51 protein-coding genes (2 of these 51 cut by a window edge) are annotated in these 56571 nt (G+C 69.1%); 27 read left to right on the top strand and 24 right to left on the bottom strand.

Annotation, left to right across the window (positions count from 1 at the left end; all coding sequences use genetic code 11):
* Positions 1–39 carry the end of a TRAP transporter large permease gene (locus BM249_RS07485; RefSeq protein ID WP_091970477.1) on the top strand. Its footprint begins 1314 nt before the window's first position, so only the last 39 of its 1353 coding nucleotides appear in the window; its start codon lies off the left edge, out of view; the stop codon is at positions 37–39.
* Positions 40–98: 59 nt separating this feature from the next.
* Here the strand turns inward: BM249_RS07485 and BM249_RS07480 are convergent, their stop codons facing one another.
* Together BM249_RS07480 and ppk2 are read right to left on the bottom strand one after the other, a co-directional pair.
* Positions 99–911, bottom strand: a complete 813-nt coding sequence (locus BM249_RS07480) for an enoyl-CoA hydratase/isomerase family protein (RefSeq protein ID WP_091970475.1) — start codon at positions 909–911, stop codon at positions 99–101.
* A gap of 68 nt (positions 912–979) precedes the next feature.
* Positions 980–1903, bottom strand: coding sequence for a polyphosphate kinase 2 (gene ppk2 / locus BM249_RS07475; RefSeq protein ID WP_091970473.1), 924 nt, complete (start codon positions 1901–1903; stop codon positions 980–982).
* A 274-nt stretch (positions 1904–2177) separates the two neighbouring features.
* Between ppk2 and BM249_RS07470 the strand changes: the two genes are divergently transcribed.
* A complete protein-coding gene (locus tag BM249_RS07470) occupies positions 2178–4520 on the top strand; it encodes an Orn/Lys/Arg family decarboxylase (RefSeq protein WP_091970471.1) in 2343 nt (780 codons plus the stop codon).
* On the top strand, positions 4520–5179 hold the full coding sequence (locus BM249_RS07465) for a GNAT family N-acetyltransferase (protein WP_091970469.1): 660 nt from the start codon (positions 4520–4522) through the stop codon (positions 5177–5179). Before BM249_RS07470 ends, BM249_RS07465 begins: the two co-directional genes overlap by 1 nt.
* Positions 5180–5532: 353 nt before the next feature.
* On the opposite strand, the gene BM249_RS21595 is transcribed toward BM249_RS07465, so the two are convergent.
* The 4 genes from BM249_RS21595 to BM249_RS07450 form a co-directional block, all read right to left on the bottom strand.
* On the bottom strand, positions 5533–5670 hold the full coding sequence (locus tag BM249_RS21595) for a hypothetical protein (protein ID WP_177232353.1): 138 nt from the start codon (positions 5668–5670) through the stop codon (positions 5533–5535).
* Positions 5671–5851: 181 nt separating this feature from the next.
* The gene (locus tag BM249_RS07460; protein WP_091970467.1) at positions 5852–7477 is read right to left on the bottom strand and encodes an ABC-F family ATP-binding cassette domain-containing protein; all 1626 of its coding nucleotides are present in this window, start codon (positions 7475–7477) and stop codon (positions 5852–5854) included.
* 126 nt (positions 7478–7603) lie between these two features.
* Positions 7604–8791, bottom strand: a complete 1188-nt coding sequence (locus BM249_RS07455; protein WP_091970465.1) for a patatin-like phospholipase family protein — start codon at positions 8789–8791, stop codon at positions 7604–7606.
* A gap of 347 nt (positions 8792–9138) precedes the next feature.
* Complete coding sequence (locus tag BM249_RS07450) at positions 9139–11016, bottom strand: ABC transporter ATP-binding protein (protein ID WP_091970463.1); 1878 nt, start codon at positions 11014–11016, stop codon at positions 9139–9141.
* Positions 11017–11234: 218 nt separating this feature from the next.
* Here BM249_RS07450 and BM249_RS07445 point away from each other — a divergent pair, with 218 nt between their 5' ends.
* Complete coding sequence (locus tag BM249_RS07445; RefSeq protein WP_091970462.1) at positions 11235–11810, top strand: helix-hairpin-helix domain-containing protein; 576 nt, start codon at positions 11235–11237, stop codon at positions 11808–11810.
* Between the two features lie 201 nt (positions 11811–12011).
* Positions 12012–12227 (top strand): hypothetical protein, encoded by a 216-nt coding sequence (locus tag BM249_RS07440; protein WP_091970460.1) that lies wholly within the window; start codon positions 12012–12014, stop codon positions 12225–12227.
* Positions 12228–12369: 142 nt separating this feature from the next.
* Here the strand turns inward: BM249_RS07440 and BM249_RS07435 are convergent, their stop codons facing one another.
* The 5 genes from BM249_RS07435 to minC (BM249_RS07415) form a co-directional block, all read right to left on the bottom strand.
* Positions 12370–12498 carry a TFIIS helical bundle-like domain containing protein gene (locus BM249_RS07435; protein WP_091970458.1) on the bottom strand — a complete coding sequence of 43 codons (129 nt, stop codon included), beginning with the start codon at positions 12496–12498 and terminating at the stop codon, positions 12370–12372.
* Positions 12499–12697: 199 nt separating this feature from the next.
* On the bottom strand, positions 12698–12967 hold the full coding sequence (gene minE, locus BM249_RS07430; protein ID WP_091970456.1) for a cell division topological specificity factor MinE: 270 nt from the start codon (positions 12965–12967) through the stop codon (positions 12698–12700).
* A complete protein-coding gene (gene minD, locus BM249_RS07425; RefSeq protein ID WP_091970454.1) occupies positions 12964–13779 on the bottom strand; it encodes a septum site-determining protein MinD in 816 nt (271 codons plus the stop codon). Before minD ends, minE begins: the two co-directional genes overlap by 4 nt.
* Before the next feature lie 14 nt (positions 13780–13793).
* Positions 13794–14495: a septum site-determining protein MinC gene (minC, locus tag BM249_RS07420; protein WP_091970452.1), complete on the bottom strand. Its 702-nt coding sequence runs from the start codon at positions 14493–14495 to the stop codon at positions 13794–13796.
* A gap of 320 nt (positions 14496–14815) precedes the next feature.
* Positions 14816–15472: a septum site-determining protein MinC gene (gene minC, locus BM249_RS07415; protein WP_244528638.1), complete on the bottom strand. Its 657-nt coding sequence runs from the start codon at positions 15470–15472 to the stop codon at positions 14816–14818.
* Positions 15473–15854: 382 nt separating this feature from the next.
* Here minC (BM249_RS07415) and BM249_RS07410 point away from each other — a divergent pair, with 382 nt between their 5' ends.
* The 5 genes from BM249_RS07410 (at position 15855) to typA (ending at position 21639) form a co-directional block, all read left to right on the top strand.
* Positions 15855–16184 (top strand): iron transporter, encoded by a 330-nt coding sequence (locus tag BM249_RS07410; protein ID WP_091970448.1) that lies wholly within the window; start codon positions 15855–15857, stop codon positions 16182–16184.
* A complete protein-coding gene (locus BM249_RS07405) occupies positions 16181–17698 on the top strand; it encodes a PepSY-associated TM helix domain-containing protein (RefSeq protein ID WP_091970446.1) in 1518 nt (505 codons plus the stop codon). The genes BM249_RS07410 and BM249_RS07405 overlap by 4 nt, the downstream gene beginning before the upstream one ends.
* Before the next feature lie 14 nt (positions 17699–17712).
* Positions 17713–18051 (top strand): DUF3325 domain-containing protein, encoded by a 339-nt coding sequence (locus BM249_RS07400; RefSeq protein WP_091970535.1) that lies wholly within the window; start codon positions 17713–17715, stop codon positions 18049–18051.
* A 70-nt stretch (positions 18052–18121) separates the two neighbouring features.
* Entirely contained in the window at positions 18122–19630 is a 1509-nt protein-coding gene (locus BM249_RS07395) for a hypothetical protein (protein ID WP_244528633.1), read from the top strand.
* A 188-nt stretch (positions 19631–19818) separates the two neighbouring features.
* Complete coding sequence (typA, locus tag BM249_RS07390) at positions 19819–21639, top strand: translational GTPase TypA (protein WP_091970444.1); 1821 nt, start codon at positions 19819–19821, stop codon at positions 21637–21639.
* Positions 21640–21885: 246 nt separating this feature from the next.
* On the opposite strand, the gene BM249_RS07385 is transcribed toward typA, so the two are convergent.
* The 5 genes from BM249_RS07385 to BM249_RS07375 form a co-directional block, all read right to left on the bottom strand.
* Positions 21886–22176: a hypothetical protein gene (locus tag BM249_RS07385; RefSeq protein WP_091970441.1), complete on the bottom strand. Its 291-nt coding sequence runs from the start codon at positions 22174–22176 to the stop codon at positions 21886–21888.
* Between the two features lie 2 nt (positions 22177–22178).
* Positions 22179–22343: a hypothetical protein gene (locus BM249_RS21590; RefSeq protein ID WP_177232352.1), complete on the bottom strand. Its 165-nt coding sequence runs from the start codon at positions 22341–22343 to the stop codon at positions 22179–22181.
* Positions 22344–22713: 370 nt separating this feature from the next.
* Positions 22714–24351, bottom strand: a complete 1638-nt coding sequence (locus BM249_RS07380) for an acyl-CoA synthetase (protein WP_091970440.1) — start codon at positions 24349–24351, stop codon at positions 22714–22716.
* A gap of 172 nt (positions 24352–24523) precedes the next feature.
* A complete protein-coding gene (locus BM249_RS21585; RefSeq protein WP_177232351.1) occupies positions 24524–24682 on the bottom strand; it encodes a hypothetical protein in 159 nt (52 codons plus the stop codon).
* Positions 24683–24704: 22 nt separating this feature from the next.
* Positions 24705–25655, bottom strand: a complete 951-nt coding sequence (locus BM249_RS07375; protein WP_091970438.1) for a LysR family transcriptional regulator — start codon at positions 25653–25655, stop codon at positions 24705–24707.
* A gap of 99 nt (positions 25656–25754) precedes the next feature.
* On the opposite strand from BM249_RS07375, the gene BM249_RS07370 reads away from it, so the two are divergent.
* The 10 genes from BM249_RS07370 (at position 25755) to BM249_RS07325 (ending at position 40676) form a co-directional block, all read left to right on the top strand.
* Positions 25755–26114, top strand: a complete 360-nt coding sequence (locus BM249_RS07370) for a hypothetical protein (protein ID WP_091970436.1) — start codon at positions 25755–25757, stop codon at positions 26112–26114.
* Positions 26115–26317: 203 nt separating this feature from the next.
* The gene (locus BM249_RS07365; protein ID WP_091970434.1) at positions 26318–27418 is read left to right on the top strand and encodes an asparaginase; all 1101 of its coding nucleotides are present in this window, start codon (positions 26318–26320) and stop codon (positions 27416–27418) included.
* A 782-nt stretch (positions 27419–28200) separates the two neighbouring features.
* Positions 28201–29976 carry a hypothetical protein gene (locus BM249_RS07360; protein ID WP_091970431.1) on the top strand — a complete coding sequence of 592 codons (1776 nt, stop codon included), beginning with the start codon at positions 28201–28203 and terminating at the stop codon, positions 29974–29976.
* 1 nt (position 29977) lies between these two features.
* Positions 29978–30844: a hypothetical protein gene (locus BM249_RS07355; protein ID WP_091970429.1), complete on the top strand. Its 867-nt coding sequence runs from the start codon at positions 29978–29980 to the stop codon at positions 30842–30844.
* 75 nt (positions 30845–30919) lie between these two features.
* The gene (locus BM249_RS07350; RefSeq protein WP_091970427.1) at positions 30920–33097 is read left to right on the top strand and encodes a hypothetical protein; all 2178 of its coding nucleotides are present in this window, start codon (positions 30920–30922) and stop codon (positions 33095–33097) included.
* Between the two features lie 16 nt (positions 33098–33113).
* Complete coding sequence (locus tag BM249_RS07345) at positions 33114–34940, top strand: hypothetical protein (RefSeq protein WP_091970425.1); 1827 nt, start codon at positions 33114–33116, stop codon at positions 34938–34940.
* Positions 34937–36994 carry a hypothetical protein gene (locus tag BM249_RS07340; RefSeq protein WP_091970423.1) on the top strand — a complete coding sequence of 686 codons (2058 nt, stop codon included), beginning with the start codon at positions 34937–34939 and terminating at the stop codon, positions 36992–36994. Before BM249_RS07345 ends, BM249_RS07340 begins: the two co-directional genes overlap by 4 nt.
* Positions 36994–37944: a hypothetical protein gene (locus BM249_RS07335; RefSeq protein ID WP_091970421.1), complete on the top strand. Its 951-nt coding sequence runs from the start codon at positions 36994–36996 to the stop codon at positions 37942–37944. The genes BM249_RS07340 and BM249_RS07335 overlap by 1 nt, the downstream gene beginning before the upstream one ends.
* Before the next feature lie 10 nt (positions 37945–37954).
* Complete coding sequence (locus BM249_RS07330; RefSeq protein WP_143103703.1) at positions 37955–39580, top strand: hypothetical protein; 1626 nt, start codon at positions 37955–37957, stop codon at positions 39578–39580.
* 766 nt (positions 39581–40346) lie between these two features.
* Positions 40347–40676: a hypothetical protein gene (locus BM249_RS07325; RefSeq protein WP_091970416.1), complete on the top strand. Its 330-nt coding sequence runs from the start codon at positions 40347–40349 to the stop codon at positions 40674–40676.
* A 215-nt stretch (positions 40677–40891) separates the two neighbouring features.
* On the opposite strand, the gene BM249_RS07320 is transcribed toward BM249_RS07325, so the two are convergent.
* From BM249_RS07320 to BM249_RS07315, 3 genes are all read right to left on the bottom strand, one after another.
* The gene (locus tag BM249_RS07320; RefSeq protein ID WP_143103702.1) at positions 40892–41932 is read right to left on the bottom strand and encodes a hypothetical protein; all 1041 of its coding nucleotides are present in this window, start codon (positions 41930–41932) and stop codon (positions 40892–40894) included.
* Between the two features lie 380 nt (positions 41933–42312).
* The gene (locus BM249_RS21580; protein ID WP_177232350.1) at positions 42313–42480 is read right to left on the bottom strand and encodes a hypothetical protein; all 168 of its coding nucleotides are present in this window, start codon (positions 42478–42480) and stop codon (positions 42313–42315) included.
* 12 nt (positions 42481–42492) lie between these two features.
* Entirely contained in the window at positions 42493–43125 is a 633-nt protein-coding gene (locus BM249_RS07315; protein WP_091970412.1) for an acyl-homoserine-lactone synthase, read from the bottom strand.
* A gap of 162 nt (positions 43126–43287) precedes the next feature.
* Here BM249_RS07315 and BM249_RS07310 point away from each other — a divergent pair, with 162 nt between their 5' ends.
* Positions 43288–44019, top strand: coding sequence for an autoinducer binding domain-containing protein (locus BM249_RS07310; RefSeq protein WP_091970410.1), 732 nt, complete (start codon positions 43288–43290; stop codon positions 44017–44019).
* Between the two features lie 8 nt (positions 44020–44027).
* Here the strand turns inward: BM249_RS07310 and BM249_RS07305 are convergent, their stop codons facing one another.
* Positions 44028–44330, bottom strand: coding sequence for a hypothetical protein (locus BM249_RS07305; protein ID WP_091970408.1), 303 nt, complete (start codon positions 44328–44330; stop codon positions 44028–44030).
* A 121-nt stretch (positions 44331–44451) separates the two neighbouring features.
* Here BM249_RS07305 and BM249_RS07300 point away from each other — a divergent pair, with 121 nt between their 5' ends.
* A complete protein-coding gene (locus BM249_RS07300; RefSeq protein WP_091970406.1) occupies positions 44452–44739 on the top strand; it encodes a hypothetical protein in 288 nt (95 codons plus the stop codon).
* 179 nt (positions 44740–44918) lie between these two features.
* Here BM249_RS07300 and BM249_RS07295 read toward each other — a convergent pair whose 3' ends face one another.
* Positions 44919–45215, bottom strand: a complete 297-nt coding sequence (locus tag BM249_RS07295) for a hypothetical protein (protein ID WP_091970404.1) — start codon at positions 45213–45215, stop codon at positions 44919–44921.
* 103 nt (positions 45216–45318) lie between these two features.
* Positions 45319–46656 carry an omega-aminotransferase AptA gene (aptA, locus tag BM249_RS07290; RefSeq protein ID WP_091970402.1) on the bottom strand — a complete coding sequence of 446 codons (1338 nt, stop codon included), beginning with the start codon at positions 46654–46656 and terminating at the stop codon, positions 45319–45321.
* A 394-nt stretch (positions 46657–47050) separates the two neighbouring features.
* Here aptA and BM249_RS07285 point away from each other — a divergent pair, with 394 nt between their 5' ends.
* The 3 genes from BM249_RS07285 to BM249_RS07275 all read left to right on the top strand — a co-directional run bounded on the left by BM249_RS07285 (position 47051) and on the right by BM249_RS07275 (position 50940).
* The gene (locus BM249_RS07285) at positions 47051–48262 is read left to right on the top strand and encodes a GGDEF domain-containing protein (protein WP_177232349.1); all 1212 of its coding nucleotides are present in this window, start codon (positions 47051–47053) and stop codon (positions 48260–48262) included.
* Between the two features lie 85 nt (positions 48263–48347).
* Positions 48348–49457, top strand: a complete 1110-nt coding sequence (locus BM249_RS07280) for a glycosyltransferase (protein ID WP_091970398.1) — start codon at positions 48348–48350, stop codon at positions 49455–49457.
* Between the two features lie 82 nt (positions 49458–49539).
* Complete coding sequence (locus BM249_RS07275; RefSeq protein WP_177232348.1) at positions 49540–50940, top strand: lipopolysaccharide biosynthesis protein; 1401 nt, start codon at positions 49540–49542, stop codon at positions 50938–50940.
* 10 nt (positions 50941–50950) lie between these two features.
* Here BM249_RS07275 and BM249_RS07270 read toward each other — a convergent pair whose 3' ends face one another.
* Together BM249_RS07270 and BM249_RS07265 are read right to left on the bottom strand one after the other, a co-directional pair.
* Complete coding sequence (locus tag BM249_RS07270) at positions 50951–52105, bottom strand: GNAT family N-acetyltransferase (RefSeq protein WP_244528637.1); 1155 nt, start codon at positions 52103–52105, stop codon at positions 50951–50953.
* Positions 52106–52119: 14 nt separating this feature from the next.
* Positions 52120–53085, bottom strand: a complete 966-nt coding sequence (locus BM249_RS07265; RefSeq protein ID WP_091970392.1) for a cupin-like domain-containing protein — start codon at positions 53083–53085, stop codon at positions 52120–52122.
* Positions 53086–53577: 492 nt separating this feature from the next.
* Here BM249_RS07265 and BM249_RS07260 point away from each other — a divergent pair, with 492 nt between their 5' ends.
* Positions 53578–55095 (top strand): GumC family protein, encoded by a 1518-nt coding sequence (locus tag BM249_RS07260; RefSeq protein WP_143103701.1) that lies wholly within the window; start codon positions 53578–53580, stop codon positions 55093–55095.
* Positions 55096–55139: 44 nt separating this feature from the next.
* On the top strand, positions 55140–56571 hold the 5' portion of the coding sequence (locus BM249_RS21845) for a WecB/TagA/CpsF family glycosyltransferase (protein ID WP_210186989.1). It continues 614 nt past the right edge of the window; the window shows 1432 of its 2046 coding nt (coding positions 1–1432); the start codon lies at positions 55140–55142; its stop codon lies beyond the right edge, outside the window.

Here is a 56571-nt window from a genome sequence, read left to right as displayed (position 1 = left end):
CTGTGGCTGCCGAATTGGCTGCTGCCCTCGACGCGGTAGGGTTGGACATCACCGAGCGACGCGCGGCCCGGACCTCTGGTCCGGGCCGTTTGGCGGATTTACCGCCCCGTCCAATCCGGTGCCCGCTTGCCCAGGAACGCCTCCATCCCCTCCCGGAAATCGGCGCTCGTGTAGCAGAGGCGGATGAGGTCGTCGCCGGGGCGTTCGCCTTGCGCGTCATCGATCTCCTGAAGGCGGCGCAGGCCCTCCTTGGTGGCCCGCAGGGTCAGGGGGGCGTGGCCGGCGACCAGGGTGGCGAGTGCGGTGGCGCGGGCCGCCACGGCCTCGGCGTCGCTCACCACCTCGCCCACGAGGCCGATGGCCAGCGCCTCCTCGGCGCCGACGAGGCGGGCGGTGAAGATCATGTCCTTCACCCGCGCCGGGCCAACGAGGCCGGAGAGCCGCTTCAGGTTGGCGAGCGACAGGCAGTTGCCGAGCGTCCGGGCGATGGGGAAGCCGAAGCGCGCGTCCCGCGTGGCGATCCGGAGGTCGCAGGACGCCGCGATGGCGGCGCCCCCGCCGGTGCAGGCCCCCGCGATGGCGGCGATGACGGGCACGCGCAGGCGCTCCAGGGCGCCCATCACCCGGTCCATGAACCGCTCGTAATCGAGGGCGTCCTGCGCCGTCTCGAAGGTGCGGAACTGCGCGATGTCGGTGCCCGCCGCGAACGCCTTGTCGCCCGCGCCCGTGATCACCAGCACCCGCACGGACGGATCGGCCTCGATCCGCCCACAGAGGTCGATGAGCCCCTGATACATCCCGAAGGTGAGGGCGTTGCGGGCCTGGGGCCGGTTGAGGACGATGCGGGCGATGCCGGCCTCGTCCTGCGAGAACAGGAGTTCGTCCGTGGCGGTCAGAGCGGGGGAGGGCATGGCGGATCCGGGCTGGCGCGGGCTTCGGTCCCCCGGTCTGCCCATCCGGCCCGCCCGGATCAACCCGCTCAGAACACGGCCGGCACGAACATCTCCGGCGGCACCGGCTGGCGGGCGTAGTCGTCGTGGCGCTCGCGCTCGGGCAGATGGACGGGCGGGTGCTCCACGCTGCCGTAGGGGATCTGCGACAGCAGGTGGCTGATGCAGTTGAGGCGGGCCTTCTTCTTGTCCACGGCCTCCACCACCCACCAGGGCGCCTCGGGGATGTGGGTGCGGGCGAGCATGATCTCCTTCGCCTTGGTGTAATCCTCCCACAGGCGGCGGGACTGCACATCCATGGGCGAGAGCTTCCACTGCTTGAGCGGATCGTGGATCCGCATGGCGAAGCGCGCGGCCTGCTCCTCGTCGGTGATCGAGAACCAGTATTTCAGCACGATGATCCCGGAGCGCACGAGCATCCGCTCGAATTCCGGCACGGAGCGGAAGAACTCCTCCACCTCGTCGGGGGTGCAGAACCCCATCACCCGCTCGACGCCGGCGCGGTTGTACCAGGAGCGGTCGAACAGCACGATCTCTCCCCCGGCGGGGAGATGCGCGACGTAACGCTGGAAATACCATTGCGTGCGCTCGCGCTCGTTCGGGGCCGGTAAAGCCGCGACACGGCAGACGCGGGGGTTGAGGCGCTGGGTGATGCGCTTGATCGCCCCGCCCTTGCCGGCGGAATCGCGACCCTCGAAGATCACCACCACGCGCAGCTTCTGGGCCTGCACCCAATCCTGCAACCGCACGAGTTCGTGCTGGAGCCGGAACAGCTCGCGGAAGTAGCGCCGGCGGTCCATGCCCGGCGGGCGCGGCGCGTCGCCGATGACGTCGGCGAGGCGCTCCAGGCGCTCCTCCTCCATCTCCATCTCGAGTTCCTCGTCGAAATCGTCGGTGATCTCGCGCCGGATCGCCTCGATGTCGAAGGTGCCCGCCCGCTGTCCGTGATCCATCGCCGCCCCGCCGTCGTTCGCTTGCCCGATGCCGGGCTTAAAGCAGGCCCGTGTGACAGTTCGGCTACGGCTCGGGCCAGGACCGCGCCCGTGGTCGCCCGCGCCGACGCGATCCGCCGGTGTGGGCTCGTCAAACGCACTGTCCGGTCGTAAGCGGACCTCGGACTCGCGGGCCGGATGGCCTCAAAACACCGCAATCCGCGCCAATCCGTCATTCAAACGTCACGCCCCGTCGCGAACGGTGCGCGCCACCGCCTTTGGAGCCGTTTCCCGCATGGACTTCTTCCGCCGCTTCACCGTGCTGATGTGCGCGCCGAACTTCGATCCGGACGACCTCGAGGGCGTGCGGGTGCAGCAGATCATCGGCTCGGTCGAGAAACTCGGCTTCGAGGTGGTGCGGGCGCGGCGCGTCGAGGACGCGGCCATCGCGGTCCAGACCGACTCGGCCATCGGCTGCATGGTGGTGGATTGGGGCAAGCGCGGGCTGGACGGCAAGGCGGCGGCCCTCATCAACCTCATGCGCAAGCGCGGGCTGGAAATGCCCATCGTGATCATGGTCCGCCGCAAGCGCCTGGAGGACATCCCCGTCGAGGTGCTCGACTTCATCGACGGCTACATCTTCCTCGCCGAAGAAACCCCGGACTACATCGCCCGTGGCCTCGTCAGCCGGGTGAAGCAATACGCCGAGACCCTGAAGACGCCGTTCTTCGGCGCCCTGGTCGACTACGCCGAGCAGGGCAACCAGCTCTGGACCTGCCCCGGCCATAACGGCGGCATCTTCTACAACCGCTCGCCCATCGGCCGCATCTTCGTCGAGCACCTCGGCGAGGCGGTGTTTCGCGACGACCTCGACAACTCCGTGCTCGATCTCGGCGACCTCCTGGTCCACGAAGGCCCGGCCCTGAAGGCCCAGAAGGAAGCCGCCGTCATCTTCGGCGCCGAGAAGACCTACTTCGTCCTCAATGGCACCTCGGCCTCGAACAAGATCGTGCTGTCGGCCCTCGTGGCGGAAGGCGACCTCGTGCTGTTCGACCGCAACAACCACAAGGCGGCCCATCACGGCGCCCTGTTCCTCGGCGGCGGCATCCCGATCTTCCTCGAGACCGACCGCAACTGCTTCGGCCTCATCGGCCCCATGTACCACGAGGCCCTCGACGAGACGGCGATCCGCGAAAAGATCCGCACCAACCCCCTGGTGAAGGACCCCGACGCCTGGAAGCGCGAGCGCCCGTTCCGCGTGGCGGTGGTGGAGCAGTGCACCTACGACGGCACGATCTACAACGCCCAGATGATCCTCGATAAGATCGGACATCTCTGCGACTACATCCTGTTCGACGAAGCCTGGGCCGGCTTCATGAAGTTCCACCCGCTCTTCGCCGGGTGCTTCGCCATGGGGCTCAAAGGACTCGACGAGACCTCGCCGGGCATCATCGCCACGCAATCGACCCACAAGCAGTTGGCGAGCTTCTCCCAGGCATCGCAGATCCACACCAAGGACAGCCACATCCGCGGCCAGACCCGGCGGATCGAGCACCGGCGCTTCAACGAGACCTTCCTCGTCCACGCCTCGACCTCGCCGTTCTACCCCCTGTTCGCCTCCCTCGACGTCGGCGCCCAGATGATGAAGGGCCGCTCGGGCGTCGTCCTGTGGGACGACACCATTCGCCTCGGCATCGAGTGGCGCAAGAAGGTCCGGGCCATCCGCCGGGAGTTCGAGGAGAACGAGGGCGATCCCAACCGCCGCTGGTTCTTCGACCCCTTCGTGCCCGACACCGTGCCGGGGCCGGACGGCCCGGTGCCGTGGGAGAGCCTCTCGACGGACGCCCTCGCGAGCAATCCGAAGCATTGGGAGCTGACCCCCGGCGCGTCCTGGCACGGCTTCACCCACGTGGCGCCCGACTACGCCATGACGGACCCGAACAAGCTCACGGTGCTCACCCCGGGCTTCGACCGGCGCACGGGCGAATACGCCGCCCACGGCGTGCCCGCGCCCATCGTCGCCCAGTACCTGCGCGAAAACCGCATCGTGCCGGAGAAGAACGACCTCAACTCGCTGCTCTTCCTCCTCACGCCGGGCGTCGAATCCTCCAAGGCCGGCACGCTGATCTCGGGCCTCGTCGCCTTCAAGCGCCTGCACGACGACAACGTGCCCCTGGAGGAGGCCATGCCGGAATTCGTTCGGCGCCGGCCCAACCGCTACAAGGGCGTGCGCCTGCGCGACCTCTGCGCCGATTTCCACGCCTTCCACCGCGAGCACGGCACCAGCGCCCTCCAGCGCAAGCAGTTCGAGCCGGGGCACCTGCCCGAGATGGTGATGACCCCCAAGGAAGCGGTGCAGCAACTCACCCGCAACAACGTCGATTACGTGCCCATCGCGGAAGCGGAAGGCCGCGTGGCGACGACCTTGCTTCTCGTCTACCCGCCGGGCATCGGCACGGTGCTGCCGGGTGAGCGGTTGGACGAGCGGGCCAAACCCATGCTGGACTACTTCAAGATGTTCGAGCGTTCGGCGAACCTGTTCCCCGGCTTCGAGGCCGAGATCCAGGGCGTGTTCCGCAACGTCGATCCGGACGGCACCATCCGGTTCCACACCTACGTCATGCGCGAGAACCGTTGATGCCGGTGGGGCCAGTGCTGGCGAGCGATCCCAACCTCGTCATCCGGCCCTCGTCGGATGCCGACGTGCCGGCCATGGTGGACATCTATGCCCACCATATCCGGCGCGGGGTCGGCGATGTCGGCGATTTCGAGGAGGACCCGCTCCATCCGGACGACCTCAAGAAGCGCCGGAAAGCCATGCGCAAGAAGCGCCTGCCGCACCTCGTCGCCGACCGCGACGGCGTGGTGGCGGGCTACGCCTATGCCGTGCCGTTCCGCAAACGGCCGGCCTATCGCTACACCCTCAAGCACTCGATCTACGTTCACCACGAGCACTTGCATGCCGGCATCGGCCGGCGCCTGCTGCCGGCCCTCATCGAGGCCTGCGCGGCGGGCGGCTACCGCCAGATGATCGGCTACATCGACGCCAAGAACGAGGCTTCACTTCGCTTGCACGAGGCCTGCGGCTTCGTCCGCGTCGGCCTCCTGCCGGCGGTCGGCTACAAGTTCGGCCGCTGGAGCGACAGCGTGATGGTGCAATGCGCCCTGGGGTCGGGTTCCAGCGACCAGCCCGGCGCTTGGCGCCGCTCCGTCGAGACGGTGGTGGCGGAGCACGAATGGGGCGATGCTTTGGCGCATCGCGCGGGTGTGGACTTTCCGGGTGATCGCCTCGCTTGATCGCGAGCGCGGGTTTTGTCCCGACCGGGCGATTTTGCCGTTGGGATGAGAGCCTTTTTTGGTGATCCCCAAACGCCCGTCGTCCCAGGGATACAAACTCAGGTTGTGCAAGGCTTTGCACGATCAGCGGCTCTGGGGTCTCAGGTTCGCTTATCGCGCCCCGGAACGACAACCGGGATCAGATACGATCGCCCCGCCTTTCAAGACGATGCGAGCCCGTTGCCTTGCACGGGGCCAAGTCGATCAACCGGAGACGGTTTCAGACCACTCGCGTAAACCAGAAGCGCCCATCCTGTCGCTTCGAGAATTTACGCGGGAGGTCCAAGTCGAGTCCTGCCTTTGACCGTCAGGTCTCAGGTGGTGCCGGTCTTGGCCTTGGTGTCCGTGTGGGTCCAGGGCCGAAATCTGATGTATTGCTCGACCGCGAAGGCGGTTCCTCCGAGTCCCGTGAGGGCCAGGATGGCTTCGCGAAAGGTGCCGGGGTCTGTCATCTTCTCTACTCGCAAAAAGATTGACGTCTGTTGGCTTGGTTCAGCAGGTTTTCGCCTGCTGCACTGAATTAACGTCGGGCTTGCCTCCAGGTTTCAGGGCGGCGTCGAAAGGCGAGGCCGGATTTCATTAAAAATTCGTCATCTGGCGCAAGCCCGCCTCCTTGCGGGAAGGCTTTCCCCCTCACGCCGCCCGGCGCTTGCCCTTCTTTTCCCGGCCCTGTCCCGGCGCGCGCTGGCCGGCGCGGGTCCGGTCGAGGACGAATTTCGCGTAATCGTCCATGTCGCCCGCGAAGGGTTTGACCGTGTTGTCGGCGGCCAGCCACAGGCGGTCGGCCACCAGTTCCATGAGCGAGCGATCGTGCGTGATGAGGATCACCGCGCCGCCGTAATCGTTGAGGGCATCGAGGAGCGCCCGGCGGCTGTCGATGTCGAGGTGGTTCGTCGGTTCGTCGAGGATGAGCAGGTGCGGCGCCTGCATCGCCACGAGGTTGAGGAGCAGGCGTGCCCGCTCACCGCCCGACAGGGCATCCACCGTCGTCTCCTGCTTGTCGAACGGCAGGCCGAAGCTCGCGAGCTTGGCCCGGCGGGCCGACTCGCTGTCGTCGGGCCGTTCGCGGCGGATGATGGCGAGCGGCGTGTCCTTCGGGTCCATGGCCTCGATCTGATGCTGGTGGAACCAGCCGACCTGGACCCGCCCCTCCCGCACCATCCGACCGTCGCGGATCGCCAACGCCCCCGCCGCCATCTTGGCGAAGGTGGATTTGCCCGCCCCGTTGACGCCGAGGAGACCGATGCGATCATCGATGTCGAGGGTGAGGTTGAGGTCGCGCAAGGTGGGGGCGTCGTCGCCGTAGCCCACGGAGGCGTCGGTGAGGTGCATCAGAGGCGGAGCGAGGGGGCGCTTGGGCGACGGCAGGTGGAACGGCGCCACGTGCTCCTCGATGGTGGTGGCCACGGGCTCCATCTTGGCGAGGCGCTTCATCCGCGACTGGGCCTGCGCGGCCTTGGAGGCCGACGCCTTGAACCGGTCGACGAAGCTCTGGAGGTGGGCGCGCTCGGCGTCCTGCTTCTGTTTGGTCGAAGCCTGGAGGCGGGCCTTCTCGGCCCGGCGCTTCTCGAAATCGTCGTAGCCGCCGGTGTAGAGTTCGAGCTTTCCGCCGGCCACGTGCAGGATGGCGTCGACGGAATTGTTTAAGAGTTCGCGGTCGTGGCTGATGATAAGGGCCGAATGGGGGTAGCGCTTCAGGCGCGCCTCCAGCCACAGGGCGCCCTCGAGGTCGAGGTAGTTCGTCGGCTCGTCGAGGAGCAGCATGTCGGGCTCGGCGAACAGGGCGGCGGCGAGCGCCACGCGCATGCGCCAGCCGCCGGAGAACTCCGCCATCGGCCGCTCGAGATCGGCGACGGAGAAGCCGAGACCGGCCAGGATCTCGCCGGCCCGGGCGGGCGCCCGGTCGGCGTCGATCTCGATGAGGCGACCGTAGATCTCGCCCATGCGCTCGGGTTCGGCGGTCTCGAGTTCGCGGTTGAGGGCCTCGCGCTCCGTGTCGGCGGCGAGGATCGTCTCGATGAGGCTGATGGGCGTGGCCGGATGTTCCTGGTCGACGCTGGCGACGCGGGCGGTGCGCGGCAGCAGGATCGCGCCGCCATCGGGCTGGAACGTGCCGAGGATGATCTTGAACAGGGTCGATTTGCCGACGCCGTTGCGGCCGACCAGCCCGACCTTCGTGCCCGGCGGCACGGCGACGCTCGCCCGGTCGAAGAAGCGCCGGCCCCAGGCGCTGAAGGTGAGGTCTTCGATCTGGATCATGCGGGCCACGGTGTCGGACGGGTGTGGACGGGAACGCCCCCCGGAAGTCCTTTCCCTACCGCATCGCACCATGGCGCACGAGGGCCGCCCTCGCGGGGGGGACCCTCGTGGCGCGCCGCCCTCGGCTCACCGCGCCTCGGACACCACGGTCTTCAGCAGGGGCGCGGTCGGCACGTTGCGATGCCAGAAGGTGCCCGTGCGGCCCGCTCGGTAGCCTGCCTCGTAGAGGCCGCGCATGTAGCCCGTGTCGAAGCCCCGCGCGGCGGTGGTGTTGGGGGCCGATTCGTCGATGTAGGTGAGGTTGAAGCCGATGCCGTTGGCGCGGGAGAAGGCGTAGGTGGTCGCCATGGTGGCGCGGCTGCGGGCGCGGCTCGCCGTGGTGAACGACCGCTCGACGATCGACAGGGTGTTGTTCTGGGCGAGGTCGAATTCCGGCTCCAGGCGCCCGTTGATGATGACGTAGATGTCCGACTTGGCGCCGGCCTTGAAGCGGCCGTCGCGTAGGAGGAACGATTGCGGCAGGGTGAACACCGGGGTCACCACGGAGCCGTCGACGTGCATTTCCTGGAAGGCGCGGCCCTCCGCCTGCACGTCGAGGAGCTGGGGCGGGAACACCGCCGGGATGCTGGCCGAGGCCGTGAGCACGTCGGCGAACAGGTCGAGGGCCGTGGGGCTGCCGCTCGCCGCGATGGCGCCCATGTTCCAGATCACCGCGCGCTGGGAGTCGAGGTTCGTCGTCACCACGAGGAGACGGCGGCCCTTGGCGTGCTGGGCGGCCACCGCCGCGAGGAGGTCCGGCGTCACGTAGCGGCGCACGAGGTCGCGCAGGCGCCCGTCGCCGAACAGGCCGGAGCCGAACAGGATGTTGGTGACGCTCGGCGACTGCACCAGGGTCGAGGCGATGCCGCTGGTGTAGATGTCCTTCAGGACCGCGTCGTATTCCGGGCCGACGAAGGCGAAGGGCGCGATGAGGGCGCCGGTGGAGACGCCGGAGACGAGGGAGAATTCCGGGCGCTTGCCGGATTCCGTCCAGCCGTTGAGGATGCCGGCGCCGTAGGCCCCGTCGCCGCCGCCGCCCGAGAGGGCGAGGTAGGCGAACGGCACCTTTCTGTTCTCCGGCCGCGCGGCCATCTCGGTGAAGGTCTTCTCCGAGGCATCCGCGTAGGCGCGCACGGAGAGGTCCATGCCGGGCACCTGGGCGGCGGCGGCCTCGCTCGCCGTATAGGGCGTGCGCGGTGTCGAGCCGCAGGCGCCGAGCTGCCCGGCCACGAGCAGGGCGAGGACGCCGCGCGACCATCCGAGACGACGAGACATCACTGGTTTCCTAACCGCCCGACCCCACGGGACCGTTCTAGCACGAAGAACAGGCTTGGCCGTTCGCCCGTTCCCGCCACGCTTCCGTTCCGGCCCGGGCGTGCCTTCGCGGCCACAGATCTCTGAAGGCGTTCCCGGCCGGTCCGTTCGGTTTCGGGGGCGATGAGAGCTTTCGGGCTTACGGGAAGGGCATTTCGCAATCTTCGCGCGATCGCTTTCGAGCATAACAGGCACCACTCATGACAGGAAAGGAGACCCGCGCGGCCCGAGCGGCACCTGAAGCGGGGAGCCTGCGGAGACAACAACGATTCGTTGCCGTCCCGTCGGAGACGATGAACGGGATCGTCTCAGCGATACCCGGCGGCCTGCAATTCGAACAACTCGGCGTAGCGGCCGCCCGCCGCCTGCAGCTCCGCGTGGGTGCCCGATTCGAGCACGCGGCCGCCCTCCAGCACGAGGATGCGGTCGGCCATCCGCACCGTGGAGAAGCGGTGCGAGATGAGCAGGGCCGTGCGGCCCCGGCCGAGGTCGCGAAAGCGGCGGAACACCTCGAACTCGGCCCGCGCGTCGAGGGCCGCCGTCGGCTCGTCGAGGACCAGGATCTCGGCCTCGCGCATGTAGGCGCGACTCAAGGCGATCTTCTGCCACTGCCCGCCGGAGAGATCGACGCCCTCGGCGAACAGCTTGCCGAGCGGCTGGTCGTAGGCGAGGGGGAGACGCGCGATGACGGCATCGGCCAAACCCCGCTCGGCCGAGCGCACGATGCGGTCCGCGTCCTCCGCCGCCCCGATGCGCCCGACGGCGACATTCTGCCCCGCCGTGAGGTTGAAGCGCACGAAATCCTGGAAGATCACGCCGATCCGGGCGCGCAGGGCGTCGAGGTCGTAATCGCCAAGCGGTCGGCCATCGAGGAGGACGCGGCCTTCCGTGGGGTCGTACAGGCGGGTGAGGAGCTTGACGAGGGTGGTCTTGCCGGCCCCGTTCTCGCCGACGAGGGCGAGGACTTCCCCGGCGCGCAGATGGAAGCTGAGGCCGCGCACGGCCCAGATGTCGGTGCCGGGATAGCGAAAGCCGACATCCTCGAACACGATGCCGTGGGCCATGGGGCTCGGGAACGGCACCGGGTTCGGGGACGAGCGGATCGTGGGCACCAGGGCGAAGAACGCGAAGAGGTCGTCGAGGTACTGCGCCCCGGAGGCGATCTGCGACAACCCCTGGAGCAAGCCTTCGATGAGGCCGCGCAGGCGCTGGAACGACCCGGCGAGGAACGCGAGATCGCCGATGGAGAACTGCCCGGCCGCCGTGCGCCAGACCAGGGTGGCGTAGGCGACGTAGTAGGCGAGACTCCCCAGGGCCGCGAAGCCCCCGCCCCAGGCGGCGCGGCGCAGGGCGAGGTCGCGGTTGTCGGCGATGAGCTTCTCGCCCAGCACCGCGTAACGGCCCGCGATGTAATCCTCGAGGCCGAACAGCTTCACCTCCTTGGCCGATTCGACCCCGGCGCCGAGGCCGCGCAGGTAATCGATCTGGCGCCGCTCCGGCGTGCGCCTCCAGGCGAGGCGGTAGCCCTGGCGGTTGAAGTAGCTCTCGTTGAGGAAGGCCGGCACCAGGGCGAGGGCCACGAGGAGGATGAGCCAGGGCGCGTAGGCGGCGAGCCCGATGGCGAAGGCGACGAGGGTGACGAGGTCCTGGCCCTGTCCGAACAGCTGAAATAGCAGGTTCGAGCGACCGGTGACCTGCCGGCGCGCCCGCTCCAGGCGGTCCTGGCCCGCCGCATCCTCGAACTGCGCGAGGTCGAGGCTGGCGGCGTGGCGCATGAGCCGCAGGCTCGCCGCGTTGGCGTAGCGATCGGCCACCAGCCCGTCGACGAGGTTGCTCGCCCGGCCGAGGAGATCGGCCAGCACCGCGAGGGCGAATTCGAGGAGCACGAGGCCGGCGAGGTGCCGCAGGGCCGGATCGGTGAGCCACGCGTCGAGGCCGAGGCCGGCGCCATGCGGGCGGCCATGCTCGGCCACCACGGCGTCGAGGATGAGCTTGGCGACGTAGAGCATCAGCACCGGCAGGCTGGCGCGGGCGAGGCGCAGGCCGAAGCTCACCGGCAGGAGGCGCGGGCTCGCGGCGTAGACGAGGCGGGCCAGGGCCGGAAGATGGCGCAGGGCTCCGAACCGCTCGGCGAGGGAGCCGGCGGGGGCGGAGGTGGAGGTGGGATCGGGACGAGGGTCTGGCATCGCGGCGGACCATGGCGGCGGCAGTCCCCGTCGTCGAGCCCGGCGGGTGGTGCGGGGCTGTCGCGGCGGGGGGCGGGATCGCCTTCGGGGCCATCGCGTCCCGGGGAACGAGCCGCTTATCGACAGGAGAATCGAGGGCTCCGTCGTCGTATCGAGACGTTGGTTCCAGACCCATGATAAGCAACGGTGTATAGTTCCGCCGACGAGGCCGCCCACGAATGCTCAGCGGTTCAGCTTTCCTGCGGGTCGCGCTCCTTTTCATCGTGGCGGCGGGGCTTACGAGCCTGATTCAATTCTACTGGCTGCCCCGGTCCGCCGAGTCTGAGCCGGTCGCCGTGGTCGGCGAGCCGGCGCGCCCCGTGCGCCGGGTCGATCTCGCCCCGGTTCCGGCCCCGCCGCCCGCCCCGCCGAAACCTCCGGCCGAGGTGCCGCCCGCGCCCCTGGCGCAGACCCCGGCCGTACCGGCCCCGGCCCCGGCGCCGCAGGTTTCCGCCGCGCCGATTCCGGAGCCACCGTCTCCCCCGCCCGTGGCCGCGCCGCGAGAGACCGCGCCGCCGCCCGCCCCGGAGGATGCGGCGGACGCCGCCGCCGACAATGCCGGGCCCCGTGCCATGGCCATCGTCGATCTCAACACCGCCAGCGTCGCCGACCTCAACCGCCTCAAGGGGGGCGGGATGATCGGGCGCTCCATCGTCCAGAAGCGTCCCTACGCGTCCGTCGATCAATTGCTGTCGAAGCGGGTCCTGAACCGGGCGACCTACGAGCGGATCAAGGATCAGGTCACGGTGCGTTGAGGCGGGCGAGGGCGGGGCTGGTGGGGGCCTCCGCCATTCGCGGCCGCGTCGCCATCGCCCGGGCGTCTAACCCATTGGTTTGGTGCGTTCTCTCGCGCCGAGCCGGCCACCGCTTCGGCACGGATCGCTCTAGCGCCCGGCGTCCAGGGTGCCTACAGTGAAGCGCGGCGACGCCAGCCGTATCGAAGCCCAGGACCGACCATGTTTGCGCAAGCCGGTGGCGTGACCTTCCGCGAGGATCTCGGCGTCGAAGAGACCACCGAGACCGACAATATCGTCCGCTGGGACGGCGACAAACTCTACGTCGAGCACGACATTTATCACAACGGTCAGCTCGTCCACCGCAAGTACCGCAAGAACGTCTCGGAGCCCGTGGCCCGAGCCCTGCAAGCGATCATCAAACGCGCGCAGCAATAGCCTCGCGGATCCTCGCGTGGGGCCGGCCGGGGGATCGAATCCGCGCCCGGCCTTCGAATGTGTCTGAGGCTCCAGCCTTCGGCCCCGCCTGGGGGCAGCGCCGCGATCCTGAAGGGACCCGCGGCGCCGCCGGGCGGGAGGCTTACTTGCGGAGAATCTTGGTCACGAGCCGGCCGATGGGGCTGCTCGATTCGTAGTTGCGCTCGTCGCGCACCACGGGGCGGTCCTCGTTGCCGAGGATCTTGGTGACGAGGCGTCCGATCAAACTCATGGCTGTCTCCTGGTGTGGGGCACCGACAAGAACGGCGCAGCTTCACCAATCAACACGCGGGCGCCGATCCCTGTTCCGTCGCGCCTGGCCGACGGAGCGCGGGTTTCGAGGCCGAGCCGGTGCGCGGGCGCCTGGAAGGGCTTCGCCGCGCGGGATGGATGCGTCTCCCGCGCGGGTGTTGGGTTCATCCGGTGCCGGCTCAAGCGGCCTGACGCCGGGGGACGAGGGGGACGGGCAGCTCGATGTCGACGCCGAGGGTCGAGACGTCCTTGCCGCGGTCCAGGCGGATCTGCACCCGGTCCTGTTCCACCACCACGTGCTTGGCGATGACCGCAAGAATTTCCTCGCGCAGGACCATGACCAGATCGGAGCCGCCGGCATTCCCGCGCTCATGCGCGAGGATGAGCTGCAGGCGGTCACGGGCCACCGGCGCGGACCCGCGCCGGTTGAACATCTTACGCAGACTCATGCCGCCCTCCGGGTGAACAGTTTGTTGAGCAGGGATTTCTTGTCCGAAGGGACCGCCATCGGCACCGTGTCGCCCTTGAGGCGGCGGACCGCGTCGATGTAGGCGCGCGACGGGGCGCAGAGCGGATTGTTGAGGGTGACGGGGCAGCCGACGTTGGAGGCGCGCAGCACTTCCATGCTCTCGGGGATGATGGCGAGCAGCGGGATCGACAGGATCTCGAGCACGTCGTCGATCTTGAGCATGTCGCCGCGGTCGGCCCGGGCGGGGTCGTAGCGGGTGAGGATGAGGTGCTTCTCCATGGTCTCGCCGCGCTCTGCCTTGACGGTCTTCGAGTCGAGCAGGCCGATGATCCGGTCGGAATCGCGCACCGAGGACACCTCGGGGTTGGTCACCACCACGGCGAGATCGGCGTGGCGCATGGCGAGCGTCGCGCCGCGCTCGATGCCGGCGGGCGAATCGCAGATCACCCAGTCGAACTTTTCGCGGAGTTCCTCCATGACGCGGGCCACGCCCTCGTCCGTGAGCGCGTCCTTGTCGCGGGTCTGCGAGGCGGGCAGCAGGGAGAGGTTCTCCAGGCGCTTGTCGCGGATGAGGGCCTGGTTGAGCTTGGCGTCGCCGTTGACCACGTTGATGAGGTCGTAGACCACGCGGCGCTCGGCGCCCATCACGAGGTCGAGGTTGCGCAGGCCGACATCGAAATCGACCACCGCCACGCTTTGGCCCGCCTGCGCGAGCGCCGCACCGAGGGCCGCCGTCGTCGTCGTCTTGCCGACGCCGCCCTTGCCTGATGTCACGACCAGAATCTTGGCCATACGAGTGGTTTCCCTCAATCCAAGGATGCGAATTTGATGGCGCCGCCATCGAGCCAGATCTGCACGGCTTGGCCGCGCAAGTGGGTGCCCATGTCCTCGGCCGTGCGGACGAGGCGGTCGATGCCGAGGAGTTCGGGCTCGAACTTGCGGCAGCAGATGCGGGCGCGGGGGTTGCGGGCGGCGCCGGCGATGGCGCGCCCCCGCAGGGCGCCGTAGACGTGGATGGACCCGCCGGCGAGGATCTCGGCCCCCGAGGAGACCGAGCCCATCACGGTGACGTCGCCGGTGGGGTGGACGATGGACTGACCCGACCGCACCGACCCCTCGATGGTGAGGGACGTGGTGGCGGGCTCAGGCGGCGTCGGCGGCTCCGCCGGCACGGTGGGGATCTCGATGGTCGAGACCGGGCGTCCCGCGCTGAGCCAGGGCGGGCGCCCCGGACCGACGAGGGGAAGTTCCGAACCCTCGATGCCGAGGATGCGAATGCGGCGGCTGCCGAGGTCGGACAGCAGGGTGTCGAGGCCGTGGGCGTCCGGCGCCAGCGCCGCGACGTCGAGGATCAGGGCGCGCCCGTCGAACAGCGTCGGCGAGCGCTTCAGGGCCTCGTCCAGATCGGCGAACCAATCGGGAAGCGGCGTCTCCGGGGCCAGGACGAGGGCCTTGAAGGCCCGGCCACGGAGTTCGACGGATCGGCGGGGAGTGGGGGCGCTGGTCACGGCGTCTCGCGATTCCTTACCAGACCATTGATGCCCGGTATGGTTACCGCTTGGTTAACGGCCCGTGGTCAAAGGACGAAAGTTCGCTCCCATCCTGGGATTCCATGATCCCGCGCGTGCCCGCCGGGGGCCTTTTCCCCGAAGGTCCGGAGCGCAGCGGAGGGTGATCGGGAACCGGCACGATCATCAGGGCGCCTGTCACGCGGACGCCGCGCTTCCCCCCGTCCGGGGGGGGCTGTTCGCGTACCGCGCAAAACGCCCGCCCCTGGACGGTTCTCGTCTCGAGGGCCGATGGCGCGGCGGATGCTTCGGGAGAACCCTTACTCCAGCGCCGCGACCTTGATGGCGTCGCCTTCCAGACGGACCTGAGCCGGCAGGCCGCGCTGGACCGGGCCGAGATCGTCGGCCGTGCGGTAGAGCCCGTCGATGGCGATGAGTTCGGGCTCGAATTTGCGGCAGGTGATGCGGGCCTCCGGATTGCCCGCCGCCCCCGCGATGGCCCGGCCCCGCAGGGCGCCGTAGACGTGGAGCGAGCCCCCGGCGATCACCTCGGCGCCCGATGCCACCGAGCCCATGACGGTGATGTCGCCGTCGAGATGCAGTACCGTCTGTCCCGAGCGCACGGGGGCGTCGAGGATGAGGGAGCGAGCCGGCGCCGGCGCCTGACTCACGGATACCCGTGCCTCGGGGGCCTCCTCCGGGGCCGCGACCTCCTCCACGGGCCGTCCCCCCGCCAGCGGCGGCGGCAGGCCGTCGCCGAGCAGGCCGGGGCCGGCGCCCTCGATGCCCATCACGGTGACGCTGCGGTCCGACAGTTCCGCCACGAGGGCGCGCAGGCCCTCGCGGTCGAGGGCGGCCCCCGAGATCTCCAGGATGACCGGGCGGCCGACGAAGAAGGCGGGCGAGCGCTTGGCCAGGGCATCGAGTTCGGCGAGCCAATCGGACACCGGCGGCACGGGGGCCAGGACCAGGGCCATGAACGAGCGACCGCGAAAGCGGATCGGTGGGCGGGCGGGGCTTGCGGTCACGGCGGCGATCTTCCGACAGGCGTGGGGCGGGCGGTGCGCCCGGGATCTTGACCCCATGTTAACCCGGAGCGGGGCCGGGCGTGGACACCCAATCGGTCCGTCAACACGATTTGATGCGGGGAAGGCGTCTGCCGGTATGACGCCGTCTCGACGGGAGGTTTCGGCAGGGCCACCATGGCAAGCCGAAGCAACCTTGGAATTGTTCCATAACATAGCGATTGCCCGCCGAAGACGCCGTTCGCTATAGGGAGCCCCTGTAGTTTCGCGGCGGTGCGACGTCTGTCCTCGAAGACACGTCCGCCCGGCCGTACCCCCCGAGAAGGTGCCGCCGATGCCGGACGAAGCCGCCCTGCGAACCGCCGATCCGGGCTGGCGCCTGCGCGCCGCCGTGGCCGGGCGGGTGGCGCTGGCGGCCTTCGGCGGCTACGGCGTCGCCGCCCTCGCGACGGCGTTCCTCTCCCTCGTCCTGCCCATGGCCCGCTCCGAGGCCGTGGCGACGGCGACACTCCTCAGCTTCGCCATCCTGGTCGGGGCGGTGATCTGGGTGTTTTCCGCCCGCACCCTCGCGCGGGCCGCCCTCGGCCTCGCCGTGCCGGGGGGGCTGCTGGCCCTCGGCCTGTGGCTGGCCCTCACCCTCGTCGAGACGGTGCCTGCCGCATGAGACAGGGATTTCGCCAATCCATGGCGTGGCTGCACACCTGGGCCGGTCTCGTGACCGGCTGGGTGATGTTCTGTGTGTTCGTCACCGGCACGGCGACCTACTATCGAAGCGACATCTCCCTCTGGATGCGACCGGAAGTCCGGGCCGCCGCCGTGGAGCCGGGTGTCGCGGCTGAGCGGGGGGCGGCCTACCTCAAGGTCCACGCCCCCAAAGCCGTGGCGTGGTTCGTGTCGCTGCCGCAGGAGGAGCGGCCCCTCCTCGACGTGTACTGGTTCGACAGCTTCGACACGCCGATCAAGCAGGCGACCCTCGACGCCGGGACCGGCCAACTCAGCACGGCGCGAGCGACGCAGGGCGGGGATTTCCTCTACCGCTTCCATTTTGAACTGCAGATGATGCCGCTGGTCGGCCGCTGGATCGTCGGGGCGAGCGCCCTGATCCTCCTCGTCGCCCTGGTTTCCGGCATCGTCACCCACCGGCGGATCTTCTCGGATTTCTTCACCTTCCGGCGGGACAAGTCGGCCCAGCGCGGCTGGCTCGACGCCCACAACGTCACGGGCGTGCTCGCCCTGCCGTTCCACCTCATGATCACCTACACGGGCATCGTCACCCTCGCCTTCACGCTCATGCCGTGGGGCATCGCCTCGGCGTATCGGGGCGACGAACTGCGCCTGTTCGTGGAATCCGGCCAGAGCCCGGCCTGGCGCGCCGCCGCCGGGCGCCCCGCCGAGGGCCTGCCCCTGGCCCCCCTGGTGGCGCGGGCGCAAGGAGAGGTGTCCGAACCCCTCGAAATGGTCATCGTCAACAATCCGGGTGACGCCGCCGCCACGGTGGTGGCGGTGTTCGAGGAACCGAAGGGCCTCGCCCATCGGCATCCGCAGGTGGTGTTCGACGCGACCTCAGGCGACGTGATCACCCGCCTCGGGACGCTCAAGCCCGCCGCCCACGTGTTCACGAGCTTCCTCGGCCTGCACGAGGCGCATTTCGCCGGCCCGGCCCTGAGGGTGCTGTTCTTCCTGTGCGGAGTCATGGGTTCGGCCACCATCGCCACCGGCCTCGTCCTGTGGGCGGTGGCGCGGGCGCCGAAGGCCGGCGCGGCGCCGGGCTTCGGCCTGCGCCTCGTACGCGGCCTCAACCTCGGCACCATCCTCGGCCTGCCCATCGGCATCGCGGCGTTCTTCCTCGCCAACCGGCTGCTGCCGGTGGAGTTGGACGCCCGCGCCACCTGGGAGGGTGGGGTCTTCTTCGGGGCCTGGGGCGTCGCCGCTCTCGTGAGCCTCGCCCGGCCCCACGCCCGGACCTGGCGCGAGATGGGGATGGCTGCCGCCCTCCTGTTCCTCGCCGTCCCCGTCGTCGGCGCCCTCACCACGGATCGCGGCCTCGATTTCCTCGGCTTCGACGCCGCCATGGTCGCCATCGGCCTCCTCCTCGCCTGGGGCGCCCGCAAGGTGTCGCGCTATCGCGGTCCCGCCCGCGCCCGCGCGGCGGTCCCGGACGCCCTGGCGCGTGCATGAATCTGGCCCCGAGCATGACCCCGTCCTCCGTTCTCCTCACCCTCGCCCTCAGCTTCGCCGGGCTCAGCGCCCTGTGCCTCGCCATGGATCGCCACCACCGCGCGATCTTCCTCGGAAGTCCGTCGCGGCGGCGGGCGCGGGCCCTGCGGGTGGCCGGCTGGTGCGGCATCGGGGCCGCCTTCGCCGCCGCCGTGATCACGGCGGACTGGAATTTCGGGCCGGTGCAATGGTTCGGCTCGCTCACGGGGGCGGCCCTCCTCGTCGTCGGCCTCGTGTCGTATCGGCCGCGCTGGGTCCGTCCGGCGGCCCTCGTGGCCCTGCCGGTGGCCGCCGTCGCGGCTTTCCTCGCCTGACCGGTTTTCCGCACCCTTCACGGGCGAGAGACGCACCCTAACTGTACCGGCGAAACGCCCGCCGGGGCCGGTGCCCCGTCGGGGAACGGCCCTGCCGCGCGGTGCCGCGACCCTCGCCGATATCCGGACCGTGACCCTGCCTCTCCTCGCCCCGATCCGCCGCGTCGCCGCCCGCCGGGCCCTCGCGAAATCCCTTCTCACGACTGGATGCGTCGTTGGATCCCTGGCGGCCCCCGCGGCGGCGCAAGGCCCCGATCCCGGTTGCTATTCCACCGCCGGCGGCGCCCTCGAAATCTGCCGGGGCGGCGAGGCCGAAGGTGTCCTGTTCGTGCCGCGCCCCTGCGAATCGGCCGCGAACGTCCAGATTCTGCGCCCCGCCGAGGGCGGTGGCCGGCTTCAGGCGATCTATCAGGCCGAGACGCCCCAGCGGACCCGCCGGGGCGAAGCGTGCGCCCCGCGCCGGGCCGAGAGCCCCCTCGACGGCGGCGCCGTGCGCTCCGGATCCATGCCCGAGCAACTCGCCACCACCCTCCCGCCGACGGAGGCCCGGTTGTGGGAGCTCGCCCGCGTCGCCGAGCACCGGGGTCGGCGGAGCCGGAGCCGCCGCGTGCGTGAACCGGAGGCACCCGAGGCGGTGCAGGAGGGCATCGCCGCCCGCCATCCCATGGTGGTCGCCGGTCGCGACTGGAGCGGCGACGTCTACAGCTACGTCTTCCTCCTCACCACGGTGCCGACCCCGAGCGGCAACCGCCACGCCCTGATGCAGGCCCGCACCGCCGATTTCGAGCGGTTCGACATCCGCAGTACGGATGACGACGGCGCCCTGTGGGTGCCGTTCAACCCCGAAGGCGGCGGGCGCCGCCGGTCGCGCCGCGCGAGCAACCCCGCCCCGAGTCCCGTCCTCGACGAGACCGGGGCCGCCATCGTGGGCAACTGCCCGGGGACGGGCTTCGACCGCAACGACCTCGTCGGCTCCATCAGCGTGGTCGATCAAGTCTACCACTACTTCTACACGGACGTGCTGCCGTCCGATTGCGCCAAGCCCGCCGCCGAGCGCCGCCTCGGCCTCTACCTGCGCACGGGCAAGGACCCGGCTGCCGACCGGCCGTGGTCGTCGGCCCGCCTCGTCGCCGAGCCCCTGCCGGGCGAGGCCCTGGTGCGCGTCGCGAAAGCCAAGGGCATGGACCGCTGGGTGGTGGCCTACAGCTGCAACCGCCCGTCCAACACCATGGACGGCCCGGTGGCCGATCTCTGCGTCCAGTACACCCCGGACCTCGCCCTCGGCTCCATCGCGGGCCTGAAATGGTACGCCGACCCCATGGCGATCATGCGCTCGCCGAATTATCTCGGCCTGCGCTCGGGCGGCGACGGCACCGGCCGCTTCAGCCGCGCCCAGCATTTCTGGATGACCGACCGCTACGGCAACCTCGCGACCCCGACGAACTATCCGGGCAAGGCCGGGTTCGTCACGTGGCTCGACCGCCGCGCCCCGGGCTTTTCCGGCCAGACGGAATCCTCCGTGTTCGGCCGCCCGATCTATTGGGGCACGTGGTCGGTGCGGCCGGTGGAGGCGCGCTGAGGGCGCTTCTCGCCGCCGGTCGTGCGTCGGGCGGGCGACCGCCATGCCCAGGTGCCGGGGCGGGGGGCCTTGCCGGATCGGCCCGCACCTTCTATTGCGACGCGATAGCTCGATCCCGTGACCCGGCGCTGCCGGCCGCAACGCCGCGGCCTGTCGCGTGACGGGCTCGTCTCGCTTCCGGATACCCTATGAAGCTTCGCAACATCGCCATCATCGCCCACGTCGATCACGGCAAGACCACGCTCGTCGACAAGCTGCTGTCGCAGTCGGGTTCGTTCCGCGAGAATCAGCGCGTCGAAGAGCGCGCCATGGATTCGAACGACCTCGAAAAGGAGCGCGGCATCACGATCCTGGCCAAGGCGACCTCGGTCGTCTGGAAGGACACCCGCGTCAACATCGTCGATACCCCCGGCCACGCCGATTTCGGCGGCGAGGTCGAGCGCATCCTGTCGATGGTCGACGGCGTGATCGTGCTCGTCGATGCCGCCGAAGGCCCGATGCCCCAGACCAAGTTCGTGGTCGGCAAGGCCCTCAAGATCGGCCTGCGCCCCATCGTGGCGATCAACAAGGTCGACCGTCCCGACGCCCGCATCACGGAAGTCGTCAACGAGGTGTTCGACCTGTTCGCGGCGCTGGACGCCACCGACGAGCAGCTCGACTTCCCGATCCTGTACGGCTCGGGCCGCGCCGGCTGGATGGCGACGTCGCCGGACGGCGACCAGGCCGAGGGCCTCGCACCCCTGTTCGACCTCGTGCTGGAGCACGTGCCCCAGGCCAAGGTCGAGGAGGGCCCGTTCCGGATGCTCGGCACCCTGCTCGAGGCCAACCCGTTCCTCGGCCGCATCATCACGGGCCGCATCGCCTCCGGTACGGTGAAGCCGAACCAGTCGATCAAGGTCATGGACCGCGAGGGCAAGGTCGTGGAGACCGGCCGCGTCTCGAAGATCCTGGCCTTCCGCGGCCTGGAGCGCGCCCCCATCGACGTGGGTGAGGCCGGCGACATCGTGTCCATCGCGGGCCTCGTGAAGGGCACCGTGGCCGACACCTTCTGCGACCCGCAGGTGGACACCCCGATCCAGGCCCAGCCCATCGATCCGCCCACCGTCACCATGTCGTTCATCGTCAACGACTCGCCCCTCGCCGGCACCGAGGGCGACAAGGTCACGAGCCGCATGATCCGCGACCGCCTGTTCAAGGAGGCCGAGGGCAACGTCACGCTCAAGATCGAGGAAGCGGCCGACAAGGATTCGTTCTTCGTCTCGGGCCGCGGCGAACTCCAGCTCGCCATCCTCATCGAGACCATGCGCCGCGAAGGCTTCGAGATCGCCGTGTCGCGTCCCCGCGTGGTGCTGTCGAAGGACGAGGACGGCAACACCCTCGAGCCCGTCGAGGAAGTGGTGGTGGACGTCGACGAGGAATACTCGGGCGTCGTCGTGCAGAAGATGTCCGAGCGCAAGGCCGAGATGATCGAGATGAAGCCGTCGGGCGGTTCGCGCCTGCGCCTCGTCTTCCATGCGCCGACCCGTGGCCTCATCGGCTATCAGGGTGAGCTCATGACCGACACCCGCGGCACCGCGATCATGAACCGCCTGTTCAAGGCCTACGAGCCCTACAAGGGCGAGATGCCCGGCCGCCGCAACGGCGTGCTGATCTCCAACGACAAGGGCGAGGCCGTGGCCTACGCCATGTGGAACCTGGAGGATCGCGGCCCGATGATGATCGAGCCCGGCGCCAAGGTGTATCAGGGCATGATCATCGGCGAGCACAACCGCGAGAACGACCTCGAGGTGAACGTGCTCAAGGGCAAGAAGCTCACCAACATCCGCACCACCTCGAAGGACGAGGCCGTGCGCCTCACCCCGCCGATCCGCATGACCCTGGAGCGTTCGCTCGCCTGGATTCAGGACGACGAGCTCATGGAAGTCACGCCGAAGTCGATCCGCCTGCGCAAGACCTATCTTGATCCGAACGAGCGCAAGCGCTTCGAGCGTTCGGGCGGGGTCGCGTAAGGCGACCCACCGTTGACGTGATGGAGGCCGGGCATTCGCCCGGCCTTTTTCGTTTGGAGGTCCAGGCGGACTCCTGCCGGACTGGTGTCGTGCCCGGAGCCTAGTCCGCCGAAGCGGACGCCGGTTCGGCGAAGGAACGCTCTCGTGCTATGACGCAATCACTTCGTTCCTGCGCCAGAGCACGAGGCTTTTGTTTTTGCATCAAGTTTCCCAGACACGGCTGAAGCCTCCGTCTGGATCGATGCACTAGAATTTCTGTTTCCTGTCCTGAAGGTCGCGCTGCCCGTTGATGCGATAGCCGGCGACGCATTGTTTGATGAACGGGGCTCTCAACTGCTGTCGCATGCCGATCTGTTCGGCGCGCCGTTCGCATTTCACCGTCCACGCCGAGCGCGTCCCGGCTGCCGCCTCCGCTCCGAAGGGGGATAGACTGCCGAAACACACGAGGAGGGTGAGGAGTATCGGTCGACGCCAGCGCACGCCCTCGAGCGTCGCCTTTGCGTCGTCCGTGCCGCCGCTTCCGATGATCGAGCCCATTCTCAAACCGGAACGCCGAAACGTTGGCCGAACAGGTAGAGCCCGAAGAAGACGGTCGTGATCAGGAGACCCAGGAAGGCGATGATATACAGGAGATGTCTCGACTTCTTCTTTTGCTCGGTGCCGTAATGAGGCTTGGCCGCAGAATCCATGACGTGCTGACTCATGCTTGTGACGGGGGCAGCCGTCGCCGGGTTCGCGCCGCATGACGCCACGGTGCTCGGCCGGGATGGCTGCTTTCACCGAGGGCGTTGGGGCAGTTCGCCCGAAGCGCCGTCCGCGAAATCGCAGGGCTCGGACAATCAAGAAAAACGTAAGGTGATCGTTCCGAGTGTTCGCGTCACTTAAAGGTGTTGGATTAAAGAGCCTTCGACAACGTTCGGTCCGCGCTGTTGCTCAAGGCGAACAACCGGGCGATCCCGCACAGCACGGCATGGGTGGTCCATGAACCTTTGCTTTGATCCTGACCAAGCGACGCCGAGGGAGAACGAACCTTCTCCACCCTCGGCCCTGGGGCGCGGGCGACAAGACTCGGCGTCACCCCTCCTTTGCCCGCTCCCGTAGTAGATATTTCTGCACCTTGCCCGTGGCGGTCTTGGGCAGCTCCCCAAAGACGATGTGGCGCGGGAGCTTGTAACCGGCCAGCCGCTCGCGGCACCACGCGACCAGGGCGTCGGCCTCGAGCGTCGCGCCGGGTTTGAGTTCGACGAAGGCCATGGGGGTCTCGCCCCATTTCTCATCCGGCCGGGCCACCACGGCGGCGGAGGCGACCGCCGGATGGCGGAACAGGGCGTCTTCCACCTCGATGGACGAGATGTTCTCGCCGCCCGAGATGATGATGTCCTTGGAGCGGTCTTTCAGCTGGATGTAGCCGTCGGGGTGCTTCACCCCGAGGTCGCCGGAGCGGAACCAGCCGCCCTTGAACGCGGCCTGCGTGGCCGTGGGATTCTTGAGGTAGCCGCGCATCACCACGTTGCCGCGAAACATCGCCTCGCCGAGCGTGGTGCCGTCGGCCGGCACCGACTCACCCGTCTCGGGATCGCGGATGTCGAAGCCCTCCAGCACGGGGTAGCGCACCCCCTGGCGCGCCATCTTCTCGGCCCGCGCATCGGCGTCGAGGGCGTCCCAGTCGCGATGCCAGGCGTTCACCACTGCCGGGCCGTAGGTCTCGGTGAGGCCGTAGAGATGCGTGACGTCGAACCCGGATTCTCCCATGGCGGCCAGCACCGCCTGGGGCGGGGGCGCGGCGGCCGTCAGGAAGGCGACCCGGTGGGGGAGGGGGCGGCGCTCGGCGTCGCTCGCCCCGAGCAGCAGCTGCATCACGATGGGGGCGCCGCAGAGGTGGGTGACGCCGTGCTCGGCGATGGATTCGTAGAGCGCCCCGGCCCGGACCTGCCGCAGGCAGACATGGGTGCCGGCCACCACCGACAGGGTCCAGGGGAAGCACCAGCCGTTGCAGTGGAACATCGGCAGGGTCCAGAGATAGACCGGATGCTGCCCGAGGCCGCCCGTGATGACGTTGCCGAGCGACAGCAGGGCGGCGCCGCGATGGTGATAGACCACGCCCTTCGGGTCGCCCGTGGTGCCCGAGGTGTAGTTGAGGGAGATGGCGTCCCACTCGTCCGCCGGCATCACCCAATCCGCCGCCGGATCGCCCTTGGCGAGCAAAGCCTCGTAACCGAGGCTGCCGAGGGTTTCGCCCGCGCCGGTGAAGACCGGATCGTCGACATCGATCACCAGGGGTTTGACGCCCGCCTGCGCCAGGGCGGGGGCGACCACTTTCGAGAACTCCCGGTCGGTGATGAGCACCTTGGCCTCGCCGTGGTCGAGGCAGAAGGCGAGGCCGGCGGCGTCGAGGCGGGTGTTGAGGGTGTTGAGCACGGCGCCGGTCATGGGCACGCCGTAATGGCACTCGATCATCTCAGGGGTGTTGGCCAGCATCACCGCCACGGTGTCGCCCCGGCCGAGGCCGCGCGCCGTGAGGGCCGCCGCGAGGCGCCGGCTGCGGGCGTAGAGGTCGGCGTAGCTCCGCCGCAGGGCGCCGTGGATCACCGCGACGTGGTCGGGAAACACCCGTGCGGCCCGGTCGAGGTAGCTGAGCGGCGTCAGCGGCTGGTAATTGGCCGGATTGCGGTCGAGGTCGCGGTCGTAGATCGACGGCCGGGGGGCATTCATGGCGTGTCTCCCTTTTCGGGGCAACAGTACCGATCCGCCTCCGTCCGACAATGTCCGAACGGGTTTCCAAAGGGATCATCCCTTTGGCGGGTGTCGGGCAGAGCCCGACGAAGAGCCCAAGGCTTGGCCCTGGACCCACGAAGGGCTCGCCCTTCGAACCCGGACTTCAGGTTCAGCCGCCGCCGGGATCGGTCTCGCCGTCGGGCTTGTTGCCGCCCGAGGGGCCGAGGCCGGGCTTGCCGTCGGTCTTCTCGTTGGGGTCCTTCACGGCGTCGGGGGCGGTGTTGGCGGGTTTCTTCTCCGCGGGCTTGGCGTCGTGGTCGTCGGCCATGGGCGTCCTCCGTTGATCGCTCTCAACGCGCCGCCGTGAAACCGGTGCCCGGCGGATCGGCTTCCGCGAGGCGCAGGATCGTGGCGCGCAGCCAGCGATGGGCCGGGTCGTCGTCGTAGGAGGCGTGCCACAGGAGGGAGACCGACACCTCTTCGAGGTCGACGGGGGCCGGGCTGACGCTCAGCCCCAGCGCCCCGGCGAAGAAGGTGGCGAGACGCGCGTGCATGGTGGTGAGGACGGGTGCGCTGCGCACGAGGAACGGCACGGCGAGGAAGCGCGGCGTCGTCACCGCCAGGGTCCGGTGCAAGCCGAGCTTGGCGAGGGCATCGTCCACCACCCCGTGCGCCGTCTCCTTCAGGCTGGTGAGGACGTGGGGGAAGCGCAGGTAGTCTTCGAGCGAGATCGGCGGCGTGACGCCCACGAGGCTGGCGTTGAACATGCAGAGGTAGTTGTCGCGGTAGAGCAGCCGGCGCTTGTGGTGGGTCTGCCCCTCCGTGAAGAAACCGATGCCGAGATCGACCCGGTCGGCATCCAGTTCCTGCAGGATGCGGATGCGGTCGATGGAGCGCAGGAGCAGGCTGATGCCCGGCGCCTCCGCCCGCAGGTAGGCGAGGAGCTTCGGCCCGAGGAGCACTTCCGTGCTGTCGGGCAGGCCGAGGGTGAAGGTGCGGGTCACCGTGCGCGGATCGAAGGTCTCGTCGCGCCGCACCAGGGACTGCACCTGCCGCAGGAGGGTGCGGACGGGTTCGGCCAGCGCCAGGGCACGGGGCGTCGGCCGCATGCCCTCCGGTGCGCGGGTCAGGAGTTCGTCGCCGAACAGGATCCGCAGGCGGGCCAACGACGAACTCATGGCCGATTGACCGATGCCGACCCGCGCCGCCGCGCGGGTGACGCTGCGTTCGCTCAAGAGGGCGTCGAGGGCCACGAGGCCGTTGAGGTCGATCCGGCTGAGATCGATATGATCAATAGTCATTATCGATTCGTTCTGTTTGATCCATGCTGCGACGCAGCGCATATCGGGTTCACCGCAAGGGCACCCCCGCCCTTCGCACACAGAGTGAGACCCGACACCATGACGTTCCGTTCCTTCACGCTCGCCGCCGCCGCTCTCGCGGCCCTCACGGGAGCCGCCTCGGCCGAGACCATCCGCCCCCTCGACGGCGGCAGCGTCAGCCTCGGCGACCTCTCCGGAATCGCCTATTACACGCCCGAGCCCAAGGGCTACCGGGTCGTCGTGACTCTGGCCCGCACGGAGGCCTCCCGCGCCGTCCGCTTCGAGGCGGTCCTCGCGTCCGGCCAGAGCGTGATCCTCTCGACCCCGCAAGAACTCGGCGCGGCGGCCGAGGCCGTCGAGATCAGCCGCACCGGGGACACCGTCGCGGTGTCCCGGGCACGTCCGGCCCCGACCCGCGCGGCGGCGGCCCTGAACTGATGGCGATCCTCGCCCTCCCGGCCGACGAGGTCGGGAGGGTTCTGTTTGCGTGACAGCGCCGGGCTTGCCTCGGGAAAAGCCAAGCCCCGCGGGAAAAGCCAAGCCCCGCGGGAAAAACCAGGCCCCGCCCGCTTTTTCGCCTGGGCGCGGACGGCCGCACGGGACAGAATACTCGCCGATTGCCACCGATCCGGGACCGATTCATGCGACGCCCCTCCGCCGCCCTCCTGGCCCTCCTGCTGGCCGGGGTGTCCCCCGCCATCGCCCTCGAAGGCCCGGCGCCCGCCGCCCCCGCCGCCCCGGTCGCGGCCTCGGGCAAGCCCCGGGTCGTCATCGTCGCCACGGGCGGCACCATCGCGGGGGCGGGGGCGGATGCCGCCAACAGCGCCACCTATCAGGCCGCCAAGGTGCCGGTGGACAAACTCATCGCCGCCGTACCGGCCATCGCGGGGGTCGCGGAGGTGCGCGGCGAGCAGGCGTTCCAGATCGCCTCCGAGAGCTTCACCAACGCCCAACTCGTCGACCTCGCCAAGAAGGTGTCGGCGCTCGCCAAGCGCGACGACGTCGATGGCATCGTCATCACCCACGGCACCGACACCGTGGAAGAGACGGCCTATTTCCTCGACCTCGTGGTGAAGACCGACAAGCCCATCGTGATGGTGGCCTCCATGCGGCCCTCGACGGCGATCTCGGCCGACGGCGCGTTGAATCTCCTCGACGCCGTCACGGTGGCGGCGGCCAAGGATTCGCGCGCCAAGGGCGTGCTGCTCACCATGAACGACGAGATCCAGGCGGGACGCGACACCACCAAGCGCGTCAACATCAAGCCGTCCGCCTTCTTCAGCCAGTGGGGTCCCCTCGGGATGGTGGTGGAGGGCAAGACCTACTGGTTCCGCGCGCCCGTGAAGCGCCACGGCACGGCGTCCGAGTTCGACATCGACACCATCGACGCCCTGCCGGAAGTCGCCATCGTGTACGGCTCGGGCAACATGCACCCGGAAGCCTACACCTCGGCGGTGGCGGGCGGCGCCAAGGCGATCATCCATGCGGGCACCGGCAACGGCTCAGTGGCCGGCTACCTCGTCGACACTTTGAAGGACATCCGCGCCAAGGGCGTGCAGATCATCCGCTCGTCCCGCGTCGGCGACGGCTTCGTCCTGCGCAATGCCGAGCAGCCCGACGACACGTACGACTGGGTTGTGGCCCACGACCTCAATCCGCAGAAGGCCAAGATCCTGGCCGCTGTGGCCCTGACGAAGCCCCGCGACGCCAAGGATCTGCAACGGATCTTCTGGGAGTATTGAGGCGCGGCCCGTCGCGGGGCGGCGCGCCCGACCCGCGACGGGCTCGAACCGTCCCTGCCGGGGGAGCGTTCCCGGCGTCCCGAACGACCTGACCGATTCCCGCGCGCCGATGTCGGATCATCGCGCCGTGTGGCTCGCCGATGGAACGCGCCCTTCGCCCTCATGCTGTGACGCCATCACTTCGTTCCTGCGCCAGAGCACGAGGCTTTTGTTTTTGCATCAAGTTTCCCAGACACGGCTGAAGCCTCCGTCTGGATCGATGCACTAGGTGACTGCGCCACGATCCCGGCCGCCGACCACAGGGCGGCGAGGGGGCTCCGACCGGTGAATCGTCCCGGGAGCCCCGATCGCGATGGGGCGGCCCCTCAAAATCAATCCTCAGATTGCGTTGACAGGAAAAAAGCAACCTCATAGAAAGAGGTCGCGCGCGGCTGAAGCAGCGTGTTTACAAGTCGATAAGATGTTGTTTTCGTGTAAACCGAAGTAAATTTTATCAGAAATTGATATTATTTCGAGATGTAGTGAAGTGACGATTTTATAAAGTCGAACTTTTCTCGTAGTGCGTTTTCGCGTCCGCGTTCCGAGTTTCACGGTCATCCAAAAGCAACGGCCGAGCCGTCCGACCCGCGCCCTGTACGGGCGAAGGGGGGGCTGCGCGCGGCCGAACGGGGAGGGCGGGCAGACATGGGCGCGAAACTCTTTTCCAGGCGGGGCCGCACCGGGGCCGGGGTGGCAGCCCCGATCGTCTGCGCCGCCGTCCGGGTTCGCGGGTCCATCGGCGCATGAGCGACCCTGCCCCGCCCCTTGCGAGCGACGACGTTCCGGATTGGACACGTCCGATCGCCCGCGCAGACGCGTGGCTGGTCCCGGCCTATCGCACCGCCGATCTGTTCTTCTCCGTTCCGCGCGCCGTCGATCTCGCGCGACGGGCGGATGGGACGCCGGATTTCTTCCTCGAGGTCTTCTCCGACCGGAACGCCGCCGGGGACGATCAGGCCCTGTTCGCGAACCTGCGGATGGGCCTGGAACGCCGGGACGCCGGGGCCGACCGCGACCGGTTCGTCGCGGCCCGCGGGGGCCAGACCCGCGTCGTGCCCGCGAGGCTGTCGGCCGACGCCGCCTGGCATTTCGAATGCGGAACCTGCCGCGAGACCGCTCCCGTCGCCTGGGACGGCGCCGGCTGCGCCACCCTTCAGACCCGGTTGCCGGCGACCACGGGTGACCTGATCTATGGTCAGCTCGGAACGGGCGTGGTGACCACGGCGCGCGTGGCCGTGGAATGCCGGGTCGGCGGGGTCTTGCCGCGTGTGGAGACAACGGCCCTGTTCGAGGTCGAAGCCCTCCTCGCGCGCCTCGCGACCCTCCATCCCGGTGCTCCGAGCCTCGCCTTCGACGCCCTGGTCACGTGGCTGAAGGCGCCGCCGCCCGATCTCTTCCGCCTCGAGGGCGAGGCGGGCGTCGACGCCGGCGAACGCGCCCTGGCGCTCGCCGGCCGCCTGAACCGGGACTTCGGACGACCGGCGCCCTGTCCGAGCGTCTCGGAGGGGCCGCACATCACCCTGCGGATTCCCGACGGGACCGCCGGTCCGGTGCGCTGGGACCTGCGGACCCCGTATCCGGCGGAGCTGCCGCGCTTCCTCGCCTTCGATCCCTTCACGCCCATCGTCGCCGCGGGCGGGCGGGACCGCGTCACGGCCTTCACCCGGGTAGGACCGCTGCCCGAGGATCGCCTGAGCTTGGTCGTCGCGGTCAGCGGAGGCTTCCCGGCCGATCTGCGCAATTGCGACGCCATCGAGGTCGTCCTGTGCGTCGACGGGGCGCTGGCCCGTGGGCACGCGACCTTGGCGCGGTCGGTGACCCTGTATCCGGCGGGGCGCGGCACCCAATCCGTGACCCTGCCGTTCCGGGTGAGCGAACCGAAAACCTACCGCGCCTGCCTTCAGCTGGTGGTGGACGGGACGGAGGTGCTGCTGCCCTGGTTCGACGGGCCGGGGAGCTATCTCCATCTCGGGCCGGACGATGTGCCGTTCCTCCTCGTCAGCATGCGCGCCACGCCGCGCCTGCTGGCTCAGGCGCGGATCGCCGTCGCCCTGGTGGGAACCCCGTTCGCGACCGCGCTGACGCCGCAGGCGCCCTCGGCGAGCTACCTCCTCGCGCCCGGCTCCGTGCCGCGCATTCGGGTGACGGCGACGGAACCGGGGATGCCGGGGGGCGGCCTCGTCCTCGACCTGCCCGGACCCATCGTCGATCTCGATTGCGACGCCTTCCCGCAATACGGCGCGCAGAGCATCCGCGCCCACCTGACCTTCGCGCCCGGCGTCGCCTCCGCGCGGTTCGCGTTCCTGCCCGAGGATGCGCTGGAGCCGATCCTCGTCGAGGTCACGCCCGAGCGGCCGGACATCACGGTTTGGTACTTCGCCGACCGGATCTTCCACCATCGCTATCGGGTTCGCCGCGTCCGCCACGCGGACGATGACGGCCCGTGGTCCGAGTACCATTCGCCCGGCGAGTCACTGTTTCTCACCGCCGCCCCGACCTCCGACCCGAGGGATTCGTGACATGACCGACACCCCGAACAGCGTCCAGGCAGGCCCCCTCGCGTGCATCCCCGTCGCGGATGAACCCGGGCGCTTCCTCTACCTCCCCGGCGCCCCGCGCCTCGACCGGCCCGGTTTCACGTTCATGTCCATGGGGGAGGGAGAAGGCGGCTTCCTCGCCTGCGAAACGGTCTGGCGGGCGACGGACGCGGACCTCGCGGCGGCCGAGAGCGCCCTCAGGACGGCTTACCCCAAGCTCGCGTCGATCGATCTGCGGATCGCCGAACTCGATACCGCGCAGGCCACCCTCACCGTGACGCCGGCGAACGGAGAGGCCGTGGAGTTCGGGCCGAAGGACAGTACGGGGGCGCCGACCTACCGGGTGGTGTTCAGCGAAGCGCTCGACGCCCCCCAGGCCGCCGCCGTCGCCGCATCCCAGGGGGGGGAGGCCGGTCGCCTCACCCTCGCGTACAGGGCCGAGCTGCACCTGACGGAGACGGTCGCGGCCATGATCGAGGGCAATCTTGTAGACCGGATCCGGACGCTCGCTCCCAAGCCCCCGAGGCATCCGTATGGATGGGGCAGGCACAAACCGCCGGCGCCGGTGCCCACGCCCAGCCTCGAAGCTTGCCGCGCCGCCGTCACCGAAGCACTCGCGAAGGGCGAGCTCGTCCTGAGGGAGCGGCCCGGCGCGCCGGCCCTCGCGGCGGTGTGGGACGAACTGTCGGCGGACCTGAAGGAGGCCGCCGCGCAGGTCATCCGTGACGCCGTCCCCCGGTACGGGGTGGATGCGCATGGCCTGGACAGAGTCAACTTCCGCCGCACCCTGTCGAAGAGCGTCACGCTTCCGTTCGCGTGGCACCGGTCCGCCGATCTCGCCGGCGCGTAGCGCCGCGCCCAGCCCATTCCCTTTCGCCATGCAAGCCCGTCCCGCCCGCGCGCGACGCCCTCAGGGAGTAGCACCATGCTGACCATTTCCCCCGCCGTGACCGTGACTGGCGTGCCAACCACGTTCGGCAAGACGGACTACATCCTGTTTCCCGACAGCGAGAACAAGGATCTCTACTACGCCCTGGCCGAGCGGCCGAACTTCCTCGCCGACGGCGAGGGCCATCCGAACTTCAACCTCACCTGGTATTTCGGCGGCGGGATGGAGCCGGGTGGTATCTGCACCATGACCGTCGGCCTGCCGATGCCGGATATGGCCAAGCCGGAGGTGCGCGAGGTCATCGCCGCCGCCCTCACCAAGGATCCCGACACGATCAAGCAGGCCCAGCGCATCGACGACATGTGCCGGGCCATGGAGAGGGGGGAGGCCGACCGCGTCGCCGCCCTGAAGCAGGCGCTCGGCTACAGCGACGACACGGCCAAGCAGAAGAAGGCCATCTTCCAGGCGGAGCGGGACTGGAGTCAGTTCCTGGCCGCCGCCGTGACCCTCGACATCCGCCCGGTTCCGTTCAAGGGCGGCAGCGTCTCGGTCCAGGCCTTCGCGGCCAAGGAGAGCTACCTCGCGAACAGCCCGGAATATTCGAGCGGCAAGATCGAAGTCACGCCCTCGCTCGTCAACAGCAACGCCGCCGTCGTGACCTTCAATCTCCGTGAGATCGGGGCGAACCTGTTCTGGCACGCCCTCGGTGGATGGACACTCGATGCGTCGAAGCAGCCCAAGGGCTACGATGCCGTCAAGGGCGGCGGCAGCATCATCGCGGTGACCTACGCGGCGGAATTCGACGGCCTGCTGCCCGAGGCGAAGGCGGTCGTGACCCTGGATCACAAAGTCATGGCCAAGCTCAACATCGAGGAGCAGGTCCACCGGGGAGCCTGGGGAAGCACCTACAGGACCCTGGCGGCGCGCGGAAAGGAATACGACGACGTCATCAACTCGTCGACCCGGATCGTTCTCCCTCCCGGAGCCAGCAAGGACGTCGAGGACAGTGTCCGGAAGACCCTGACGGATTGGGCGGCCGGCCAGCTCGAAGACATGCTGAAGGTCAAGATGCCGGAGGTGAAGCTCGACGACCTCAATGTCGATTCGGCACGGCAACTCAGCACGGCGACCAACCAGTCGCGCACCTACACGCTGACGCAAGGCATCCCGCTCAGGAAGAACCCCCAGGGCCAGCTTCCGAAGATCAGCGCCCTCGTGAAAGAGGACGCATTGAAGAAGCACTTCAATCTCATCGACCTCAACGAGAGGCCGTACTTCAACGTCGATGTGACGGTGCAGGCGCCATCGGTCGAGTATCTGAAGCAGCGTAAGATCGACCGCTTGGTCGTGACGCATCTTTCCTACGCCAACGAGAAGATGCGCGACAAGACCGGTCACGAGGTCGAAAACCTCGAATACGCCACGAACGCGCAGCAGCCGAGCCAGACCCTCAGCGGCACCTTCGCCGCGGCGACGCCGAACAAGTTCGTCAGCTATGCGTATCTCGTCGCCTATAGCGATGGGACGCCCCCGTTCCGTGCGGCGCCGACGCGTCAGGATGGCGGCGACAACTACGTCGCCCTCGGCGGCGTCGATGTCGGCGTGCTCAACGTCACGTTCGACGGGGTCGACCTCCCGTGGGACATCATCAGCGGCGCGAGGCTGGACATCGCCTATGGAGATTGGACCAAGACCAACATCGTCCTGAGGCAGGATACGCCCCTCTCCATCGTGCAGCCATTCGGCAAGGCGATGACGGGCAAGCTGACCTATCGGCTGACCCTCACCCCCAAAGCGGGCGCACCCATCGCAGGTGAGCGCCAGATCGTTGACCTGCAGCAGGGCAATGCCGACGTCACCCTGATCAACCCCCTCGGCGACACGATCGAGACCATCGGCTTCCAACTCGCCGACGAAGTCGAGCGGGCGCGCATCAGGGTCGAATACACCCTGCGGGGGCTCGGCGACGACCGGATATTCGTCCAAATCATCGACCTCGACAGGAACAGGCCGAACGCGGCGGCTTTCTCCTGGAACGTGCCGGTGTTCCAAAGCAAGAGGTCGTCGCTTCGCTTGCTCAAAGCCCAGATCACCGCGGGCGGAACGTCCTCGACCCTGAATGAGGGGGACAGGCGCCTGAAGGAAGGGGGCCTCGACACCGTCCTGGGCGGCCCGATCATCACCGTGGAGCGCGACGGCTTCTCGACCTTCTGAGTCCGGGGAGGCGGGAATGCTGGTGGACGATCCCAGGATCGAACTCGAAGGCGTCGACGGCGTGCTCGTGTACGGAGATTCCGCCGCGCCCGATCGGTTCTATTATGCCGGAACGCGTCCGCGCCTCGCCCGTGACGGAGACGGGTACCTGTTCACCCTCATCCGCTACGAACGGGTGCTGGATGGGCGGGCGGGCGCGCCGCCGCAGGCGGGCATGCTGTCCTTCGTCGTCGATCTCGCGCCCGCTCCCGCCGACCTCGCCGCCGCCGAGACGGCCTTGCGCAAGCGGAGGCCCGACGCCCGGCTCACGCCCATCCCCTGGACCTCGGGCACCGTGATCGCCGCCATCATCGGCGGCGATCCCGTCCGGGCGACGCCCTCGCTCATGGGCGACAACAGCGCGGTCGTCAGTCTCGGATTGACGACCGACCAATACCTGCTGCTGACGCGCTCCCTCGACGATCCGGATTCGGTGCCGATCTCCGTCGTCTACGACCTGCAGTTCGAGGTCCTGCGGCCGAGTTTCGCCTACGCCATCCAGTTCGACCTCACGCGGTATCGGCTCTGGGTCCGCAAGACCTGTACGGCCAACGTGCTGTTCGTCAGCTTCGAGAGCGTCGAGACCTTCGAGGACCTGCGGCAGAGCGGCGCCATCACGATCCATTCGACGGTCTCCACCGACGAACCGGTGCCGGATGGGGTCCGGCGTGCCTTCCTGCGCAGCCTCCAGACCCTGATGACGCCGCTACCGGCCTTCGCCGCCCCACCGGCCGGCGGAAGCCCGTCCTGGGGAATCGGCTATTCCTGCGAGACGATCCGCGACACCCAGGCGATCTCGCGAACCCTCGATTGCGATCTGCAGGTGAGCGACGCCGTCACGCGCACGGTCCATCTCCAGGGGGCCCTCGCGGATCTCTCGGACGCCCTGCGCAGTCGGCCGGTCATCCAACTGCCGACGGGCGTCACGTTCGTGCAGGATCTCACCCTGCGCTGCCATGCCGTGTTCGACGGCGCGCCCCTGGAGGCGGTCCAGGTCAGCCTCGAACCGGCGGCCGGGCTCTCCGGCCACGTGTTCAACGCGGACCGGACCGAGGATTGGCGGATCGCCCTGACGCACGCCCCTGCCCAGGTTCACACCTACGCCTGTCGCTGCGACGTCCGATTCGGCAACGGTCGGCCGGCGGCGACGGGACGGCTTTCCCTCGCGCGCGACCAGGCTTTCGTCGATCTCCAGCCGGCGACGCTCTACACCTTCCGCCGTTACGCGGTGACGGTCGCCCCGGACTTCCCCTGGTCGCTCGTTCCCTCCGTGACCGTCGCCCTCGACGGTCCGCCGGCCTTGAGTTTCACCCCCGGTTCCCTGGTTCTGACCGGGGGCCGCCCGAGCGGCACCATCGAGGTCTTCGCGCCGTCACGGCAGGACCTCGACGGGGTGACGGTCCGCGCCCGCTATGGGATGGCGGATGGGGGCGCCCGGACCCGGCAGAGCCTGCCCTCCGGCGCCACGATCTTCCTCAACCCGTTGCGCAAGCGCACCGTGGTGTTCGCGGCCGCCCCGGACACGGATTGGCAGCGCTGGAGCGCCATTCGGCTCAAGCTCGTCAAGGGCGCCCGGTTTCAGGCCTGGGCGCCGCAGCAGCTCGAACTGACGCGACGGGAGCCGCGCGCCCGGTTCACCCACTGGTTCGCGGATGAGCGCGAACTCACCTGCGAGACGCTGTTCCGGAGCGCGAACGCATCCGTTCCCGGCGCCGTCCTGCGCAGCCACGAGCACACCATCGTGGTGCCGTCGCGCCCCGATTCCGAAGTCCCGGACCCCAGCAGACAGGAAGCCACGGCATGATCCTGATCGATTCCACCAAGTTCACCGTCGATGGCGTCGACGTCTATCCCGATCACGCCTCGCCGTTCCAGTTCTGGTACGTCCCCGGCCTCATCCGGCTGGCCGAGCGCAACGGCCGCAAGGCCCTGTCCTATTTCTGGTACACGGATTCGGCGACGGATTCCGAGGGCACCGGGTTCCTGAACTTCGAGGTCAACACCGCCGTGCCGCCGGCGACCCTCGACAGGATCCGGGCCGAAGTCGCGCGGCGGACCGGGCGCGACGCCGGCAAGCTCGTCCTCTCGACGGTGACCTTCACCAAGGGCGCCGTGAACCTCTCGGCCCTCGGACCCACGGCCGCCCAGGCCGTGCGCACCCCCGACGATCCCTCGGTTCTCTACCAGAGCAAGGAGCAGGTGGTGTGGTCGGCCGGCTCGTCCTCCCTCGTGGGCGACAACACCGCCGTCTGCTCGATTCAGTTCACCAAGGAAGGCCGCCTCGCCTCGGCGATGAAGTCGGCCATCCTGGCGGGGGCGAACACCATCGCGGCCCTCTACCGCCTCGAATTCCTCGCCATGCGTCCGTCCGTGACCTTCAAGGTCCACGGCACCCTGGAAAAGACCGTCCGGGACTTCCAGGCCAGCCTCGGCGGCGAAGTTCCCCTGGAGGCCCTGATCCTCGATCTCGGCATCAACGCGCAGTGGCAGCGCATCCTGCAGAACACCGATCTGAAGATCGAGGTGATCGATTTCGGGGGCGACAACGACAAGGAGGGCCTGAAATGGGCCCAGCAGATCCTCCTCGATTACATTCTCAAGAATTTCTTCGAGACCCAGATCGGTTCCGATCCGAACAACTGGAGCCCCCTCAAGGAAGCCCCGAAGGTGAGCGAGGCCGTCGAGAAGGCGCGGGGCACCGAGGAAGCCGCCGCCGACAAGGCCGCGTCGGACGGCAAGGTCGGTGAGGAAGCCGACACGGCCGTCAAGGAGATCGTCAAGGCCGCGACCCTGTTCATTCCCAAGGTGAATATCCGCGCGGCCTATTACGACGGTCGCCAGGAAAACAAGATCGACTTCCTGTATTCGGAACTGAAGGCCCGTCCGTATCAGGTGCTGCCCCAGGCCCTGGTTCTCGAAGGACTGGGCGAGCCGGCCAGTTACATCACGCAGATCAACCGCTCACAGGACCCTTTCGGCCAGCCCTACCCCGTGAACGTCGCGCTGCCGGACGCCGCCGACTTCACCGCCCTCGGCCTGACGGCCCTCAACATCCAGGCCCGGTATCCCGCCAACGCCCCCGCCAGCAGTCAGGCCGTCCAGAATTTCTCCATCACCGACGGCAAGCGTCATGGAACCGAGCCGCCCTTCCGGTTCCAGTACGACGCCAAGGGCTCGGCGGACGTCGCCTTCACGGTCGACTACGTGTTCAGGTCCGGCGGGGATTGGGTGGGCGAGACTACCCGGTTCTCGGTCAGCGGCCGGGCCGAGCGGGGTCTGATCGTGGCGACTCCGGACGCGGCGGTGCAGTTCGTCACCCTCGACATCCGCCTCGACGCCGATTTCGTCTGGGAGGATGCGGACGAGGTCAAAGTGACCTTGACCAGCGCGAAATGGAAGGGGACCAAACAGGTCACGTTCCAGAACGGCCGGGCCGACCCCCGGATCCTGCGCATCCGCAGCGGTATCGAGACGGCCGCGGCCGAGATCCGCTACACCGTCGACGTCCACAAGGGTGGCAAGCGCATCTACGGCTCCGAGGCCGCCACGGTCCAGGACGACCGGATCGTCGTCCGCGACCGCTTCGGCGGCCACACGCCGGTCTTCTTCACCGCGAGTTTCGACGACGACAGCGTCGACATCACCCTGTCCCACACCGACGGCGCTTTCGCGTGGGAAGACCAGTTCACCCTCGAGAAGGGCCAGAAGCGCCTCCGCCGCATCGTCCCCACCCTGGCGGACCCCAAGCCGAAGAGCGACCTGCGCTTCACCTACGAGGTTCTGCCGATGGACGGCGAGCCGTTCAGCAAGACCGGGCGCGGCGGCCAGACCATCGCCATCAAGCTGCCGGGGGCCTGATGCCCGCCGCGCCCGCCGGGATCGCCGATGCCGTCGCGATTCTCCACGCGCACGCCCCCCGGCTGGCGCCGGACGTGTCCCGGACCCTCGCCGCGCTCCTCGCCGAGGTGGAGGCGGTTCCGGCGGGGGCGGGGCTCTCCCTCAACGCCGATGGCGGGGCCGTGGAGTTCGCCTGCTCCAGCCTGAGCGCGGACCTGCGATACGTCGTGGATTTCGGCGGCGCGGTGCGGACCCGCCTCGCCCGGATCGCGGACTGGCTCGCGGCCCATGGCGCCGGGGCGGGGGATCTCGCCGCCGCGCGCCGCCTGCAGGCGCAGGGGGCTCCGCGGTGGGGCGCCTGGCTCGGGGTGCGCCATCGCCCGGGGGCGCCGCCCGCCTTCAAGGTCTATGTCGAAGTGCCCCCGGGCACGGAGCCGGGGGGCTCGGGCCTCATCCATCCGCCCGGTTGGCCGGAGCAGGACGGCACCGCCCTGCGCCCCCTCCTCGTGGGCCTCGGCCCGGAGGAGGGCGCGCGCGAGTTCTACTTCGAGGGGCGGGCGCGGGGGATGCCGGTGGCGCGCCTCGCGGGGCTCCTCGGCCGGCTCGGCCTCGCGGAGCACCTGGAGGATCTCGTCGCGCTCGTGGGAGCCTTCGAGTTCCGCCGGGGCGGCGGCCGGCTTCCCGACATCCGGTTCGGCTTCAGCGAGAGGGCCACACCCACGGGCCCGCCGGTCTTCTCCCTGATCGCCTTCGCCCAGGATTTCGCCGGCGGGGATGCCGAGCTTCGCGCGGCCCTCCTGCGCTGCGCGGACCGCAGGGGATTCGATCTCGGCCCCTACGCGGATCTCACGGCATCGTTCGCGGCCCGGCCCGCCGGGGGCTCTCGGCACAACATGATCACCTTCCTCGTCGGGGCCGGCATCGGCCCCGGCCTCCAGGTTTCCTTCCGCCCGCCCGCTCTCTCAGACTGAAGGACCCCCCGTGACGCAACCAATCCTCACGGTCAACAGGATGCGCGCCTGGCGCACCCAACTCGACGGGGCGCTGATCACCCCATCCCTCGAAACCGCCCGCGTGGCGGGGCTGCAGGGGGCCGACGGAGCCCCCTGGTATCTGCCGGTCTATGCCGGCGTCACGCGGGGCGGCGCCGGTGCCGAGGCGTTCGAGAGCGCCCTGGCGCCGGACGGGACGCTGACCCTGTTCCTCGTCGCCGCACCGCCGACCAATGTCGTGGGTACCCCGAACTTCGCGGGAACGGAGTTCGGGCTCGTCCTCGATGCCAGCGGCGGGAGCACCGCCCTTCCCCTCGAAGCGAGCCCTCAGGGCGGCTCCCTGTGGTGCCTGCGCAAGACGCTCTCGGGCCCCGAGCTCGCGCGGATCCGCGACGCGCTGTTCGACACTATTCCCAACGTCGCCGTGCAAATCACCCAGAAAGTGCAGCTGGCGGTCCTGCAAACCGAAAGCTTCGTGAGGCAGTCCTGGGATAACGATGTAATAAAATCTGGTATTATACGCGAATTCGGCGGTATACCGTATGGTACGGTCGAATCATTGTTGAACAGTATCAAGGAGGAGCCGGAATTCGAGCGGCAATATATGGTGCTCGACGTCACGTTCCGGTGGACGGTTCCCGTGCCGCCCCTGCCGGGCTATGTCCGCTGGCAGGTCGATTGGAACGGTCGCGCCTATAATTACTATCAGGACAACATCGACCGGGCACGGGTCTTCTTCTTGCCCGACGGCTTCGTGCTGAACGAGAAGCGCGACGGGGACGGCAAGGGCGAGGGCGACGCCGTCTCGCTCCTGCGCTTCTCCCCGCCGGAAGAGGGCGGGGCCGTGGAGGCAACCGAAACGACGTTCCGCTTCCATGGGCGTCCGGACGTGACATGGGAGCGGATCGAGGCGGCGAAACAGGCATTGCGGGACAAGCTCGGGCTCGAGCCCGGCATGGTGTCGATCCAGGATGCCCATGGCGTGACGGCTCGGTTCATCCTCGACCTGCCGAATGCACGGGCCACGGCGAGCGAACCCGTGACGCAGGGCGACGCGAGCATTGATTTCGGCAAGGGGCTCCGCAACGAGGTCCGGCTGAACTTCGCGCAGTTCCGCGCCCTCTGGGCCGCGATCTTCAGTACGGCGCCGGAAAACCCCCTGTTCCTCGGGCGGGTGGAGGTTTCGCTCCTCGACGGCAAGTACACCGAGCGCCTCGACTTCACGGGCCGATTGTCCGGTAACAAGGAGGCGGGGTTCCTGGACGCGATCCTCGACGAGGGCACCAACCGGACCTACGCGACCGAACTCACCCTCAAGACCCGCAAGGAGGTCTTCGCCGGACCGCCGCAGATCGTCGAGATCGCCGTGATCTTCCAGGATCGGACCGTCACCTTCGAAGCCGACGAGCCGAGATTCGAGAAGAAGATTTCCATCGCGCAGTCGCTTCGCGATATCGTCCTCGGCCGGCAGCCGTCCGACAGCTATCCCTACATCTTGAGGGTGACGCGCGCGGACGGATCGAGCCTGTGCTGCGCCAGAACCGCCCCCAGCGTCCCCCCCACCCTCTGGCTGCTGGCCACTCAGATCGCCGAGTGCAAGGACCCATGCGCCTGAATCCGGGGGGCGGTGATCGCCCTGATCCAGAGCATCGGCCCGAAAGCTGGGAACCGGCTTTCGGACAAAAGCCGATGCGGCCCAAGAGTTGAGAGCGTCGTCCTGGATCTGAAATTTAAGACGACGCCCGAGTGCATCGATCCAGACGGAGGCTTCGGCCGTGTCTGAGAAAATTGATGCAAAAACGAAAGCCTCGTGCTCTGGCGCAGGAACGAAGTGATTGCGTCACAGCACGAGTGCATCGATCCAGGTGGAGGCTTCAGCCGTGCCTGGGAAAATTGATGCAAAAACGAAAGCCTCGTGCTCTGGCGCAGGAACGAAGTGATTGCGTCACAGCACGAGGCGGTCCGTGCCTCCAGGGCCGCCGGAGCCTCTTACGCCGGCGTAGAAAGCCGATTCCGCGCTGGCCGCCATCGCGGCAAGGCCGGCGCGGTGATCGCCGGGCCGGGCCGAAAACGTCGGACGTCACAACGGTGTTCTCCGTCCGGACGCGGTGCGGGAGGCGGTCCCGTCCGCATCCCTTGGCCAGGTTCCTTCCAGGTTCCTTGGCCAGATCCCTTGGCAAGCGGCCGTTCGAGGGCTACGCCTTGCAACTGGAGGGCGGTGTTTCGAGGGGTGGCAACCCAGTGCTGCGCTGCGGCGGCGCGGAGCGACGCACCCACCCGTTGGGTGGCCCGTCGATCCGCGTCGGTCGGGCGCCGTGCGGGGGCGCCCGGCCGCGTGGCGACACGGCCTTCCGAAAGCGCGGTTCTTTTGGGAGACAACGATGGCGGGACGAAAACTCTTTTCCAACCATGGCCCCTGCCGGATCGACGTGACGCTGTTTGTCCGCGCAGGGGACGATCCGAAGGATCGGGCGGGCCAGACAGACTTCTCCCTGAATGCCGGGGAGGCGCAGTGGCAAGACTACGGCAATGATTCCAACATCTATCTCAACGGCATCAGTCTCGTCGCTGCTTTCGATGGGGCACGGATCGGGCAGCAATATAACGTTGTCACGCGCGGATCGAGACTGGACGATGCCTTCAATCGCAACAATGCCGTCGATTTCAATTTCGCCAACAATACGTTCTTTCTAGCGACGCACCAGGTTTGACGCGGGGGCGACCTTCCGAGAGAAGGAAATAGCGCGCGGATGAGTCTTTGATTGTGATGACTTCGTGCCGATCATGATGCCATGCCGGCGGCGATCCCGTCGTCGGTCGCCGCAGACCTTTCGTCGGGCGCCTCTTGGCTCGGTGGGCCATTCCGGTCTCGAACGAAGGGGGATAGGTCCGGTATCCGCTCTGGCGGAGCAGGTACCGGATCGATTCAAAGCTTGGATACCATGGATTGGGACAGGACTTGCGTCGGATAGACGCGAATCTCGCCTGCGCCCTGCCCATAAAGGTCCGAAGCGCGTGCGCTGGACACTGCTGTAAAGGATTTCGGCGCTGTGACCGCGCCGGTTCCGACCTTGACCAGTGCGCTGTTGCCTCCGAGGACTTGGCGGTCATAGTCGGCATACCCATCGCAGTTGAAGACGAAACCGTCTTTCTTTGCGACGATTGCGTTATTCTGGATCGATGCTCCACAGGAAGGAACCAATTGAATATCGATGGGCGGCAATTTGGCAACGTTCTTGAGGCGTTGTTTAAGATGATCGAGGCAGACTTCGAGTCCGTACGTCAAGCCGTCAATCTGGAAAATGGACGAGCCATCGTAATTCGTGATTTGAATATCGGATGTGGTTCCAAATTCCCGCGTGGGCTCCAAAGGCTTCGCTCTTTCGAATGGAATTTCGGAGCCTGAAAGTTTTGCCTTAGGGATGAAGTCCATGCCGGATTTGAGTTGTTTCATGACCGCGCGAGCTGACGCCGGACCGGCGCCGGAGGCATTCCCGAATCCGCCTTTCTGAATTAGGCAATAGTTGTAGATCTCCACTGGCTTCGACGTGTCAACAACGAAACGAGGTCCAAACAGGCGCAAGAAAAAGCTCTGTTCCTTCGTGGTGAACGACTTGCCCACGATGCTGCCGAAGACGAACAGCCAGTCCTTCCAGCTCGCGTCTTTCACTGCGGCTTGGAGAGCGGCGACCAGTGTCGCGACGTCATCCATATCGTAGGCTCCGGTCGGCCCACGAAAGAAAAATTCGGGCATCATGAAGATTTTCAACGTATCGGACTCGGTCTGAGAGTGCCCGATCGCTGCTTTGGCTTGATCGATCACTTGAGTGACCAGTTTCACCCTCTCTGCGATATCCTCGGCGGAGTTTTTAAGCCCTTTGTAAATTTGTTTTGTCTTATCCTTCGGATCCGCTGCCGGACCGGTATGGATAACCCAAGCGATGAATTGAACTTTTTTGTAGGCCATGATTGAAATCTCTGGCTCGGCTTGGATTTAGAAAGCCGTTTTGTCGAAAAGTTAGACGGCTGGACTGCTCGGCGACACGGGGTCGATCGAGTTGTGTCGGCTATGAGATCGAAAAAACGGCAAGGTCCGCCAATGACTGCGCGGTGGGATTCTCGGCATCAGGTCTCCCCTGACTTTGAGAGTCGTCGAGCGGCCCGCTGGATGACACCCCTGATCTTAAGGGGCGAATTTTCATCGTCAAGTTGGATTTACCGAAAAATTTCTATCAGGTTGTGTTGTGCCGTTCGTTCCGCAGCGCGTAAGCTTCGTTGTCGGGATCGGCTTTGGTCGTCTGCGGCGCATCCATCCCGCGACGGGGACGCCCCCGTCGCGGGCCGGCGTCAGGACGAACCGCTCCGTCGCCGTCCGAGTTCGATGAGGATCATGTCGATCAAGACGTCGAGTTCCAGATCGGGCAGTTTCTGCAGGGCCTCGCGCAGGTCGATCGCCTGTTCGATGGCCCGTTCCATGAGGGCGGAGTCCGTGCCCGCTTCGTCTTTCCGGTCCATCGTCGGTCGCCTTCAGCTCGCGAGGCGGATGATCCCGCCCCGTGCCGGGGCCAGGACCGAGGCCGTGGTGCCGCGCATGGCGTGCAGGCGCCGCAGGCTCTGGGCATCGAAGCCGGCGCGGACGGCGACGATCTCGACGTCGTCGATGCGTTGCGGCAGGCCCAGCGGCATGGCGTGGATGTGCAACTGGAGCAGGCGCAGCAGCCAGCTTGTGGGCATTTCCGAGACGAAGCCGTGCAGGCCGCGCGGCAGGCCCCATTCGACGATGGCCGTGAGGATCGCCAGCGCCGTGGGGTTGAGGCGCCGGCCCGAGGTCCGCGCGCTGTCGGCGACGCCGATACGGCTCCATTCCACGAGGCCCGGATCGGCCGGCGGCGTGCCCTTGCACAATTGCGGCAGGTGGGTGGACAGCACGTAGGGCCGCGTGGTCGGGAGCAGCCGGGAATACCCGACGACGTCGTCCTCCTCCACGGCGAGGAGATGGACGGCGTGCTCGTCGTCGAACTCGTCGATCTCGCGCCGGTCCTCACGGGCCACGGCGGACCAGCCCATCTCTTCGACGAAGATCCTGTGGCGCAGGCGAAAGGCCTGTTCCATGAGGTCGGTGTTCTGGGCACTGTTGGCGGATGTAATGACGTGGATCATGGGGCACCTCCACGATCCGTGTGCCCAGAGCCGGCCATCGTCACCACCACGCGTTCGCGTAGGGTTCGCGGGGCGCGCGGGGGCGGTTGTGCCGTGCCCCCGGGGCGAGCCGTGAACCGGGGGGAAACCCCGTCGCGATCCTCCACTGAGCGAAAGACCGCCTTGAGCCGCAGATCCCTCGACCATACGCTCAAGCTCCTGAAGGAGCTCGATCGCGCCGCGAGCGTGCCGGAGGTCGTCGGCATCGTGCGGGGGCAACTCGCGGGCTTCGGCGTCGATGCGGTGATCGCGGCCCTGCTCCCGGAGGCCGTGGCCCTGCGCTCCTTCGACCGGCGTTTCCTCGTCATGGAGAACGTGGACGAGGCGTGGCGGCGGGTCTACCTCGGCCAGCATTACGCGGCGGACGACCCCATCGTGCGCGAGACCCTGGATCGCACCACCGGCTTCGGCTGGGACGACCCGGACCTGCGCCCGGTGCGCGAGCGCCGCGCCGCGCAGATCATGAGCGAGGCCGCCGAGATCGGCCTGCGCCAGGGCTACACCGTGCCCCTCACCACCCTGGAGGGGGCGCCCGGCGGCATGACCTTCGCCGGAGACCGGCTCGAGATCGATCCGGCCCATCGCGGCATGCTCACCCTTCTGGCGAGCTACGCCTTCGGGCAGGCCCTGCTCGTGCGCGGGCACGGGCCGGCGGGGCGCGGCGTCCTCTCGCCCCGCGAGCGCGAAACCCTGCAATGGACGGCCGAGGGCAAGACCGATTGGGAGATCGGCGAGATCATGGGGATCTCCGAACACGGCATCGACGCGCATCTGCGCAACGTCCGGGCCAAGCTCGGCGTCCGCAACCGGGCCCAGGCCGTCGCCGAGGGGTTCCGCCTGGGCCTCATCGTCTGAGGGGGCGTCTATCGATTGCCGAGGGAGGGGCCGCCCGCCGCGCCGCCGGTGCCGGGCGGGCCGCCCGTGGGGGTGCCGCCGATGTTGACGCCCGGCGTACTGCCGGGGATTGCGGCCGGGCTCGGATTGCCGACGACGTTCGGGGCGGAGCGCGAGGGCCGGTCCGCGGAACGGAGGTCGTCATCGGGTTTCATGGACGGGGTCGTCACCCCGGTGTTGCCGGCGCCGCCCGTGGGCGCGAGGGTCTGGGCGAAGGCGGGTCCGGACAGGACCGTCAGAAGGGCGGCGCGGGCAAAGAGTTGGGGCGTCATGGGACCGTTCGTGCGGTGGCGTCTGCTCCCGCAACCCGCGAGACGCCCCATCGGTTCACGAGGCCCGCATCCCCCGCGCTGCGCGCTTGTCCGAGCGGCGCCGGCCTGCCATGGTCGCGCCATGCCCCCATCGCCTCCGCCCCGCTATACCGCCGCCGAACTCATCGAGGAGCTGCGCGAAGCGGCCGAGGAGATCGCGCCCGAACTCAACGGCATCCGCCCCGAGGAAACCCTCGAAGGCGAGGCGGCCCAGACCCTGGAGGAGATGGCGGACGCCCTCCGGCGCATCGCGGCCGGCGCCCCCCGGCCACAGGAACTGGCCCGCATCGCCCTCGAGGCCCGGGCACCCCTGCGGCCGTTCGGCAAGCCGAAGAACACCGTCGTGAAGATGCAGAGGCCCCGCCGCTAGTGCTGTGACGCCATCACTTCGTTCATGCGCCAGAGCACGAGGCTTTTGTTTTTGCATCAAGTTTCCCAGACACGGCTGAAGCCTCCGTCTGGATCGATGCCCTAGGGGGGAGGGCCGCCCAAGGCGTTGCCGGTTCGGCGACGGAACAACGCTTTCGGCGATGGGCGCCGCCGTTCGGATCAGGCGACGTCGCGCTTCTGGGTCGGCTTGGCCGCCGAGGGGCGGCTGGCGCGCCCATGCGCTTCGAGGCCGCGCAGGGCGGCGACGAGGCTGTCGGTCTGGTCCGGGAGCTGGCCGTGGTCGGCGACCCGTGCGTGCGCGGCGTCGTTGCGGCGCGCGAGGTAGAGCCCGGTCAGGAGGGCGGCGAAACTGCCGCCGAAGGGGGCCGACACCACCGCGAGGGCGAGGCTGGTGGGCGCCACGGCGGCGGCGGTGCCGAGGCCGCCCGCGATGGCGACGAACATGAGGGGAAACATCGGCGCGCCTCCGGGCGACGGGAAGCCGACCCGAGGGGGCGACGCTCGACCCACATTCATCCACATCGCGGTTACCGCGCGGTAAACCCTCCGGTTTTCCTCCTCACGCGACGCGCGCGAGGGCCTCGCCGAGGATCGACACCATGGTGTCGATCTGGTCCGTCTCGACGATGAGGGGCGGCGACAGGGCGACGATGTCGCCGGTGACGCGCACGAGGAGACCGCGCTCGAAGCAATCGACGAAGACGTCGTAGGCCCTGGCCCCCGGGGCGCCGTCGCGGGGGGAGAGTTCGATGCCGGCCACGAGGCCGAGGGTGCGGATGTCGATGACGTGGGGCGCGTTCGCCAGGCCGTGCACCGCGTCCGCCCAGGTTTCGCTCAGGGCGGCGGCGCGCGTGAGCAAGCCCTCGCGGGCGTAGATGTCGAGGGTGGCGAGGCCGGCGGCGCAGGCCGCCGGATGGCCCGAGTACGTGTAGCCGTGGAAGAGTTCGATCGATCCCTCCGGCCCGTGCATGAGGGCGTCGTGGACGGCGCGGCTTGCGAACACCGCCCCCATGGGCAGGGCGCCGTTGGTGAGGCCCTTGGCGGTGGTGACGAGGTCGGGCACCACCCCGAAACGATCCGTGGCGAAGGGCGCGCCGAGGCGGCCGAACCCGGTGATGACCTCGTCGAAGATGAGCAGGATGCCGTGGCGGGTGCAGATGTCCCGCAGGCGTTCGAGGTAGCCGACCGGCGGGATCAGCACGCCGGTGGAGCCGGCCACGGGTTCGACGATGCAGGCCGCGATGGTCTCGGCGCCGTGGAGGGCAACGAGGCGTTCGAGGTCGTCGGCGAGCTCGGCCCCGTGCGTGGGCTGGCCTCGTGAGAAGGCGTTGCGCGCGAGGTCGTGGGTGTGGCGCAGGTGGTCGACGGCCGGCAGCAGCGGGAACATCCGGCGGTTGTTGACGAGGCCGCCCACGGAGATGCCGCCGAAGCCGACGCCGTGATAGCCGCGCTCACGCCCGATCAGCCGGGTGCGGGTGCCCTGGCCGATGGCCCGCTGGTAGGCGAGGGCGATCTTCAGCGCCGTGTCGACGGATTCCGAGCCCGAGCCCGTGAAGAACACCCGGTCGAGCCCGGCCTCCGGTCCACCCGGTGCGACGGCGGCGAGGCGCTCGGCGAAGTCGAAGGCGAGGGGGTGGCCCATCTGGAACGAGGGCGCGAAATCCAGGGTGGTGAGCTGGCGCTCGACGGCCGTGGCGATGTCGCGACGCCCGTGCCCGGCATTGACGCACCACAGGCCCGCCGTGCCGTCGAGGACGGTGCGCCCGTCGCTGGCGGTGTAGTGCATCCCCTCCGCCGCCGTGAGGAGGCGGGGGGCCGCCTTGAACTGGCGGTTGGCCGTGAAGGGCATCCAATATGCGTCGAGGCCGGGGGCGTTCGCGGTGGCAGGCATGAGCATCCTTCTCTGGCGCCCCAGGGGAGCCCGGTTCGCGGCGGCGGACAAGCCTCTTTCGTGCCAGCCGAAGCCCGGCTCGGGACAGGATGCGCCGCTCGCCGGTCCGCGCGGCGCGCGAGCGAGGCCGAACGCCGCCATTCCGATGGAATCGAACGGCGTTCGGCCGACAGGCGGGCATCGGCGGATGAGCGCCGCGCGGGACCGGACGCGTTCGTGTCGTCCGATCGTCGAGCCCGTGTCGTCGCGGTGAGGGCAGGGGGGCGCGCCGGCTTGCCCGAGATTCCGGATACCGTTCGACCGCCTCGGCCCCGCGATGGCCCGAGTCTTCGCGGGACGGCGCTCCACGAACGATTCACATATTGCGGTGACACTCGCCGGATCGAGGGAGTGGCGGCCGGTGCAGGACTTTTCGACGGCGCGGATGTCCGAGGCGCAGCCCGCTCCCCTCGTGGATCGTCTTCTGCGTTTCGATCCGGTCCTCGAACAGTGCCACGAGGCCGAGACCGGGCGCGAGCGCGTCGCGAACCTGCGCGAGACGTTCTGGCTCGGCCTCGTGCTGTTCAACGCCCACAACATCACCAACGCCGTCCTGGTGCCGGACGTGCTGGGGTTCGCCGTCGTCCTGCGCCTCCTCGTGGTGACGCCCGTCATCGTCGCGGCCCTGATCTGCATGGACCGGATGCCGCCGGCCTTTCGCGAGCGGGCGATCCTGCTCCTGGTGGGCAGCGCCTTCGTCATGGAGATCGTGCTGTTCCTGACGACCCGGTCGGAGTTCGGCGCCTATGCGTTCAACGAATTCACCCTGACGCTGATCTACGGCAACATGCTGCTGCCGTTGCGCTTCCGCTTCGCCATCGTGTTCACGGCGGCGGCCCTCACCCTCACGACCCTCGCGGTCTGCCTCAAGCCGGGGCTCGACGAGGCCCTGCGCTTCGCCTTCGTGGTGCAGATCGCCATGGCGTGCATCATCAGCCTGTATGCGAACTTCAAGGTCGAGCGCCGCCGCTGCCGCGATTACGTCGTCGCCCATCTCGCCCTCGCGCGGGCCGAGCAGGCGGACAGCGCCAAGCAGCAGTTCCAGGACCAGTCGCGCACCGACCCTCTCACGGGGCTTCCGAACCGCCGGGCCCTCGACGAGCATCTGCGGACCGCGTTCGCCGACGGGCAGCCCCTGGCGGTGATGATGATCGACATCGATCACTTCAAGCCGTTCAACGACACCCTCGGGCATCAGGCGGGCGATGCCTGCCTCACGAGCGTCGGCGTCGTCCTCGCCACGGCGGCCAAGCATCGGGATGTCCTGTGCGCGCGGTTCGGCGGGGAGGAATTCACGGCGGTCTTCCGCAGCGGCGACAGGGACGCGATCCAGCGTCTCGCCGACGCCTTCGTGCGCACCATCGCGTTCCTGCAGATCGCGCATCCGGGCCGGTCCGACGGCATCGGCGTGGTGACGGCGAGCGTCGGCGTCGCCCTCAAGCCGGAGGGCCAGACGGACCCGCAGGCCGTGCTCGCCGCCGCCGACCGGGCGCTCTACCGCGCCAAGAGCCGGGGACGGAACTGTTACGTCCTCGGTGACGAGGCCAGGCCCGTGCAGGTCGCGGCGGCCTGAGGACGGGATCGTTTGATCGAACCGTAACCCCCCTCGGTCAAACGCGGGGGACGCGCTGGGGCGTCAGGGGAAAGAAGGGTCGCGCATGGCGCCGCACGAAGGGGCTTCGCCCATCCGCCGCTCGCTCCTGTTCTACACCCATGCCGTGACGGGGGGCGGGGCCGAGCGGGTCTGGGCGCTGCTGGCCTCCGGCCTCGCGGCGCGGGGCCATGCCGTGACCCTGGCGTACGACCACGATGGCGAGGGTGCGGCGGCGGCCCTCGATCCCCGCGTGCGGCGCCTTCCCCTCGGGGGAAACCATGCCGTGGCGGTGGCGCGCCTCGCACGGCACCTGGCGCGGGAGACACCGGACCTGTCGCTGTCGGCCCTCGCCGTCTCGAACCTGAAGCACGGGGTGGCGGCGTGCCTCGCCGGGCGCGCCCGCCGCGCCGTCCTGTCGTTCCATGGCCATCCGGCGAGCGAGCCGCAGCGCCTCAGCCGCCTCGGCAACGCCGCGACGCCCGTGCTCGCCCGCCTCACCGCCCGGTCGGTCTTCGTGTCGGACGGTCTGATGGCGCATTACGTCCGTGAAGCCGGCGCCGTGCCGGGGCGTTCGGTGCGCCTCTACAACCCCGTGGAGGTGGAGGCCGCGCGCCCGGCTCAGGGAGCGGCCGAGCTTCGCGCCCGGCCCCGCCGCGTCCTGGCCGTGGGGCGCCTCGCCCCGGCCAAGGATTTCGCCACCCTGCTGCGGGCCTTCGCCCGGGTGCGCCGCGACGCCAGCCTCGTCATCGTCGGCGAAGGCCCCGAGCGCCCGGCCCTCGAAGCCCTCATCTCCGACCTCGGCCTTGCCGGCCGCGTCACCCTGGCGGGGCATGTCGAGCGGCCCTGGCACCTCTACCGCGAGGCGGCGTGCTTCGCCGCGTCCTCGCGGGCGGAGGCGTTCGGCAACGTCTTGGTCGAGGCCCTGGCCCACGGCCTGCCCGTGGCTTCGACGGCCTGCGACGGGCCGGTGGAGATCCTGGAGGGGGGGCGGTTCGGCGCCCTCGTACCCGTGGGCGACGCCGCCGCCCTCGCCGCCGCCATCGACGCGATGCTGGCCGATCCGGGCGAGCCGGCGGACAGGATCGCCCGCGCGGCGACCTTCTCCGTCGCGGCGGCGGTGGCGCGCTACGAGGCGTTGTTTACCACCCTCCTCGATGGCGGGGATTATCCGTGACGCCGTTCATGGCTTGGAAGGAGCCCGCGGAGCAACGTCGCCGCGTCCGCGCCCGAAACACCAAAGGAGGGTTGCCGTGCTCTTGAGCCATACCCTCCGCTATCTCCCGGCCCAGCTCATCGGACCCGCGTCGCAGTTCGCCGCCGTCGTCGCCTGGACGCATTGGTTGCCGCCGGAGGAATACGGCATCGTCGCCCTCGTCATGGCCTTGCAGGAGCTGGTGTTCCAGCTCTGCCTCGCCTGGTGGTCGTCCTACGTCCTGCGCTACGGCGCCGGCTTGGGCGCGGACGGACGGGCCGGGCAGGCGGCGCACGAGAACGCCGTTCTTCTCATCAGCGCCGGGCTACAGATCGCCGTCACCTGGGTGGTTCTGGCGACGGGCCACCTCCCGCTGACACCGGGGTTCCTCGCCGTCGCCTTCGGCTTCACCATTTCCCGCACCCTCACGACCCATCTGGCCGAACGCGCGCGGGCGGGGGGCGCCATCGGCGTCTACACCCTGGCGCAGACCGCCGGACCCGTGGCGGGTTTCGCCCTGGCGGCGGTGCTGGCGCGGGCCGAGAATTCCGCCGCGGCCGTGCTCATGGGCTTCGCCGTCGCCCATGCCGCGGTCCTGCCGGTGATCTGGCTGCGCCTTCCCCACACCCGCACGATCCGCCTCGATACGGGAATCGTGCGCGTCGCCCTGGCCTACAGCACGCCGCTGCTGCTGAGCGGCATCATCGCCTGGGCCTCCGTGAACGGCATCCGGGTCATCGTCGAGCGCCTCGACGGCACGGAGGCCGTCGGGCTCCTCTCCGTCGGATGGGGGTTGGGCCAGCGGCTCCTGTCGGTCGCCGCCATGCTGGTGACGGCGGCGGCGTTTCCCCTCGCCGTGCGGCGGATGGAGCAGGCCGGCCCGGCGGAAGCCTACGATCAGGTGGCGCGCAACGGCTTGTTCCTCCTCGCCGTGGTGGTGCCGTCCACCGCCGGGGTGATCTGGCTGACTCCCGCCCTCGTCGATCTGTTCATCGGGGCGGAGTTCCAGGCGGCGACCCGCATGATCCTGCCCGTGGCGGCCCTGGCGGCGGCCGTGCGCAACGTGCGCGTCCATTGCGCCGATCAGGTGTTCCTCCTGCGCGAGACGCCCGGTCTCCTCCTCAAGGTCACCATCGTCGAGAGCGTGGCGACCCTCGCGGGCTGCACCGTCGGGCTCGTGGCCGGCGGGTTGCTCGGCGCGTGCCTGGGCTGCCTGGCGGGGAGCATCGTCGGCTTTCTCGCGGGCTTCGGCGCCGCCTACCGGGAGGGCCTGCGCATTCCCGCCTGGCCGGTCCTCCGCATCGCGGCGGCCACGGGCCTCATGCTCGCGGCCCTGGCCCGGATGCCGCCGCAGCCGAGCGCGGGCCTGCTGGTCGCCGCCGTCGCGGGGGCCGGCGGCCTCTACCTGGCGGCCCTCGCGCTGCTGTTCCGCGAGGCGTGGCCCAACCGCCGTCGGGCGGCCTGATCCCGCGCGGTCAGACCTTGGCGCCCTTGGCCGGAGCACCGGCGACGCGTCGGCCCCCCTTGAGGCGGCGGCGCAGGGCGACGATCCAGGCCTGGCGCTTGGCGAGGCGACGGGCGCGGTCGGCCCCCCAGGACGGCAGGCCCCGGGGCGAGAGGGGCGAGAGCACCGTCGTCAGGGGCACGGACACCACCCCGAAGCGGCGCTTGTAGTCGTAGTCGCCGATGGTGAAGTCGAAGGTGCGGACGCCCTGCCCGTGGAGGTGCTCCAGGGTGCGGGCGATGAGCAGGCGCCCCGGCGAGGCGTTGCGCCACGGCCCCCCGGCGGCGGCGAGGCGCACCATGGCGTAGTGCTCGCCCGAACGCAGGCCCAGGAGGGCGCCCACCACCTCGGCGCCCGCCGTGAGCGCAGTCAGAACCACGCCGCCGTCGCCCAGACCCCGTTCCACGAGGGTGCGGTAGTGTCGGGCGACGGCCGGATCGTCGAGGATGTAGGGCAGGCCGAGATCGGCGATGCGCGCCCGTTGCAGGCCCTCCAGCGCGGTCAGGACCGGGCCGGCCTCGGCGGGGTCGAGGATCCGCCGGAACGCCGCGCCGTCGTGGCGGGCGAACACCCGCCCGCTGCGTTCGAGTTCCTTGCGGAAGGTGCGTTCGAGGCCCCGGTGAAACGCCTCCCACGGTCCGTCGATGCGGATGAGGTTGCCGTTCAGGGCCATCGGGGCGGCGCCCGGCCAGGCGGCGACGGGACCGGCGAGTTTCGTGAGGCGCAGGAGGTCGGCTGGCGGCAGCGCCGCCCGCACCGCCGCCGCGAGGCGGCTCCAGGCCGCCGGGTCGGCCGGCGCGGCGGGGCCGAGGAGCGCGGCGTTGTAGTCGGTGATGCCGCCATCGGCGAAGCCCACCACCCGCAAGCCGCCCTCCCGCGCCATCGCCCAGGGAAGGGCGGCGGCGATCCGCCCGGTTTCCGTGTCCCGGACGGTGACGAGGAGGGGGCGGGTCCCCGGCCGGGTGCCGAGGGTCGCGTACCAGGTCCGCAGCCACGCCCCGTCCTGGAACGGCGTCGGAACACCGGCTTCCATGAGGGGGCGCCACAGGCGCTCCGTGGCGGCCCAGTCGTCCGAGACGGTGACGTCGTAGGCGGCGGAGGCCACCGTTGCGCAGGCGAGGGGCATGGACACGCCGGAGATCAGACCGAGGCGGTGGAGGGGGCGGCGTTCGGCAGGTCGACGATCTGCCCGAGGTGCGCGCGGTCGAGGCGGAAATCCACCGGCGGGCGGCCCTTCTTCTCGGCGCCCCGCATCGTCCATTTGCGCCCCTTGAGGGCCTTCTGGACCACGGCCTTGGCGAGGAAGCCCGGCCCCTCGATGGCGCGGCTCTTCGGCGTCACGCCGAGGCGGGTGCGCAGGATCGCGTTGCCGACATTGACGATGTGCTTGCGGCGAATCTCCTTCGTCCAATACTCCATCGTCATCGAGACGTTGAGGCAATCGAAGTTCTCGACGCGGTGCGGCGCGTTGAGGGGCCAGTGCATCATCTGTCCCGGCTCGAGGTCGTAGGCGGTGGCATGCTCCTCGAACCAGGGCTGGTAGGGCATGTCGATCTCCTGACCGAACAGGGCGATGTCCTCGAGGTCCTGCGGGTGCAGGAACGGGGGCGTGTTCGGGTAGAGATAGAGGCGCTTGCGGCCCACGATCTGCCACAGGGCCTGACCCGGCAGATCGCAATGGTAATAGACCTGCGCTTTCGGCGACGAGATGAGGATGCCCATCCCGTGGTTCTCCGTGTCGAAGGACGGCATGCGTTCCTTCAGCTCGCCGAACACGTCCCGCAGGAGGTCGTCGTAGCGCCGGTCGATCCTGCGGACGTCGCGCAGATTGATCCAGATGCGGCCCTTCTCGACGGCATCGATCACCTCGGCGCCGGAGAGGTCGCCGATCTCGCCCTCGCGCCACAGGCGCCGCTGGCCGGCCGGACCCATGTGGACGAGATTGTACGATTGGCGCGGATAGTTCTCGATCAGGCTCGCGAGGGCCGCGCGGCTGAAGAGCGGCGATTCGTGCAGCCGATGCGCCAGGCGTAGGGGCTGATGCTTGAACAACTCCGCGTGCCGGGGCGTCCAATCGGTGAAGACGGGGTTCTGCGTCACGCTCATGGGGTCCTCGGGGCGATGGGTGGGGGCGCCTCGGGATCGTCGCCCGTCAGGGCACGCCCTTGGCCTTGCGGTCCGGCCTGTCCCGCCGTGGGGGTTCCGTGCCGGTCCGGGACGGTGTTTCCCCCGGATCGGTCTTTCGTTCCCATCACAGCAAGATCAGTGCCCGGCTCCCCGCCCGGTCCGCGAGGCCGCGCCTCGGCGATGGATTGAGAAAACCGGGTCGAGAATTGAGAAACGCCCGCGCTGTCAAGATTACGGCCGACCGAACGGTGCGGCCATATTTCTTAATGGGGTGATTACCGGGCCTCGTCGTCCACAGAATGATCGAAAGCGTTGACGAAGGCCGTCCTTGGAAGGAGTTCGGAAACGATCACACCCCTAGGGTCCGGCCTTGACCCGAGGGATCGGGCGCGGCGATTGTCCGTGTCGGTCTTCCACCGTGGCTGCCGCTTCAGGACGGGAATAGGGCGAACGCTGCACGGAGCGCGAGACGTGAGTTCGGAGATGCCTACCTTCCGGTCCCCGGACGATCTCACCGCCGGGCGTCCGTCCGGTGACCTCGTGACCTTGCGCGAACTCGGCGCCATCCTGCGCCGTCAGGTGCCCGTGATGGTCCTCGTCTCGGCCCTCGTCCTCTGCGGGGCGGTGATCTATCTCAGCCTGGCTCAGCCCTTGTACCGCTCGTCCGCGACCCTGCTCCTCGACCCGCGCGGGGGCACGAGCCTCAGCGCCGATGCCGGCCAGCGCCAGTCCATCGACACCAGCGTCCTCGACAGTCAGTCCCGCCTCATCGCCTCTCCGGCGGTCCTCGGCCGGGTGGTGGACGCCCAGCAACTCACGAAGGACCCTGAATTCACCTCCGGCCGCCCCGGCCCGCTGCGGCGGCTGAAGGAGGCGCTCGGCCTGCGCACGGAGGCGAGCCCGCCCCCGAAGGACGATCCGAAGCAGACGGCGACGGCGGCTCTGGCCGAACACCTCGTGGTGCGCCGCTCCGAGCGGACGCTGATCCTCGAGGTCGAGGCGTGGTCCGCCGATCCCAAGACCGCCGCGCGCCTCGCCAACGGCGTCGCCCGCGCCTTCATCGACGATCAGATCGACGCGAAATCCAAGGCGTCGAACGCCGAGAGCGTCTGGATCGACCGTCGGCTCGCCGAACTCGGCGACAAGATCCACGAGGCCGAGGCGCGGGTCGAGGCGTTCAAGACCGAGGCCCACATCGTCAGCGCCAACGGCCGGCTCGTGAGCGACCAGAAGCTCGAGGCCGCCACGGCCGAACTCGCCAAGGCCCAGCTCAAGACCTTCGAGGCCCGCACCCGCCTCGCCGAGACCGAGCGGGCGCTGAAATCCGGCGATCCCGGCGCCACGGGCGACGCGGCCAAATCCGGGGTGATCCAGCAGTTGCGGCTGCAGGCCGCCGAGATCCAGCGCCAGCAGGACACCCTCGGCACCACCCTGGGGGCCCGCCACCCCGCCCTGCAGGAGGTCGGACGCCAACGCGCCGGCATCCGCGCCCTCATCACCGCCGAACTGCGCCGCATCGCCGACACCCAGCGCGGGGAGGTCGCCATCGCGGCGGCGAACGAGGCCCTGCTTCAGCGTCAGGTCGCCCAGCAGAACCGCGAGGCGGTCCAGACCAACCAGTCCATCGTGCGTCTGCGCGAGCTCGAGCGGGATGTGGAGGCGGCCCGCGCCATCTACCTGCGCTTCCTCAAGGCCAACGGTAACCTCGCCCAGGACAGCATCGACACGCCCGTCGCCCGCATCATCGCCCCCGCCATCGCGCCGGACAAGCCGTCGAGCCCCAACACCCGCGCGGTGCTGCTCATCGCCCTCGCCTGCGCCGTCGCCGCCAGCCTCGTCGCGGCCCTCCTGCGCCACGGGCGACCGCAGGCCCGACGCCGCGTCGCCGATCCGCGTCGTCCCCTCGCGGCGGACCCGGACCGTGGCTCGGTCCTCCAGCCCGTGGGGGCCTCGGCCGCGCGCGCGAACCCCTCGACGGTGCCGTATTGAACCCGCTTGTCCCTGGGGCCGCCTGCCACGACGAGAGACAGACGATGACCGTGACGCCGCCCCCGTCCAGCGCCGCCCCCCGTGTCGACGGCCAGTTCATCAACGTCATTTCGCCCCGGCAGGCCGTGTCCGCCGTGCGCGCGCGCGCCGCGACGGGACGGGGATTCACGTTCTTCACCCTCAACCTCGACCACCTCGTGAAGCTGCGCGACCATCCGGGCTTCCGGGCCGCCTACCGGGCGGCGAGCCTCGTGAGCGCCGACGGCTGGCCCGTGGTCCTCCTCGCCCGGCGTCAGGCGCGCGCCACCCTCGGCGCCTCCCTGCAGGTGACCACGGGGGCCGACCTCGTGCTGCCCCTCTGCGGCGCCGCAGCCGCGGATGGGGTGCCGGTCTATCTGTTCGGGGCCACCGAAGAGAGCCTCGCGGGGGCGGCCGCCGCGTTGCGGGCCGCGCATCCGAGCCTCGATATCCGGGGCTGGCACGCCCCGCCCTACGGTTTCGATCCCGCCTCGCCCGAGGCCGACGCGGATGCCGACCGGATCGCGGCCTCGGGGGCGCGCCTCGTGTTCCTGGCGCTCGGGGCGCCGAAGCAGGAGCTGTTCGCTGCCCGTGCCTTCGCCCGGCATCCGGCCCTGGGCCTCGTCTGCATCGGAGCGGCCCTCGACTTCCTGTCGGGCAAGCAGGTCCGGGCGCCCCGCCTCGTGCGGTCGGCGCGCCTCGAATGGCTGTGGCGTCTCGTCCACGCCCCCAAGGCCCTGGGGAGCCGCTATGCACGCTGCGCCGGCCTGTTCGGGACCCTCGCGGTGGTCGAGCCGGCCCTGCGCGCCCTCGGGGTGCTCGCCCGTCCGGAGGCGGGCCAGCCGGGCCGCTACCGCATCTGTGTCATGTACACGATGGACCCGCGCGGCGCGAAGGTCGGCGGCATCGAGACCCATATCCGGCAGATCCTGCGCCACCATCCGGCGGACGTGTCGGTGCTGTTCGTCGGCATCGACGAGGTCGGCGACTGCACCCTGGGGCAGGTCCGGTCCCTGACCCTGGAGGACCGCACCATCGACTTCCTGCCCGTGGCCCGGATCGGGGCGCGGGACGTGAACCATGCCGCCCGGCACCTCGCGCAATCCGTCACCCTGCACTACGTCCTGGGTGCCCTGCGCCATCTCGGGGCGATCCGCCGGGCCATCGGGCCGGGCCCCGCCACCGCCGACCTGCACCGCTTCGAGTTCGCCCCCCTGGCCCGCCTGCTGGGCCTCCCGGCCTTCCAGATGGTCCATGGCGAGGGCAGCCGGGCGGACAAGATGGATTCCCTCATCAAGTCGTACTGGTTCCTGCACAGCTTCGGCGAGCGCCTCGCCCTGCGCTGGGCCACGGGCATCTTCTGCGTCAACCCGGCCATCGTGAAGCGCATCGCCACGGAGTTCCCCCGCGAGTTGCCGAAGGCCGAGGTGCTCACCGTTTCGGTCGATACCGGCCAGT

Source organism: Methylobacterium gossipiicola (genome assembly GCF_900113485.1).
Classification (GTDB): domain Bacteria; phylum Pseudomonadota; class Alphaproteobacteria; order Rhizobiales; family Beijerinckiaceae; genus Methylobacterium; species Methylobacterium gossipiicola.
Note: the sequence above shows the minus strand (reverse complement) of the source record. Positions and strands in the feature narration are given on the sequence as shown.

Excerpts from the sequence above, each read along its gene's own strand:
- aptA (WP_091970402.1), bottom strand. The coding sequence starts at position 46,656 with ATGCTCATGCCTGCCACCGCGAACGCCCCCGGCCTCGACGCATATTGG.
- BM249_RS21585 (WP_177232351.1), bottom strand. The coding sequence starts at position 24,682 with ATGGCCGACGACCACGACGCCAAGCCCGCGGAGAAGAAACCCGCCAAC.
- ppk2 (WP_091970473.1), bottom strand. The coding sequence starts at position 1,903 with ATGGATCACGGACAGCGGGCGGGCACCTTCGACATCGAGGCGATCCGG.
- BM249_RS07470 (WP_091970471.1), top strand. The coding sequence starts at position 2,178 with ATGGACTTCTTCCGCCGCTTCACCGTGCTGATGTGCGCGCCGAACTTC.
- BM249_RS07280 (WP_091970398.1), top strand. The coding sequence starts at position 48,348 with ATGGCGCCGCACGAAGGGGCTTCGCCCATCCGCCGCTCGCTCCTGTTC.
- BM249_RS07410 (WP_091970448.1), top strand. The coding sequence starts at position 15,855 with ATGCCGGACGAAGCCGCCCTGCGAACCGCCGATCCGGGCTGGCGCCTG.
- BM249_RS07455 (WP_091970465.1), bottom strand. The coding sequence starts at position 8,791 with ATGTCTCGTCGTCTCGGATGGTCGCGCGGCGTCCTCGCCCTGCTCGTG.
- BM249_RS07320 (WP_143103702.1), bottom strand. The coding sequence starts at position 41,932 with ATGGCCTACAAAAAAGTTCAATTCATCGCTTGGGTTATCCATACCGGT.
- BM249_RS07300 (WP_091970406.1), top strand. The coding sequence starts at position 44,452 with ATGCCCCCATCGCCTCCGCCCCGCTATACCGCCGCCGAACTCATCGAG.
- BM249_RS07480 (WP_091970475.1), bottom strand. The coding sequence starts at position 911 with ATGCCCTCCCCCGCTCTGACCGCCACGGACGAACTCCTGTTCTCGCAG.
- BM249_RS07460 (WP_091970467.1), bottom strand. The coding sequence starts at position 7,477 with ATGATCCAGATCGAAGACCTCACCTTCAGCGCCTGGGGCCGGCGCTTC.
- BM249_RS07440 (WP_091970460.1), top strand. The coding sequence starts at position 12,012 with ATGTTTGCGCAAGCCGGTGGCGTGACCTTCCGCGAGGATCTCGGCGTC.
- BM249_RS07375 (WP_091970438.1), bottom strand. The coding sequence starts at position 25,655 with ATGACTATTGATCATATCGATCTCAGCCGGATCGACCTCAACGGCCTC.
- BM249_RS07360 (WP_091970431.1), top strand. The coding sequence starts at position 28,201 with ATGAGCGACCCTGCCCCGCCCCTTGCGAGCGACGACGTTCCGGATTGG.
- BM249_RS07370 (WP_091970436.1), top strand. The coding sequence starts at position 25,755 with ATGACGTTCCGTTCCTTCACGCTCGCCGCCGCCGCTCTCGCGGCCCTC.
- BM249_RS21595 (WP_177232353.1), bottom strand. The coding sequence starts at position 5,670 with ATGACAGACCCCGGCACCTTTCGCGAAGCCATCCTGGCCCTCACGGGA.
- BM249_RS07295 (WP_091970404.1), bottom strand. The coding sequence starts at position 45,215 with ATGTTTCCCCTCATGTTCGTCGCCATCGCGGGCGGCCTCGGCACCGCC.
- BM249_RS07315 (WP_091970412.1), bottom strand. The coding sequence starts at position 43,125 with ATGATCCACGTCATTACATCCGCCAACAGTGCCCAGAACACCGACCTC.
- BM249_RS07350 (WP_091970427.1), top strand. The coding sequence starts at position 30,920 with ATGCTGACCATTTCCCCCGCCGTGACCGTGACTGGCGTGCCAACCACG.
- BM249_RS07270 (WP_244528637.1), bottom strand. The coding sequence starts at position 52,105 with ATGCCCCTCGCCTGCGCAACGGTGGCCTCCGCCGCCTACGACGTCACC.
- BM249_RS21590 (WP_177232352.1), bottom strand. The coding sequence starts at position 22,343 with ATGAGTCAGCACGTCATGGATTCTGCGGCCAAGCCTCATTACGGCACC.
- BM249_RS07450 (WP_091970463.1), bottom strand. The coding sequence starts at position 11,016 with ATGCCAGACCCTCGTCCCGATCCCACCTCCACCTCCGCCCCCGCCGGC.
- minD (WP_091970454.1), bottom strand. The coding sequence starts at position 13,779 with ATGGCCAAGATTCTGGTCGTGACATCAGGCAAGGGCGGCGTCGGCAAG.
- BM249_RS07325 (WP_091970416.1), top strand. The coding sequence starts at position 40,347 with ATGGCGGGACGAAAACTCTTTTCCAACCATGGCCCCTGCCGGATCGAC.
- BM249_RS07355 (WP_091970429.1), top strand. The coding sequence starts at position 29,978 with ATGACCGACACCCCGAACAGCGTCCAGGCAGGCCCCCTCGCGTGCATC.
- BM249_RS07400 (WP_091970535.1), top strand. The coding sequence starts at position 17,713 with ATGACCCCGTCCTCCGTTCTCCTCACCCTCGCCCTCAGCTTCGCCGGG.
- BM249_RS07340 (WP_091970423.1), top strand. The coding sequence starts at position 34,937 with ATGATCCTGATCGATTCCACCAAGTTCACCGTCGATGGCGTCGACGTC.
- BM249_RS07335 (WP_091970421.1), top strand. The coding sequence starts at position 36,994 with ATGCCCGCCGCGCCCGCCGGGATCGCCGATGCCGTCGCGATTCTCCAC.
- typA (WP_091970444.1), top strand. The coding sequence starts at position 19,819 with ATGAAGCTTCGCAACATCGCCATCATCGCCCACGTCGATCACGGCAAG.
- BM249_RS07365 (WP_091970434.1), top strand. The coding sequence starts at position 26,318 with ATGCGACGCCCCTCCGCCGCCCTCCTGGCCCTCCTGCTGGCCGGGGTG.
- BM249_RS21580 (WP_177232350.1), bottom strand. The coding sequence starts at position 42,480 with ATGGACCGGAAAGACGAAGCGGGCACGGACTCCGCCCTCATGGAACGG.
- BM249_RS07465 (WP_091970469.1), top strand. The coding sequence starts at position 4,520 with ATGCCGGTGGGGCCAGTGCTGGCGAGCGATCCCAACCTCGTCATCCGG.
- BM249_RS07380 (WP_091970440.1), bottom strand. The coding sequence starts at position 24,351 with ATGAATGCCCCCCGGCCGTCGATCTACGACCGCGACCTCGACCGCAAT.
- minE (WP_091970456.1), bottom strand. The coding sequence starts at position 12,967 with ATGAGTCTGCGTAAGATGTTCAACCGGCGCGGGTCCGCGCCGGTGGCC.
- minC (WP_244528638.1), bottom strand. The coding sequence starts at position 15,472 with ATGGCCCTGGTCCTGGCCCCCGTGCCGCCGGTGTCCGATTGGCTCGCC.
- BM249_RS07345 (WP_091970425.1), top strand. The coding sequence starts at position 33,114 with ATGCTGGTGGACGATCCCAGGATCGAACTCGAAGGCGTCGACGGCGTG.
- BM249_RS07265 (WP_091970392.1), bottom strand. The coding sequence starts at position 53,085 with ATGAGCGTGACGCAGAACCCCGTCTTCACCGATTGGACGCCCCGGCAC.
- BM249_RS07435 (WP_091970458.1), bottom strand. The coding sequence starts at position 12,498 with ATGAGTTTGATCGGACGCCTCGTCACCAAGATCCTCGGCAACGAGGAC.
- BM249_RS07385 (WP_091970441.1), bottom strand. The coding sequence starts at position 22,176 with ATGGGCTCGATCATCGGAAGCGGCGGCACGGACGACGCAAAGGCGACG.
- BM249_RS07445 (WP_091970462.1), top strand. The coding sequence starts at position 11,235 with ATGCTCAGCGGTTCAGCTTTCCTGCGGGTCGCGCTCCTTTTCATCGTG.
- BM249_RS07305 (WP_091970408.1), bottom strand. The coding sequence starts at position 44,330 with ATGACGCCCCAACTCTTTGCCCGCGCCGCCCTTCTGACGGTCCTGTCC.
- BM249_RS07405 (WP_091970446.1), top strand. The coding sequence starts at position 16,181 with ATGAGACAGGGATTTCGCCAATCCATGGCGTGGCTGCACACCTGGGCC.